We start from the raw sequence: 57671 nt of genomic DNA on the forward strand, positions 1-57671 counted from the left end.
GTTTTTCGAACAAGCTCGAAAAAATCTGGGCGCAAATACGCCAAGGCGCATTTGATTATAATTTTTTTATCGAACAAGGAGATGACACAGATGCTTGATCAAACCATTAAAGTTGATTTAAGCTCAACTAAAAAACCAAAACCAGATGCTGATAAATTGCAATTTGGTAAATTATTTACGGATCATATGTTTATTATGAATTATAAAGAAGGACAAGGCTGGCATGATCCTCGAATCGTCCCATATCAGCCGCTTAAACTGGATCCTTCATGCGTTGTTTTTCATTATGGACAAACGGTTTTTGAAGGCATGAAGGCATATGTCACAAAAGACGGTGAGGTTCAATTATTCAGACCAAATAAGAACTTTGAAAGATTAAACCGTTCAAATGACAGATTAGTAATTCCCCAAATCGATGAGGAATTTGCTTTAGAAGCATTAAAAAAACTAGTATCAATTGATAAAGACTGGGTTCCAACAGCTGAAGGAACATCTCTTTATATTCGTCCATTCATCATTGCAACGCAACCTTATCTAGGTGTTGCACCATCATCTGAGTATATGTTTATTATTATCATGTCACCAGTAGGTGCTTACTATAAAGAGGGCTTAAATCCTGTCAAAATTCAAGTAGAGGATGAGTATGTTCGAACAGTAAAAGGTGGTACTGGTGAAGCCAAAACAGGCGGAAATTATGCGGCGAGCCTAAAAGCACAAGAAATTTCCGGTGAAAAAGGTTATTCACAGGTTCTATGGCTGGATGGTAAAGAACATAAATATGTTGAAGAAGTAGGTAGCATGAATATGTTCTTTAAAGTTGATGGCAAGGTAATAACACCGGCGTTGAATGGAAGTATTCTACAAGGTATCACGAGAGATTCCATTATTCAACTTTTAAAACACTGGAATGTACCGGTAGAAGAACGTCGGATTTCTATTGAAGAGATCTATGAGGCGGCTGCCAATGGTAAGCTAGAAGAAGCATTTGGAACTGGAACTGCTGCTGTTATTTCTCCAGTTGGCGAGCTATTATGGAAAAATGAAAAAGTCGTTCTAAACGAAGGGAAAACAGGCGAAATTTCCAAAAGACTATATGATACGTTAACAGGTATCCAATATGGAACAGAACCAGATCCATTTGGTTGGACAGTGAAAGTAGAATAGTAAAAAATAAAACTCACCGCTTACTAAAAAACAGGGTGGTGAGTTTTTGTCTAGCTCCAGCGCCTATCGCCAAGCAAACTTCAGGTCTCCTCCCTACGATAAGTCAACTAAGAATTGCTAATGCAATTCAAGTTTCCTTTATCGCTGTCGTTGTACCCTCTAGTTTGTACGGCGGTGTGCAAGGCGCTTCCGCTTTTCTTCTAATATCCAACCTCAACAGCGGCAATTACGATATACATTTGATCGTTTTTGTCGCCTTTTTCCTCTAACACAATCCCGCTTGTTGTAAGCATGCCACCGTCAACAACTTCAACTGTTACCTTGCCAAATGGCAGGGCCGCTTTAACGGTTTCAATATCGAGGTTTTCTTTGTCACAAGGGACAGCTAGTCTCACATTGACGCACATATTGTCCAAGCTGTTATTTGGCAATACAGAACGAATGCCAGGCATTGAATTATAATGAATCGCATTTTTTACAGCACGTACTGCGGCACGGGTAATATTTTGGCCATGAACATCAATACCCATACCGGTTTCAATAAACATCATTTTTTCCAAAACTATCATTCCTTCCTAGTATTTATATGTTTATTATAGCATTCAGATACAATTGTGAACAAAAAGAGTCAAATCTAGATATTCCATTGTGGTTTGTTTAAAATATTCATATAATAATTAGAATTGCTAAGAACTAAGGGGAGATCACATTTATGAAAAAAATCGTAGCAATTGTTATTGTATTATTCGTAGTTTTGGTTGGGTGGTTATATTATGTTAATTTAACGAACGTCGATGAATTTAGATTAACAGGCTATACGATCATTCAAAAAGATAAAGTAAAAGAAAATGAACCAATGTACTTAAGCTACGATATGCAATACCATGGAAACGGAAAGCCGGTTATTAAGGAAATTCGGTTTATTAAAACAGATGGATCGTTTTTAACGGCTGATGATGAAGCACTCTCAGTAACTGCCTTTATTGATGAAAAAGGTTCAACCCTAGCCAATACAAATGGGGCAATCACGGAAGAAGAAGCAAAAGAATTGAATTTACTTGAGAATTATATACCTGTAGAAAATTATCAAGTAAACAAAAAAGACCTAAATATTGTTCTAAAGGTGACCGTGAGGGATGAGAACTACAAAAATAATGTAACAGCAATCGAAATTGACTATGAATTGCTAGGGTCTAAAGAAACAAAACAGATTTTGATTTCTGGCTTTGTTGAGTAATCACCTTTTTAGGAGTGATCGTTTGTTTGGTCACTCTTTTTTCATAATTTCGTAATGAATTTTGTCGAATAAATGGCTATAATAAAAGTTGGATTAGTCTATTAAGTTATAAATTTATTGGAATTTAAAAAAAATTATAGAGAGGTATAAAATGGGCGAATTTTCATTATCAATTCTTATCGATGTAGTCGGCGAGTTATTTTCGGATGAAACATCTATTGCAGTCTCAAATGGAGACAAGTACATATATTATCGCCCAAGTAAACGGATCAATCTTAAAATAAAGCCTGGTGATCCGGTTAAGGAAGGTACAATTACATATAAAGCGCTACTGAGTGGGCAAAAGGTCTCGGAGTTTATTAGCAGAGATGTATTTGGTGTACCATACTACGGGATGGCTGTTCCTTTTTCAATTAAAGGGAAACAAGGTTGTATAACTGCTGTCTTCCCAACCTTAACTAGTGCCACTTCCGTTGTCACTGTGAAGGTAAATGAAGGGTGGATTCCGGTTCCATTTGAAAAAGTAATCTACTTGGAAGCAAAAAATCGAAAAACATATGTAATAACAGAGGTATGCTCTGGAACGCATAAGGATTCTCTAAATGAATTTGATTATTATTTGCCGAAGGAAACGTTCATTCGATGCCATCGTTCCTTTATTGTGAACGTAACCCAAATTAAAATGATTCATCCTGACACACATTCTACCTTTCTGTTAGAAATGAAGGATGGAACCGAAATTCCTGTCAGCCAATCCTACTCCAGTTATTTTAGAAAATTGCTGGGAGTTTAAATTCTTCTGTTTCATCCCTGGATTTTCTGTTATACATCAATTTAATGCTATGCTCAAGATTGAACTATTGTGAGAATCTTCTGTTTCATCCTGATAATTTCTGGCTCATCCGAAAATTTTGCAATTCTATCCAAAATTCAGCTTGTTTTGACAAATTTCCTGTAAACTATTTTTAAAAATACATCTACAGGGGGAGTAGAAGTGGAGAATTTCAAGAATCGCATTCGTAATGAGGAACTTCTTAATCGAGTTGTGACTGCAGAGGAAGCTGCGAGCTGGATTGAAGACGGAATGTCATTGGGATTTAGTGGATTTACAAGAGCTGGGGATGTTAAAGTTGTACCACGAGCATTAATAAAGCGTGCTGAAAATGAATCATTCAAAGTTGATGTTTATACAGGAGCTTCTTTGGGGACTGATACTGATAAATTACTTGCTGAATCTGGAATTCTGAACAAGCGTTCACCTTTCCAAGCAGATCCAACAATGCGTAAAGGTATCAATAGAGGAGATTTTTATTTCGTTGATACACATCTTTCACAAGTTGCTGAATTGATTCGCTCAGGCGTAGTACCGATTGATTATGCAGTTTTGGAAGCGATTTCCATTACTGAAGATGGAATGATTATTCCAACTACACAAGTTGGTAATTCAGCCATATTCGCAGAACATGCTAAAAATATAATTATTGAAATTAACTTAGCCCATCCGGAATCGTTTGAAGGAGTTCACGATATCTATGATCTAGGAAAACAGGGTGAGCGTAATCCAATTCCATTAACAACTCCATCCGATCGAATCGGTACAATTGGTATTCCGGTTGATATTAATAAAATCAAAGGAATCGTAATCAATAATGAAATGGATTCACCGTCCAATATCGTACCGCCAGATGAAGAGACGCAAATTATGGCTAACCATTTAATGGAATTCTTAAGAAATGAAATTAAAGAGGGAAGATTAACAAATAGTCTTGCACCTTTACAATCAGGAATTGGATCTGTTGCAAATGCAGTCCTTCATGGTTTAGTTGAATCTGAATTTGAAGACTTAGAAGTTTATTCTGAAGTATTACAGGATGCAGTATTTGACCTTCTTGATGCTGGTAAAGTGAAGTTCGCTTCTTGCTGCTCAATTACCATTTCAGAAGGAAAAATGGAAGAAGTTTTCGGAAACTTCGAAAAATATAAAGATCGTTTAATGTTAAGACCGCAGGAGATTTCCAACCATCCTGAATTAATCCGTCGTATGGGCTTAATCTCTATTAATACAGCTCTTGAAGTTGATATTTATGGTAATGTGAATTCAACACATGTACGCGGAACACATATGATGAATGGTATTGGCGGTTCTGGGGATTTCGCAAGAAACGCTCGTTTGGCTATATTTGTAACGAAGTCAATTGCGAAAAACGGAGACATTTCTAGTATTGTTCCTTTCGTTTCACATACTGACCATACAGAACATGATGTGGATGTCATCGTTACTGAACAAGGATATGCAGACTTACGCGGCTTAGCACCAAGAGAACGAGTTGAGCTATTAATTGAAAATTGTGCACACCCTACGTACCGTGCTCAATTACGTGATTATTATTACGAAGCACTTACAAGAGGTGGACAAACACCTCATGTTTTAGAAAAGGCGTTTTCTTGGCATACAAACTTCGAGAAAAATGGCACCATGCTTGAGCCTGTTTTAGAACCAATCGTAATTAAATAATATTATCTATAAAATTTTAATAATAGGCGCAGATTCTTGACCATTTGACAAGATTCTGCGCTTTTTCTATAAATTTCCACAAAAATCTCTAGGTAAATTGAAGGAAATAGATAATTATAGGAGAATATATGTAAGATATTTATTTTCAAAATTTATGAGGTACAAATAAATGAAAAAACATCTGAAGCTTTATTTTACTGAAAACTTGGATGAGTTACTTAACTATCTTCATGGTAGAATTGAGCACTTTGGGATAACGGGAAATAGTGTTGAACTTACCCGTACCCTTTGCCAGTTTGGCTGCTATAATTTATTAATTTCCAATCATCATACTGTAGATGTAATCTACAAATTTATAAAAAAAGAATATGAAATGAATAGTCTCGGAGAACGAGAAAGAGCCTCTGCAACGAGATTCTTGGCTTTATACTCAGTTTTTGAAGGTTACACCAAAGAAGCACTTCAGTATTATAAGGAGTCCCAGCAACTGTTTTGGTCTTTGGATTTATTTGAAGAAGAATTTATGATGCTAACCGAGGCCTATTCTTGGCTTTATATTTGGATGAATAATCAAGAGGAAATGCACTATTGCCTCCAACGGATGAAGTACATTCAAGATACAATAAAGCCTCCAATAGAATTTATAAACACGATCGAACACCCCCCAATCACTAGAAAGCTGGATATTGAATATTATTACCGATACATAATTGAAAAAAATTGGAAAATAAATGAAAAATATGTAAATAGTAAAAACAGGATTCACCTCATTTATATGATCCCAGCTTTATGTATGAAACTAATGAATGCCGATCATGATCAGGAAATGTTACAACAAACTGCGTTTACCCTACTGGCCAATGTCAACCAATTTAAGCATCCATTCTATAAAGCCTATATTTATTTCATTGTAGGAAATGCTCTTAAAGACAATTCATATATACTGAAAGCTAAAGAATTATTTTTACTAAACGATGTCACTGATATGGCGGAATTATGTGATGCGGAAAAAAATATATTTTCTAAAGTAAAAAAACGATCTAGTAAACTTACATTTAAGCTGTTCGGTAATTTTGAAGTTTATATTGGGGAAAAACAAATCACCTTAACGAAATGGGAAAGAAAAAAGGCGGAAGAATTGTTGCTTTATTTGTTAGTCCAACCCAACTTACAGGCATTAAAAGACGTAATCATGGACAAATTTTATGCCGATGAGAATTATAAAAAGGCTTCCAATCGAATATATGTCTTGATTCATACTATAAATAATAAAATAAAAAATGTAATCGAGAATGATAAACCTTTTATCTCAATTATGAATGGGTTTATTAGAATTGATCATAATCAAATAGAGGAAATTGATGTTCTTAATTATTTAAAATTATTATCTGTCGGTCGTTTATTGTGGAGCGATGACCAAATGGCTGCTATCGAGCTTTTTAATAAGGCCCGAAAAATCTATCATAACCAAGTCATACCTGACATGTATTACATTTCTTGGTTGGAGCAATTTCGAGAGGATATAAAGCAGAAACATACGAAAATGCTTAATTTTCTTTTGAAAAATACTACAAATGCGGAAATGATAAACAGCCTTTTTGTGGAATTAATAGATTGTGACCCATTAAATGAAACTTCCGTAAAAAATTATATTGCATATTTACTAGGTCAAAGTCACTATATAAAGGCTAAAGAAATCTTTCAAAGATATGCCCGAACATTAAAGGAGGAATTAGGTTTGGATGTATCGGCTGAACTAAAATCCCTCATGGATGTGGTCAAATGAGTCTTAGAAAAAGGCTTTTATTACTTTATTTTCTCGTCGGTCTGGAAGGTGTAGTCTTCGTCGAATTTCAAAATTATTTTGTTTTAGGAAAATCATGGGAATATATTTTAAAATATAATCTGCCGTTTGTACTATTACAAAATGCTGTTTTTCTAGTAGTCTACTATTTATTTTCTGCAATTAGATTAAGAGATGCCATCTTACTTGATCAAAATCCAGAAAAACTCGTAACACTAACCCGTGATGAAAAAACAAAGCTCTTTCATAAGCTTGTTCACTTTCCGATGGAGATGTTTCGCTTTTCTATTTTGTTTATGGTCGTTTTAGCGATTGCCTTCCATATATACGTCGCTTTTTTACTTGAGGAAGTCACAATAAAGGTCTTGATTAACATGTCGATTAGTTTTGTGAGAGAGCAGTCAATAGGCATGATCATTACACTAACGATTATTGCTTTTTTAGGAAAGGCACTCAGGCCGACCATTATTAAACTTAACCAGCCTTCGATTTCATTCATCCATGTATCGTTGGTTAAGAAGATCGTTCTAGTATTTTTTTCACTACTTTTTATCTTTCTAACGGATTTGATATGGCTCTTTTTATCCGTTCAAGCACCAGTAGAGGTTATTATATATAAAGTAATTGTTGTGATTGCAGTATTGTTGACCTTATCAATATTAAGTATCAGGCTTATTATTATGGATTCGATAAAATATACCCATCAGGTGGCAGATTATATTGCAGCTGCTTCGACAGGCAAACGAGAAACACTTCATACTAAAATTCCGGTTACTTCTAATGACGAAATCGGATATTTAGTTGGAAGCTTTAATAAACTGCAACAAAGAATTAAAGATTTATATAAAGAAATTGATGATGAATTAAAGCTGGCATTAACAATCCAAGAAAAACTTGTGCCGCAAACATCTATTCATTTTGGAGATTATCAGATTAGCGGAATATCCTTACCGGTTAAGGAGACGGGTGGAGACTTTTTTGACGTCATCAAATTTGATGATAATAAGCTTGTACTTCTAATCGGTGATGTTTCTGGAAAGGGGCTTCCAGCTGCCTTATTTATGTCAATGATGATAGGGATCGTTCGAATAAAAATTAATAAAGAATCTCAGTTCATATCGCCTGCCCATATACTGGATGAAATTAATGTAATGTTAAAACCACTGTTAAATGAGGGTATGTATATTAGTGCTGGGTTGGGGGTTATTGATCTTGATACAAGAATGCTAACCTATTCTAGTGCAGGTCATGTATCTCCGATTATTAGAGAATCTGGGATAACGAGAACGATTGATCAATCCTCTTTTCCGTTGGGAATCGATGACAACGAACAGTATTCTGAGGTCATTTTACCTTTGGATCCATTAGAAGCTATTCTTTTATATACAGACGGAATGATTGAACAGCGTAATTCTGAAAATTCTATGTATGGATTTGAACGTCTTATTAGTAGTTTTAAAGAAAATTGGGATAAAGACGGCAAGTTATTCCTCGACAATATAAATGATTTTTCAACTGGTAAAGATCGGGAGGATGATATGACAGTCGTTCATTTAAAACGGTATAATTGGAACACTAGGTAGAGGAGAGTATAGGATGAATTTCCCACAATCGCTGAACATACAAATTCTGAGTGTGTTTGGGGAAGAGAAAAAAGTACTTCAAAAAATGGATGAGCTATTTTCCTCCTTTTTCTTTTTAGAAAAGGATATTCAAGAGTTTAAAGCTGCTGTGGCAGAGGCATGTATAAACGCTATTGAACATGGGAATTTGGAAAATAAAGATTTGCCGATCCTGATTACGATTACACTTACCGAACAAATGGCAACATGTACGGTTTGTGATAGAGGGAGTGGATTTCCTTCCATAAAACAAACGGATTTTAATTTCGATCGTGGCTGGGGCTTGAAGATTATTGAATCTTTTGTTGATCATTGGACGATGGATAAGCCTTTAGTTGATGATTTTTCATTTTGTATTACATTTGAGAAAAGCTTTAACAATTTTAAAGGCTAGGAGTTGTTATAATGGAAGAAGAATTGATCATTACCAGCGAAGTAATGAACGATACATTACTGATTACCTTAATAGGTGATCTTACAAAAACATCTGGTGAAAAATTACTGAATTTTCATCAATGGGAACAGGGCCTGCCTAATAACCTCTCTATATTCATTATCAATTTTGATAAAGTGAACTATATTAATAGTGCCGGTATAGCATACTTGATTCGTCTATGTCGATTGTTAGCTGGAAATCATATTACAATGAGGGCATTTGGGCTCGAATATCATTATGAAAAAATGTTTAGTATCGTTGGTCTATCTAGGTATTTGTCCTATTACCCAAGTCAATGGGCTGCCGTTGAAGGAATAGAAAATATAACTAAAAATTAAAATTTTCAAATTTATTGAAACCTTTCCTTTCTTATTTTCGTCTATATTAATTGTAGGAAAATATTGGAGGAGGGGTTTTAAAAATTGTCTATTAAAAAAGTTGGAGCTATTTATGTATCATCGGCCCTTGCTTTATCAGCATTGATGCCAATTAACAATGTCCATGCTGAAGTAAAAAGCGTAATGTTAACAGAGCAGGGAGGTATCGAACAGTCTTCTGAGGCTTCCATTCTAGATGTTGATAAGGAAAAATTAATCGCAAAAGTTAAAGAATTGTTCCCTAATCAATTGGATATGGTAAGTAACAAAGATTTCAACGTCAGTTTTAATCCATCAAGACCAGGAATGGGGATGGAAACGTACGATTTGCATTTTTATAAGGAAATGGGCGCAGGGAAGCAAATGAATGGCCATTTTTCATTCACCGGTAAAGATCTGGCATTAATTTCTTTCTATTACGATCCTGCGGATAAGAAGGATGCCTTATTCCCTGCAAAGGTAACGAGGGAAGAAGCACAAAAAACAGCAACAAAGTTTTTAGAAAAATTAAAACTTAATGGTCAATATCAATTGTCAGACGAAAACATGGACTATTATTCGAATATGAATCGGCCATTAACTGAACCTGTTATGTATCATTTTACATATGATAAGCTTGAAAACGGAGTTCCTGTTCAATATAGAAATGCCAGCATCACTGTACTTGGAAACGGGGAAGTGACACAGTTTTATATTGGTTTCATGACTGAAAATAAGGCCAATTTCGAAAGTAAAAATAATGTAATTGCAAAGAATGATGCATTACAAATTCTAAATGACAATCTTCAACTTGACCTGCGTTATCTAGTTGATTATGACTATTTAAATGACAAAGCATCGGTTAAACTTACTTTTGTACCGGACCCAGCGATCATGGGGATTCATGCAAAAACAAAAGAGTTTAAAATCGGCGAAAAGTTCTACAAAGATTTACCGAAAAAGAAAGAAATCAAAATGCTTGCGAGCCAATCAACAGGAAAATCAGGCAATACGCTTTCCAAGGAAGAGGCAAAAGCATTAGCAGAAAAAATACTTAAGCCTAAAAAGGATAATGTTAAACTGGCGATTGAAGGAATTCAAGAGACCGAACGTAATGGAGTAAAAATATACAGTATCCACTTTATGTATTATGAAGGGTCAGGTGGATCTGGTTCATCACTGGAGATTAATAAAGAAACAGGTGAGATTCTAAATTACTATAACCAAAATCGTGACTTTTATTATTACATGGACCCACAAGAAATGAAAGATGTTAAGCCAAAGATCACGGAAGAACAGGCATTAAAAAAAGCAATGGAGTATTTGAAACAGTATGCACCATCTAACCTAAACCAATATGCTTATCCATTAGATGGAACTGATAGTGGCTACCGGAAAGATGGGAATGAATATTACTTCAACTTTCCGCGCATCAAAGACGGGATTATCGTAAATGGCAATGGAATCGGTGTTAGTGTTTCAGCAGACGATGGAGAGCTTTATTCTTTGAATGTTAATTATAATAAAGTGACTGGCTGGCCAGATGTAAACAAAGCGATTGACCGAGAAAAAGCATTGGAGGCCATCAAAGGAAATCTCGATGTGAAACTGATGTATACAGCGAATTCTCCAATGGGAGATGAAGAATATCGTTTAGTCTACACGGCTAATCAAAAAGATGTTACTACTTATTTCAATGCAGTCAGCGGAGCTTGGGAAAAATACTCCTATGCAGGTGAAAACACAGCAAAAGAGAAGCCAAAGATCACCCATTCTTGGGCTAGCGATGAATTAAACTTTTTGCTCGACGCGAACATTATCAAGGTAGAAGACCCTGCTACGTTTAATCCGGATCGTGCTGTATCAAAAGGGGAAGCATTAGAGATTTTATATAAATCACTGGCTAATTTTTATGATTATGATCCACGCTTTAGAGATGTAGGTCAAGATAAGCAGCAAACATATGAAAATATTAAGCCTGACCATCCCTTATACAATATTATCGAACGGGCGGCCGAACAAAAGATTATTGATCCAACGATGAAGACATTTAATACAGAAGAAAAGCTGACAAAAGAAGAATTAGCCTACTGGTATGTCCGCGCACTTGGTTTACAGGTTGTGGCTGACCATAAAGAAATATTTACGATGAGCTTTAAAGATACAAAGGAAATGAATGAAAAATATCAGGGCCATATTGCCTTAGTCAATGGTCTAGGTATTTTTACAAAAGATGCGAACCAACAATTTCAACCAAAAAATGAAGTTACTTTAGCAGAATTAGCAGTTTCAAATGTTCGTCTAGCGAAAATTGCGGCAGAGATGAATGTGAATTTTAGGTAAATGCTATAATTTGAAAAGGTGTCTTGGAGTTATTTTCCGAGACACCTTTACTTGATGACGCCACGCTCTAAAATACTGACTGTAGCTTTTACTTTAACATCCACATTTGGATAAATATCCTCCCAGTTTTCACCTTTATAGTTTCTTGTTTGGTGCCGCACATGATGGCCTATACCAATAGGGTCGATCCCCAATTCTTGAAAAGTGGTTAACATTTTTTTGTTCTTTTTCTTGATATCCTTTTCTATTTGCCGCTCAATATCATTTATTAAATCATTAGGAATGTATGGACCACTATATTCTCTAATGATTCCCTTGACTTTTATATTGATAGTTACATTGGGAGAGAATCCACCGTTATTATGTTTAACGACAAATTTTCTTGAAGAGGCAATATTTGTTAGAAAAGCTCGCTCTCCATTATCAAGTTTTATAAAAAATACGCCTTTTTTAAAATTTTCGTACATACTCCTTAAATAAAAAAATTCTTGTTGTGGAACAAAGTCAACCATTTTCTCTTTTTTAAAAAGCGCAACCCCTTTTATCTTTACTCTGTTCTTTTTTTCTTCCAATAACGGCAAAATAGGGTCTATTCCTTTGGAGTAATAAGCAAATTCAAAGGTATGCAAATTGGTTAAGGGAAGATTGCTGAATTCTGTATTCTCATCAACTAAATTTGATAGATAAGTCCCTATGGGTTCATCTGTTTTCAGGCTGTGAAGGATTTTTTCCGTAGAACCATCGAAAACAGCCAGTTGGATTCTAGCACCAACATTGGGGTCCCTTTGAAGATTATCGATATACCTAAAGATACCTGTCTTTTCAGCAAGTTCTCGATTAAATAGAGCAATTTGCAGCTTCCCATTTATTAACGGTTTTGATGATTCCGATTCCAACTTATCACGATTTTGATATATTAATGATGATGTATTAGAAAAAGCCAGATTTTCTATTGTTTTATCTGGTTTATAAAAAGGTGCAACAGCTGTACCTGTAAATCGGTTTTCAGCAACATAATCATAACCAACGGCCATCACTAAAAAGATATCATCAATAATTTGTTTTGGTTGGGCAATTTGTGGAGCAAAGCTGCACCCCAACAAGACTACAAAAAGGATGAATTTTTTCATTTACTTTTCCTCACTTTTACAGAAATCGAGTGAATAATAAAAAGGAGAGGAATATAAACAAAATTATAGTATTTTCCGATGGTACCAACATTGTCACTAAGTTGACTGATACTTTCTCTTTTCTCAAAATAATTACATCCAATAAATACAATGATCAAGATAATGACTAGAAAATATTTCTGTTTAAAACCAACCACTCTTTTACCGATTCTGCTGGCAGCCCATAGAAAAATGGTGATATTAGGCAGGACGACTAAGAGCCATGTGGAGATGCCGATGAATTCGAATCTTTCAACAAAAGGCAATTCAGCAGTTTTCCATAAGCCTAATGTTGGCCACGTTACAATCTTAATCTGACCAGGACTATAATAAATAATTGTAACGATTTCGATTAATACATAAAAAAGAGTTGTCGTTAGTGTTCCTAGTTGCGCCCATTTTTGTGTATTCATCCCACCCTTTACATATGGATGAAAAACTAATAAAACCGAAAAACCTAAATAACTTAATGTCATTTTCAGTGAGGCTGAGAATAATGATTGTAAACCCACATCAAAAAACGGCCCCAGATTTTCCCACCTTGCAAATTTTAGTGGAAAGAGAAAGGTTAACGCTAAGTAGGCGGGTAAAATGATGCTAAAGAAACTGATCCCTACGACTGTGCGAAATCCCCCCATGACAACATAATAGGTGAGCATAATAAATGGTAAAGCAAAGCTCCATGTTGCAAGGTCAGGAAAAATCCATACTTGCACCACCTCGATATAACTTCTTAATACGGTAATAGCCGTGATAATAAAATATAACATTACGCCAATACTTAAAAGATTCCCAAGCCATGTTCCGAATGCCTGTTGGTGAATATCAATTAAATCCCCTTTTCCATTTCGGATAAGCTTATACATAATCCATATAATACCATGAACCATTAAGGCTGCTAGAAGAATCGCAACCCAGCCATCATGACCAGCTTCAAGTATAAACGGCTGAAATCCCAGGACACCAACACCGACTTGAACAGATGTTATAATATAAAAAACTAAAAAGGGAGAAACCTGAAACCTTTTATCTATAGGCTTTAACATTCACATCCATCCTTTTCCAATACAAATCAGGGGCTATTCATCGATATCCTTATTTTTAAATGCTTTATCTTGACTAAACCGCTGTATTTTCTCGGTTTGAACAACAATCGGTCTTTTCGATTGTCGAGCAAATGCCATGCGAATGAACGAATCTTTTAGATCAGCTGCTCTAGGAGGATATATTGGCTCCAAATAAGGTCTTCCTAATGATGTTAGGCGTAGTAAATGTGTTAGAAAGAACGAAAAACACAACACGATTCCTACAAGGCCCCAAACATGTGCAAACAATAAAAAAGGGAACCTTAGTAGGCGAATGGTGTTGCCCATTTGGTATACTGGTGTTGTAAAAGAAGCCAGTGCCGCAAGGGCGATAATGATTAATAATACATTACTCGTTAAACCAGCCTCTACAGAAGCTGTTCCAATCACAATACCGCCAACAATACCGATAGTTTGCCCTACCTTTGTTGGAAGTCTTGCCCCTGCTTCCCTTAACAGTTCTATAACTAGTTCGAGAACTAAAGCTTCCAGAAACGGTGGGAAAGGAACTAATGTTCTTGATGACACTAGGGTACTCATTAAATCCTTGGGCAGTAATTCAAAATGATGGGTAAGGATCGCTACATAAATCGGTGTCATTAATAATGAAAATGCTACTGAAAAGACGCGGATCAAACGAAAGGCAGACGCAATGTGAGGATTAAGAAAATAATCCTCAAAAGCTGCGAAGTATTCAATTAGTGTTGTTGGACCGATTAATGCATGTGGCGATCCATCGACAACGATCACAACTTTTCCTTCAGCTAAAACAGCCGCAGCACGGTCCGGTCTTTCCGTGTCGAGTAAGACGGGGAAAGGCGAATGATGATTATCTGCTATCATTTGTGTAAGATAGGAGCTATCAATAATTTGATCAAATTCAAGATCCCCAATTCGTTGGATAACGGTATTCACATTTTCTTTATTTGCAATTTCATCAATATGAAGCACTGCTACTTGTGTTTTTGAAATTTTACCGACTTGAAGATTTGTAACTTGTAAATTTGGACTTGGAACTCTTTTTCTAATCAGATTTATATTAGTATCCATCGATTCAACGAAAGCTTCCTTCGGACCAATGACACTAAATTCAACTTCCGGAGCGGATATTTGGCGAGCTTCATTTTTTTGAGCTTGAACTAGTATAAATTGTTTTGGCTTGTCCTTATTTAAATAAATCATAATCGATCCAGTTAATACATGGGATGAGATTTCTTGTATATCATTTGAAATGATTTTATTTTCACATGGTATAGCAAGGCTCAAATCTTCCAAATTTCTCAAAGTTGATTCCGTTATATAGGGTAAGATATCCCGATGTAACACTTCTACATCAATTAAGGATTTATAATAGGAAATAAAATAAGAAACTGTGCCGATTTTATTTTCAAATGTAAGAAAATCATTTGATTGTTTAAATTGTTGCAAAATGGTTGGTGTTGAAGCATTTCCATTACGGGCATTCTTTTTAAAAAACATCATGCTTCTCCTTCATAGAAGTTGTTAATTCTTTGTTATCTTTTGCCGTAATTAGGAATAGTATGCGGTTTTAGGCATAATAGAGAAATTTATTGTATAATGTAGGAAAATGTAATGCAGGTCCTGAAAGGAAGGAATAATATATGGAAATCACTAGTCATACAGTTGAAAAAATTGAAGATCCAACAGGGATTTTAATAGGGGATCGATATGAATTTATTTTACAAATTGAAGTGCCCGAAGATGACGATCTCTACTCTGAAAAGGGTGTTTATTTAAAGGCAATTATAGCTGCAGTCGATGATGCGGTAAGGGTCGCGCAATATCAATTCTTTGAAAACGTTACAAATGAGTACATAGATTTAGAGTTAGAGGACGACGAGAAAGAGTTTATTGCTGACTACTGTAAGCAGCAATTAGAATAAGATGCATAATTAAAAGTGGCTTCACTAATAATAAGAAGCCACTTTCTTTTTTATTTATATACTTTTTCAAAAACAGTCAATTCATTGACTGCATTTATATCGATATCATAGCCAATTCCCGGGCGATCTGGTACAGTAATCATTCCATTATGTACGGTTACTTCAGGGCTTATGATATCCTTCTCCCAATAGCGCGAGGATGCGGCCGTGTCCCCTGGTAAACTGAAATTTGAAAGTGTTGTGAGAGCGACATTGTGGGCACGGCCGACACCGGCTTCGAGCATGCCGCCGCACCATACTCCAATTCCTTTTTCCAAACAAAGATCATGGATGCGCTTTGCTTCCGTTAAGCCGCCGACACGGCCAATTTTAATATTAATAATTTTACAGCTTCCTAATTCAATCGCTTTTCTTGCATCCTCATAGGAAAGAATACTTTCATCAAGACAAATGGGCGTCTTGATTTGCTTTTGTAAGACAGCATGATCAATAATATCATCGGAAGCGAGCGGTTGTTCGATCATCATTAATTTAAATTCATCAAGTGCTTTTAATCTCTCAATATCATCCAAACGATAGGCAGAATTGGCATCAGCCATTAACGGTAAGGTTGGAAAATGGTTGCGAATTTCTTTTAGGATCTCGATATCTTTACCTGGTTTAATTTTAATTTTGATCCTCTTGTAGCCTTCATTTATGGCTTTCTCGATCAAGCTTATTAAATCTGTAGTATTTTTTTGAATACCAATGCTTATGCCAACTTCTATTTCTTTTTTCTGACCACCAAGTGCTGTCGCAAGCGGTTGTCCTGAACGCTTTGCATATAAATCCCAGACCGCACCCTCAATGGCCGCTTTTGCCATATTATTTTTACGAATTCCTAGAAGCGTTTCGTTAACAATATCAGGATGCTCAACGTGTTTATGTAAAATAGAAGGGATGAGAAAGTCCTCTAACACATGCCAATTTGTTTTTAATGTTTCTTCATTATACCACGGGGCGGTAAAGGCAACGGATTCACCCCAGCCGCTCATCCCATATTCATCTTTTGCTTCTACTAAAATAAATTCCTTATTCCGGATTGTTCCAAAGCTTGTTGTAAAGTCAAATTTCATATTCATTTTTAGATGGCGTAACACAACTTCTTTTATTTGCACAATTTTTCACCTTCACTTCAAAAATGGTTATCAAAAAACACGGGGTTCCTGAATTAGATCTTCTTTAACGAGTACATAATCATTGACGACATTTTCTTTATTCTTTTTTTTCACGGCAACTGCAACATAGCCATTGTCAAAAAGCGTTTGAAGTATTTCTCTACTCTTTAAACGCCAATCAAGTGCAAGCTCAAAATCTTCTTTTTTTAATTGTTGAAAATTAATAGGAACCGGTACTAGGATTTGTTCGATTGTCCGATTTTTTAAAATCCTTTCCAAAGTAGAAGTAACGTCCATTAATTTAGGCAGACCTTTTTCTATTATTTCAATTTGAAATGGAGATTTTTCATTCCTTACATCGATTTGCTGTTTTTCCTTAATAAATGGGCTATTGAACCACCATTCCACTTTGAATCTGTCAGATGGAAGACCGGAGTTTAAGGCATCCATCATGTCGCCATAACAATTTTCAACATATGTACGGCAAATCGCGTGCAGCTTCGATAAATTAAAATAACCATTTCTACTTTCAAGCGGGTCATACGTCCATGTCATCATCGAGTAGCCCAGTTCAAGCGATTTTTGACGTTGCACTTCCTTTAAACGGGCTCCAATTCCTTTTTCCTGGTGTTCTGGGTGAATCCCAAGAATATGCGAGCATAAATAGGACTTTCCGTTTTTAAAACCGGCAAAGCCGTAGCTAAATCCAACTAAGGTTTCATTTATGTATGCCCCTAATATTAATCCTCCATTTTGAATAGAGGTGAAGGTTTGGTGGAGGGGAATAGGGGGTTCATTCCATATTAGATTTTCAAGTCGTTGTACGTCCATAAGTTCGGAGTATGTCGTTAACTCTTGGATGATGATTTGCGGTGGCTCTGCTGGCACATTATTTTCCTCCCCATTTTTAAATTCTTATTTCATTATACAAAAAGGAAAAATTTGATGCACGTCAAAGCCCTGTTCGTGTTTAATCCCTAAAATGAAGATAGAATCAATAAAACATATTAAAAGGGGAAATGAAAATATGAAAACTGTAAAATTTCAAATGGAAGAACTAACATGTCCAAGCTGTATCAAAAAAATTGAAGGAGTGTTATCTAAACAAGAGGGAGTTTCAGAAGTAAAAGTCCTTTTTAATTCGAGCAAAGTGAAAGTAATCTTTGATGAAAATCTTGTTTCCGCGGAAAATCTTGCTTCAACGATCAAAAAACTAGGCTATCAAGTACTAAATAGGAAAATTTCGTAAGCAAGGAGGGAAAACGAATGAAAAGAAAGAACAGAGCCACAATCGTATTACTATCAGGTATTTTATTAGCGGTGTCTTTTATATTTAATTTCGCAAACTTAACCCTTTTGAAAAACGCAACATTAATAACCGCCACAATCATTGCCGGCTATCCCATTGTAGTGAAAGCATGGCAGGCACTTCGAATGAAGGCGTTTAGTATTGAATTACTCGTAACGATTGCCGTCATTGGAGCCCTGTTTATCGGTGAATACGTTGAGTCAGGGGCTGTCACATTTCTATTCTTATTCGGTGCCTACCTAGAAGCCCGCAGTCTAGAAAAAACACGATCCTCATTAAAATCATTAATGGATATGGCACCACTGGAGGCAACAGTGATTAGAGGTGGAAAAACAGTCGTAATTCCGGCTGATGAAGTAGAAGTGGGAGATCGAGTCCTCATTCAATCTGGAGAAAAAATTGCAATCGATGGAACAGTTATTATTGGACAAGCATTTGTGAACGAAGCAGCGATCACAGGAGAATCTGTTCCCACCCGCAAACAAATAGACGACACTGTTTTTAGTGGAACGATTATTGATAACGGGTATATTGAGGTGATTGCCGAAAAAGTAGGCGAAGATACAACCTTTTCAAAAATTATTGAGCTTGTTGAGGAAGCGCAGGAATCAAAAGCCAAAACACAAAAGTTTCTTGAAAAATTCGCCTCCTTTTACACACCTGCCATCTTACTTTTATCGGTTATTGTATACATCTTTACTAAGGATATCGAGCTAACATTAACCTTCCTTGTCATTGCCTGTCCGGGCGCCTTAGTTATTTCCGCCCCAGTATCCATTGTGGCTGGAATTGGAAATGGAGCTGTTAAGGGCATCCTTATTAAAGGCGGAGACGTAATGGAAAAGCTGGCAAAAACAGATGTTTTTGTATTTGATAAAACAGGAACATTAACAAAAGGACAACCCGAAGTCACTGCTATTAAAACATATGGGATGAATGAAATCACCTTTTTGACAATGGTTGCCGAAGCTGAAATTATTTCAGAACATCATTTAGGGCAAACAGTTGTGAAGGAAGCTCATAAAAGAGGTCTGCCATTAGTCTATAAACCAACACATTTTGAAGTGGTAAAAGGAAATGGGATTGGAGCAACCGTAAATCACAATCATCTATTAATCGGGAACCGTAAATGGATGACAGCTAATCAAGTGAATATAGATAAGGAAATACAAGTCTATGCTACTGACCAAGAAAAGAAAGGCTATACTGCTATTATTGTTGCTGTAAATAAAACAATAGCTGGTGTAATTTCCATTGCAGATCAAATCCGTCCGGAAGCGAAAGAAAGTATACAAAGTTTAAAACAAAGTGGGATTAAACAAATCTATATGCTAACTGGCGATAACAAGCATACGGCAGAAAAAGTAGCAAACCAACTTGGTATTGATGGAGTATTTGCAGAACTTCTCCCTGAAGATAAAGTAAATAAGATAAAAGAGTTGAAAAATAATGGATTTAATGTTGCAATGGTAGGAGACGGTATAAATGATGCCCCAGCTATTGCAACAGCTGACATTGGCTTTGCAATGGGCGGTACAGGTACTGATGTCGCAATGGAAACTGCAGATGTAGTTATCATGGCGGATAAACTAGAAAAATTATCAGAAGCCCATAGATTAGCAAAAGCAACAATCAGAAATATGAAGCAAAATATGTTCTTCGCGGTGGGTACGGTCATTTTTCTATTAGTTGGTGTACTGCTAAAACAGGTCTTCTTAGCATCTGGTATGCTGGTCCATGAATTAAGTGTATTAATTGTCATTATGAATGCATTAAGACTTGTCTATTTTAGAAAAACTAATAAAAAGAACAGGAGCTCTCTTAATGGAACATTGCTGCCATCATCACGATGAAAATAATCAAGATATGAAAAGTCTTTGTATATCGATTGTCCCGATTTTTAATCATTTGCAATTTGATGAGATGCTTGAAATTGTCAAAACGAGCAAAACGAAAACCTATAAAAAAGGGGAAATGGTATTCAGGGCGGGTGAACCTTCAGATCATTTGTATATTGTGCACAAAGGACAGGTGAAAATTTACCGCCTGTCCGAATCTGGGAAAGAGCAATTAATTCGGATCATGGAGCCCGGCGACTTCATGGGGGAGCTAGCTCTTTTTACTGATGAATCATTAACAAGCTATGCTGAAGCAATGAAGGATACTGAAATTTGTGCTATACATAAAACTGAAATGAAGGAGATGTTGTTATCTAATCCTTCCATTTCGTTAAAAATTATTGAGGAATTCAGCAGAAGATTGAACGATACGGAAAAAAATATCGAAAGCATTAGCTCTCACGATTCAGAAAAACGTTTAGCTTCTTACTTATTAGGGTTATCAGCAGGTAATGATGAAGTTGGAACCGATCATGAACCGATTCAAATTACCTTGCCAATGAGTAAAAAAGACTTAGCCTCCTATATGGGAATGACTCGCGAAACGTTAAGCAGGCGGTTGTCATCCTTTCAAGACCAAGGTCTGATTTCTATGACCGGTCAGCGCAAGATTACCATTTTGGATGTGGATGCACTAAGTGAAATTGAGAATGGGGAGAACTAAAGGTTAGATACCTTTATCCATAAGCCTTTTTTGTTGAGTCTTCCTAGAACTTTTTAGTAAGATAAAATATAATTGATATCACTAATTTGAAGGAGGATCAACATTGAAACCGATTAACCCAACGGAAGTACAAAACAAACTCGATGAATTCAATGAACAAGATCTTTATTTACATTTAGAAACAACAAATGGTGCCTATGCTTCCCATAAAGACCAATCTGTTATGACAGTAGGGGCTTATATTCGGAATGGATTAATTCGTTACCAGCATGCCAAAATCACAGGAAACGGACCCTATCGTGTGGGTATGAAATTGGAAATCGGATGGGTATATGCAGAAGGCTTGACCCACTGGGAAGTCGATGAAAAAAATCAGCTATTATTAGCGGGGCATGATGCTAACGGCAAACTTGCGGTTGCCTGTCAGCTAAGCAAAGAACCATTTTAACTTTAGTTCGGAGAGGAGTGTGTGTAAATCATGGAAATGGAAAGACATGTTTTAGTTATTCTTCCACACCCAGATGATGAGGCATTTGGGGCATCAGGAACAATCAGCCTATATAGCGAAAAAGGGACACCTGTTACTTATGCTTGCTGTACCCTTGGTGAAATGGGACGTAATATGGGGAATCCGCCCGTTGCGAATCGCGAAACACTCCCATTAATTAGAAAAAATGAACTTATAAATGCAACTAAAGCTATTGGTATTACAGATTTAAGGATGCTAGGTTTACGTGATAAAACATTGGAATTTGAGGACATTGATGAGCTGGCCGATCGTTTTCGAGCCATTATTGAAGAAGTAAACCCATCACTCGTCATTTCATTTTACCCGGGCTATAGTGTCCACCCGGACCATGATGCTACAGGGGCAGCTGTTGTTCATGCAATGAAGCAAATGCCAAAAGAAGCTCGCCCTAAATTACAATGTATGGCATTTTCGAATGACTGTTTTGAAAAATTAGGAGAACCGGATTTAGTTGTTGATATCACTTCTGTTCAAGATAAAAAAATTGCCTGCATTCTAGCCCATGAAACGCAAACAAGTGCCGTTATGGAAAATTTGTCTGAAAAACTATTGAATAAGGATCCTGATGCATTAGCATGGATCAGTACTGAACGCTTTTGGACGTATAGATTTGCTTAAGAGGACTCGATTATGAGTTCTTTTTTTTGGGTTCATCCTACTCTCTCTTTAAGTAAAATAGCTTTGCATATGAATGAAAGGTAGAGTATACTTTAATTGAATGTTCTATATAAAGAACGAATATGTTTTTTAGAGGTTGCGTTCTTAATAAAATGTTGGAGGGAGGGATTTTCACTTAATTAATATTATGAAGGGGACATAATATGAATGGAAAGAAAATTCGGGACCTACGAATGAAGAAAGGGATGTCATTAACAGAGCTGGCAAAATTATCGGGAATTTCAAAGTCTTATTTGAGTTTTATTGAACGAGGAAAACAGACAAACCCAAGCATTGAAGTGATTGAAAAAATTTCAAAAGCATTAAGTGTTGACCTTCAATCATTACTAACTTCCAATAAACTACAAAAACAAATCGACCCCCAAAATCTAGACAAAGAAGTGATACAGCTGGCGATTGAAATGAGTAATTCAAATATCGATAAAGAAAAATTAAGACAGTTAATAAATCTGCTAAAATAAAAAGCTGGGATGAATTAGTAAAACCATTCCATCCCAGCTTCTTTTTTATTCATTTTCATTATTTTTCCGTTGTTCGATCTGCCATTTTGTGAATTCTAAAAATTCACGAAATTGTTCTTTACTTACCCCAGATTCTGCTGCTTCCTGAGCTAGCTTTATCCATTCCGGATCTAATGAATCTTCATTGGCCCCAGCATTTATAAGTGATTGAACACTTATATCTAAAACTGCTGCTATTTTTTCTAAAAATTGAACAGAGGGATTAGATTGAATATCCCGCTCAATCGAGCTTAAATAGGATTTTGCAATACCTGCCTTTGCAGCCAAATCTGATAGTGAGAGCCCCTTCTCTTTTCTAATTGTTTGGATACGTTTCCCTATCATTGATATCTCCCTAAGCGTATGATTTATAATAACATCTTATCATGAATGTTCATTATTAGAAAGGCTCATATCCTACATTTCAACATTGTCGCTATTATTTCTTAAAAATACCCTTATGTCCTCAATCGATAGTCCCATTGATTTTGCAACTAAAAGTAATTGTAACCACTCTAAATCAATTGTGGGTAGTTTAATGTCTTGAGTCTGAGAAGACTGTGTACTTTGAGTATCCATATTTCCCCCTGGTTTATTACTTTTGGTAGCCCAGCTATCAAAGTTATGCCTTAGATCTGTGGCTTTGCGTCCCTGTTTTGCAAGCAGGTTTGCCTTTTTCAAAGTATGGATTTTGACTTTCGAACAAAATCTTCTGTATTGCTAATAAGAATAATTTTTTATTGGATGCATCCCCCTTGTTGGATAAATTTATTAGTACTTTCGTTTTAGTGAATTAGGGAATTTGTAATAGTTCATCTAATTTTATTATAGGGTTTCCGATTTATTGCTACCTTTTCAGGGTGAAATATCGACAAAAATACATCAAACGTGGAAAGCCATATTTTTCTAATTCTTATAAAGATATGATATCATTTTAAGTAATACGTATGAAAGAAAGGATGTATAATTTGTCTCTTGAAAATGTAAAAGCTCATTTTAAAAAGTGGAATCGTGAAAAGGATGTCATGGAATTTGATACTTCAAGTGCAACGGTTGAACAAGCCGCTGAAACTATTGGGGTTATTCCAGCACGAATTGCAAAAACATTATCATTTAGAGGAGAAGACGAAAAAGCGATATTAATTGTTGCTGCCGGCGATGCCAAAATTGACAACAAGAAATTCCGCCAAACATTTGGTTTCAAAGCCCGAATGCTCACGCCGGATGAAGTTCTGGAACAAACAGGACATGCCATTGGTGGAGTGTGCCCGTTTGGCTTGGCCAATGATTTAGATGTCTATCTCGACGTCTCCATGAAACGCTTCGAGACCGTTTTCCCAGCCTGCGGAAGCACAAACTCCGCGATCGAATTAACAATTGAGGAAATAGTTCAATATTCATATGCAAAAGAGTGGGTCGATGTTTGTAAAGACTGGGAAGAAGATGGGTTAGAAGAAGCGGCTGTATAGTTTTGCTTCGATAGCAATAGGGGGAGGAACTGATGTTATCTATAACTGATGCAGCCAAAACAGAATTACAAAAAAGATTAAATAAATCAGAAACAAAGAAATTCATTCGTCTGCAACTACGCTTTAGTTGTTGGGTAAAGCTGAAATTAACTTTGGATGAATCCATTCACCCAAATGACGAAGAAATCATCATCGACGGACTCCATTTTATCATTGATAAAACCCAACTCCATTACTTTAACAATAACCAAATTGATTATGTGCCAGATCAAACTGGTTTTATGGAATTTGTTGCAGAAGCAGTCTAATTGTAAAATGTTTATAAAAAGTGCCCTATAGGGAAGTCATTGAAAGACTTTCTATAGGGCATTTTTACTTCATCTTAACCGGCTTTGCCGTCAAAATATAACGGTCAGGTGCAGTCCCAACAAATGTGAACGGGTAGCAGGTCGTCACTACAAGCTCTTCATTAGGAGCGGTCGATTTAATAATTGTTCGATCATCTGCATCGACTATTTTTGTACTCTCAATTTTATATTCAAAGCTCCCGTAGGGGAGTTTAACAATAAAAACATCACCAACCTCTAACTCTCCCATTCTCCGAAAAACAGTATCCCGATGACCAGATAAAACAATTTGATCTCCTTCGGTTGGATAGGCTGTCCCTTTGTAATGGCCAACCCCTTTTTCAAGGTCATTGTCAGATGTTCCTTCCACAATCGGGAGTTCAGCATTAAGCTTTGGAATTTCTAGAATTCCAACCGTTTCACCATGGAATGGATTAAATTCTTCATCTTTTTTTGTATGATGGTCTTCATTTAGGTGATTATTTATTTGTTGGTTATGATCCTCTAGAATCTTATAAGCCTCCTTTAGAGTATTTTTTTGTTCCTCCTTTGAATTGAAATATTGAAAAACACCAATTCCAATCAGGACAATACCAGCAATGATGATGATGATAGCTATTTTTTTGACCATTATCTTAATCCCCCCTCCAAGTTTATTCGTTCTACTATTGTTCAATATATAGAACGAATGGTTCTTTATAAAGTTATGAAAAAGTAAGGTAACAGGAGAAAAAAGGAGGAAAAGCTTATTTTTTGTTCGTTATTAAGAAAATAAGGCTAATTTTCAGATTTTTCAAAGTAATCCTTTTATCATATACTCAACTTGTGAGTTCGATATAAAGAACAAAAACAACAAACCGGAACATGGGAATTTAAACTTAATAACATGTTCGTAGAAAAGAACAAATGTGTAGGAGGCGGTTAATCATGGAGTACAAATCCACGAGAAAGGGGTGGAAATGTGAAAAAAGTATGGAAGGTCATTAGCGGGTTAACAACAACCATGTTATTTCTATTATTAATAGTTATGGTCATAGCTGTTATTTCATCAAAAGCCTCTGGTGGAGGACCGAACCTTTTCGGCTATCAATTAAAACCTGTTTTTTCTGGCTCAATGGAACCGACTTTTATGACAGGTTCAATTATTGCTGTAAAACCAGTTGAAGATCTAACTAGGTTAAAGAAAGATGATGTTATAACCTTTATGGAATCTCAAGATAAACTAGTTACCCACAGAATAATCGAGGTCATAGGTAATGGAGAAAATACAATGTTTAGAACTAAGGGTGATAACGTTGAATCCCCGGACTCGAATCCAGTTTTAGCTGGAAATGTAGTTGGTGAATATACTGGATTCACCATTCCAAATGCTGGTTACTTCATGGATTTCGCCAGATCAGCAAAGGGGGCAGTTATTTTATTAATATTACCAGGTGTATTACTTTTACTCTACTCGGCAGTATCAATCTTTAAAGGATTAAAAGAACTTGAAAAAGCAACTAGAAAAACAGAAAATGATAATCCGGTAATAAACGGTTGATCTTCCTATAAAAAAATAGGAATTCAATATAAAAAAACAAAACATACATACCTCGAAAATGACGAGGTAATAAATGAGGAGGAAAAGAAAAATGAGTATTAAAAAGAAATTAGGTTTAGGAGTAGCATCGGCAGCATTAGGATTATCATTAATTGGTGGAGGAACTTGGGCAGCATTTAACGACATTGAGACAGTTGGCAGTAGTTTTGCAGCAGGAACATTAAACCTTGATGTTAATAATGGTGATGGTGCAACGGCATTATTTGACCTCTCAAACCTGAAGCCTGGGGATACTATAGAAAGAGAGTTTTTATTAAGTAATGCAGGTTCATTAGCTATTAAAGATGTATTAATGACAACAGCTATAACTTCATTTACACAAGGTGAAAATGAATATGTTAATACACATGGTGCTACTGATAACTCTCAAGAAGATTTCCTTGATCAATTTAACGTAAATATTATCGATGTAGATAGACAAATTACCGTAGTTCAAAATAAAACCTTAAAAGATTTATTGACTGAAACACCAAACTTGGCACCAACTAATACTAATGATCCAAGATATTCTGGTATTCCACTTAATCCAGCCGATACTGAAAATATAAGAATTCAAATCACATTTAAGGATGATCCTACTGTTGGTATTAATGGTGAACAAGATCAAAACAAATACCAAGGTGATTCTGCACAAATTAGCTTTACACTTGAAGCAACACAATGGGCTGGTTTAACAACTGATCAAACAAAAGATAATGGATATTTAGATATTAACAAGGAAGCAAACTCTAATTAATGATCTAGTTTTATAAGTAAAAAGGCGGGTATGACTCGCCTTTTTAATTATAGTTATTTCACTCTCATATAGTCATTCATTATAAAAAATGAATTAAGGAGTTTCCATGAAAAAACGAATGATTATTCCCGCAATCATATTTGCATTCTTGGTATTTTTGATGATGCCGTCAACTCTTCAAGCCGAAAGTACTTCACAAATTGATATAGGTACGAAAACTAATGGATATTTATTCGATCTTTCAAATTTGAAACCTGGAGATCGGGCTTATCGAATTCTTACAATCCAAAATAGAGGACAAAGAGATTTCTCCTATAACACAACGGCTAAATTTCAAGGTGGAGATGAAAAATTATACAATGAATTTTTACTTAAAGTATCTGATGCAAATGGAACTTTACATGAAGGATATTTAAAAGATTTTAGAGGATTAACTCCAAGATTTTTGAAATCAATTAATGAAGAAGATTTGATGTTTGAATTGGAGTTTCCGTATGAACTAGGCAATGAATTCCAAGGACTAGGATTTGAAGTTGAATTTAGGTTTATTGTGGAAGGCTATGACCCACCACCGGGTGGAGGCTCTGGAGGAGGTTCTGACAACCCAAGTAACCCTGATAAACCAAATACTCCAACTCAACCTAGAGATCCAGAAAACCCGGATAACTCGATTATACCAGAAGATCCGGGTGACCCACAGGAGCAAACTAATCCATTAGAGCTCCAAGACCCGGATAAAATATACCCGCAACATCCAATTGATCCGGAAAAACTGAATTCCCCCCCAGTTGATGGGCAAATATTGCCGTCTACTGCCACAAATACTTTTAACTTTGTACTTGGGGGTTTTGCCCTACTAGCTGTAGGGGGAATCTTATTATTCTTTCGAAGAGAAAGAACAATGGTTATAAAAAAATAATCTGACTTTGATGGTTTGCGTTATCAAAGTCAGATTATAAACATTTTTGTTCCTTATAAAGAACGAAAGCATCAAAATGATTATAAAAGGAATTTTAAACAGGTGGTTAATGCTTATGAGAAGAAAGCGATCGGCAAGAAAAAAGAAAATGAGAAAAAAATCATTATATCAAACAGCAAGTTTAATTTCAATTGCTGCTTTTGGGATTGCCCAAGTCACACCATCTTCCCATGCCGTTTTTTCTCATTCAGTCACGATTGAAGATAGAGGAATTACAACATCATTTGTTTTTCCGGAAACGATTGAGGGGCTTGTAAATGAGATTAAAGTCGAAGTGGAGAAGGTGGCAACTGCAAGGGAACTGGCTGATAGTGTGTACGGAAAATTGGAACAGGCAGAAAGTTCAGAGCAAGCAAATAGTGAAAATAATTTAGGAGAGATATTTGAAACTGCAAAAGCTTCAGAAAAAACCGCCATAGATAAAATGAATCAACTTAATATTTATTTAGTACAAGGGAAGATGGAAGTTATCGATGATGAATCGGCTATCAATATATTAAACGTTATTGAAGAGGGAACACAAGCTGCAACGGAGCTATTGGATTCAATAGTAATAATGGTAAAAGAAATAGAAGAAATGAAGAACCAAGTGAATGTCATGATTACAGCTATGGCCCAAGCAGAGGCAGCCGCCCTTGAAAAAGAAATGATTGCAGAAATAGCCCAAAAAGCATTGGAGGGTCTAATGAATGCGAATACAGATGCCGCGGGCCTATTAACAAAATTAGGACCTGACTTTGATTTAAATGCATTTCAAGCTTTTACAAAAGAACTGGTTAAAAGTCAAGCTGATTTACAAAAGGCTTTAGAAGATGCGGAAAATTATGTGAATGAACTAAAAGCCTATATCGATGGAACAAAGGAAGTGGCATCACCTGAAGTTCTTGAGGAAGCAAAAGCAAACTATGAAAAAGTCCAACAAGCAATTGATAGTCTAAAAGAAACGATGGAAAATACAAAAACAACAAATACGGAAGTACAAGCAAAAATTGAACAAGAAAAACAAAGACAGGAAGAGGAAGCACAAAAAATTGAACAAGAAAGAATAAAACAAGAAGAGGAAGCTAAAAAAGCTCAACAAGAGCTTGAAAGCCAAAGTGCACCAGCAGCAGGTGGCGGATCTTCAAATCCGGAAACTCCACCAGCGGAACAAGTTCCTAACCCAGAAGTGCCGACTACTGGAGAGGACGGAGGCGGTGCACCAAATCCAGATCAACCACCAGTGGGAGGTGAAGAACAAAATCCGAGTACTCCACCAGAAGATGGAGAACAACCAAATCCAGATCAGCCACCTGTAGAAGAGGTACAACCAAATCCGGATCAACCACCTGTGGCGGGTGAAGAGCCGCCGGTAACTCCTCCATCAAATGAAGAAGGGCAAGATCAAAATGACCAATCAGATGGTGGAATTGAGAATCAACCGGCTCGTCCTAATGATGAAGATTCTCAATCTGGAAATGAAGATGACATTAACCCGGATCCTTCTGCCAATGATAACGAACACCCTGAGGCAGAGCAGCCACCTAATTCTAATCAGAATAATCCGACGGACAAGGATGGTCAGGATGTTAGTAGTAACGATACTGAAGAAACAAAAGAAACTGAAACAATAAGCTCTGAAGAAACTACAACAGCTGAAGCTACACCTAACGGAGATGAAACACAATCAACAGGCCAATCAACAAGTGGCAGTGAATCCATAGAAAGAGACACTGTAGCTTCACTGAATGCTATAAAAATGGAACAAGACTTTTATTCATTTGAAAGCCTGATTTTAAATAGAAGAGATGAAGAGAATGATTTATTTGATGGAACAGCGGAAATTTTTAGTCATGATGTTCAAAAAGACATAATTACGATGGATAACAATCATAAAGTAAAAATTAATATTAGAACGTATTTGCCATCAAAATGGAACAAAAGATTATGAAAAAGTACTTTTTTAATAGTTTAAGAATCATCTTTTTCGCATTTCTTCTATTATGCTGCTATATTACCATTTCAAGCAAATTGGGTGGAGAAACATTTCAAATTGGTGGCTTACAGATTATAAATGTTTTAACGGGATCGATGTACCCTGAAATCAAACCTGGATCGTTAATTATTGTAAAAAAGGTTAACGATCCGGAAAACCTGCAGGTCAAAGATGTGATTACCTTTCAATCACCAAGAAATGAAAAACAATTAATCACACATCGAATAGTTAAAGTGAAAAAATTGGATTCTAAAATTTACTTTATAACAAAAGGGGATGCAAACCTTACTGCTGATGTAGAAGAAGTGGGGGCTGCTAGCGTTTTTGGTAAATATCAAAACATATCCATTCCTTATGCAGGGTATGTCTTACAACTGACGAAAACAAAAATGGGTTTTATCGTGTTTTTCCTAGTCCCAGTTTTTGTATTGACCATCTCTACATTAAGTAATCGCTGGTCACCTTTGATCTTTAGACGAACTATTGGTTATGGTGGTGGAAGTAATGAAAATCAAAGCATGGATTAACAGAATCTTTACTACTATATTAGCTGCAATTCTATTGCTCCTTGCTTTTACCGTTATTGTTTCAAAGGTATCTGGACGTAATCACGATGTATTTGGATATGAACTGAAAATAGTATTATCAGGTTCAATGGAACCTACTTTTATGACTGGGTCCATTATTGCCATCAAACGCGGGGGAAATATGACAAGATTTCAACCAGGTGATGTTATAACTTTTAAAAAGAAAGAGAAGATACTCGTTACTCATCGAATTGTTGAGGTTAGAAAAAATGGAGGAAATGTGCTGTATGGTACAAAAGGCGACCATAATATAACCGCTGACCGTGATTTTGTGCCATCCGAGCATGTTATCGGCCAATATACAGGCTTTACAATACCATATGCCGGTTATTTGTTTTCCTATGCATCCACAAAACTTGGTAGTGCATTACTGTTGATCATCCCTGGGTTTCTTTTAATAGGGAACTGCATGTTTTCATTATGGAGGGAATTTACTGAGTTAGAGAAAAGTAGTAAACAATCGGTAAAGATAGAGGAAATATAGAAGCAATTATATTCCTGAAAAAGTGCACAGCAACAGGGCGCTGTGTACTTACCGTTGAAAATCTTGGAGTTAAAACAGGTGATAAAATGTTTACTTATAAAAATATAAAGAACTACTCGTTTTTAATGATTGGCTTATTATTAATTATAGCCTCAATCATCCCTAAAGGGGCATGGTCTTATTTTAATGATGTTGAAGAAATCCCCAACACTCTAGCTGTCGGTACCTGTAGTTTTGAAGCAATAACAACTCCATTTGATTTGAAAAACATGTTTCCAAATCGCGATGGCCAAACAAAGACAATGAACATTACACTGAAAAACAATGGGTCTTTCTTTATCGATAACTTGAGTTTAGAAGCAATCCTAGATAAAAAAAATTATAACGGTAATGGTGTGGCATCAGCAGAAAATTTTGCTGAACAATTTGATTTAAACTTTTATGCAAATGGCGAGTTACTTAATGAACAAACCTTGACACTTGCTCAAATAGTTGCTCCTAATAAGCCCTTAAATATTGCGGCATGGTTTCCAGAACAGGGATTAAACGGGGGGCAACAATTGAATCTTACGGTTGAATTTTCGTTTGTTTTAAAACATAACAAGTACAAAAATAAATTTGAAGGTAAATCACTCCCTGTTGAATTTAGGGTTGTTGGCATTTGTGGTAGTGGTGATGATGGTGGCGACCCAAGTAACCCAGGCGAACCTGAAAAATGGGATAAGAGTTCATTAAGCTTTAATGGACCATCTGGCATTTCTAATACGCAAATTTTTGCAACTGTAAAGAATGGATCCGGCTCAAGAGATATGCAAGGCCCAGTTAGGTATGAAGTATACTGGATTGCCAGTGGAAATCCAAAGGGTGGTACTGTTGTTGCCAGTGGCGAAATTCCAGCATTGGACTCTGGGGAATCCTACAAACTAACGTATACTCCAACAAAAGCAGGGGTCTATAAATTTAAAGCCTACCAAAGACCTGGCCATCCTGGAAAGGGTGAGTTGTGGAGCTGGTCAATCGAAGTGAAATAAAAATTTTATATTAAAAAAATGGTAAAAGTAGTAGGATCCAACAATGATCTACTACTTTTATTTTTTTAAGGTGGCATTGGAAAAACTGATTACAACCAAGTCATGGTGGGACATCGTAGAAATCTAAAAGTACATTTCTTCTTTATTTCAATTTTTACAATTTGATTAAATCCAACAAATTTAATAGTATCTTTCCTAAAACCCCCATAAACAGTAAGTGGATACGAAATTTGTATTATAGAGGATAATCTTACAAATTGTGGGGAGGAAAATGAAATGAACAAATGGGTAAAGAAATCATTACCTTTAGCTGTTGCAGCAAGTATGGCTTTTACGGTAATTCCTGGTGTAGTAGACGCAAAGTCTGATAATGGCAAAGGTAATAATGGAAAAAGCAATAACAAAAAGGTGGAACAAACGTGGAAACAGCCAACCAAGAAGAAATATTATCTTAAAGATGTTGAAACACATTGGGCTAACCAAGACATCTATAAAATGTATTCATTAGGTCTAATGTCTGGCTACGACAATTTTACATATCAACCGAATAAGCCGGTTACACAACTGGAGGTTATTGCATCACTTGTTAGAGTATTGGAACTGGACGGCAAAGACCGGACACCAAAACTTTCTAATAAAAACTTAAAAGATGTTCCAAGTTGGGCGAAGACAAGTGTGGCCATTGCGATTGAAGAAAATTTACTCGACGGGAATAAGAATTTTCAGCCAAATAAACCGGCAACTCGCTTATTTATTACGAATTTGTTAGTTCAATTAGTTGGAAATAACATTGATGAGAAATGGGAAGATGCAACGCCATTATTTAAAGATATTGATAACTTAAGCAAAGAAGAAAAAGCAATTCTAGCATTTGCAGCATTAACAAAGCTTGTAAGTGGATATAGCGATAACACGTTCCAACCAAATAAACCTGTTACACGTGCTGAAATGGCTGTATTTATCAATCGCTTATTAAGTTATAAAGAAGATCTTGGCGACTATTATAATGAATCTGGAAATGGAACCATTGTGTCCATAGATTCTAGGAATTCCGAGATTACTATTAAACAAAGAGTAAAAACAAACGGCGAATGGAAATATGTAAATAAAGAGTATACTGTTGATGAGGATGCAAAAATTTATGTGGATGGAAAAGCAGCGACACTTTCAAAATTAGCAGCCAATATGAGTATTGAATTTACAATTGATGAGGACGACAACATCATCTACATTAAAGCTAAGTCTATAGTTAAAGAGGTCAAAGACTATACTTATAACGGAGTAATTACAAAAGTAGATAACAATATCGTTTGGGTAAATGTGGACCGTGTCACTGTACCGTTCTTAATTAACGGTAATGTTAAAATCACCACGAAATCAGGCACAAAAGCTGTTATTGGCGACTTAAAAGTAGATCAAAAGATCGCATTTAACTTAAATTCGACAGGGGCGGTATCAGAGATTTTAATTGATGCTCAAGCTACAAATACAAACGATGAAATTAAGAGCTTATTGAACAAATTAGGGGACCTAAACAAAATTGATCTTGAAATCAATGGTGACAATAATACACAAGTAGATATTTTCTTTGAACGTAAATCTAATTACGGTTACGAAGCACAAGTGAAGATAGTAAGCGAAAATAAACGTTTCGAGCTTTCCGGTAAAACGGCCTTAACTTTCTTGGCAAACTTTATTGAAAATGAAAATATTGATTTCAGTGATGATGATCAGTCAGAGGTTGATGAATTTGTTAATGACTTAATTGATGAATACAATCTTACTGATGCTGATATCGATGGGGTAATCGTGATCGATAACAAAACCTTTAATCTATAAAAATAACGAGAGAGGGCATGTCTGCTTAGACCATGCTCTCTTTTTATACCCATTTTACATTCCCAACCCTTAAATTGTAATATAAAGGTACCATTCTTGAATATAGTCCATCTTAAGACGGGAGTAGAAGTACAGTGCTGACATATAGAACATTTGATTATTGGGATGAAGAAATTTGGAATAGAGCTAGGCCAATCTATGAAGAAGCCTTTGGCAAACATGGTGCAAAAAGTACGGCCGTTATCCGCAATATGTTTCGAAAACAAATGATTTTTCTTCATATTGTTATGGATGAAACAGAAAACAACCCGAAAGTAGTTGGTATGGCTATTACGGGTAAACTAAAAGCCTTTAATTCCTTGCTTATAGATTATTTAGCAATTAAAAAGTCATACCGAAATCAAGGCATTGGAGCATTGTTTGTTCATTATATAAAAGAATTGGCTCTTACGAAATTTGACTGCGATAGTATGGTATTAGAAATAGAAGCTACTGAAGATCCGATTCATCAAAAGCGAATTCAGTTCTGGGAAAAGTGTGGGTTTCATCTGACAGATTATATTCACGACTACAAGGTTGTGCCCGAGCCCTATCAGGCGATGTATCAAAAGCTAACACCCCAATCGAACATAACGACAGATGGGAAGGAACTGTTTAAACATTTAGGTAATTTCCACCGTAAATGCTTTCAAGGGGTTAAAAGTAATTCAATTAAAAAAGCCAATCATTCCTAAATAGGAAAGACTGGCTTTTCAAATCATCCATTTTCATCAGGAAGCGAGCGGAAAAGTAATCATAAATTTTGTTCCTTTTCCTTTTTCACTTTCAACTTTAATTTCACCTTTCATCGTTTTAATAATGTTGAAGACAATCATCATTCCGAGGCCAGTTCCTTCTTCCTTTGTTGTAAAATAAGGAGTTCCTAATTTACTAACCTCATTTGGAGTCATCCCAACACCATTATCGATAATATCAATCGAAATTCGATTGCTGTTTTTATTTGCTTTAATCCAAAGTTCACCGCCATTTTCCATAGCTTCAATAGAGTTCTTGATTAAGTTAATAAAGCATTGGCGGATTTTTTGACGGTCACCTAAAATCATACATTGATCATCGATGTTATCAACTTCGATTTTTACTTTATGTGATTTTGCAAAAGGCTTCATTAAATTTACAGAATAAGAGAGTTCTTTCGAGATGTTTATGCTTGTCATACTATCAAACTCAGGTTTTGTAAGCGCCAAAAACTCATAGATGATATTTTGAGCACGCTGGAGCTCTTCTAATATATAACCCACGTATTCTTTTCGTCTTTCCTTTGAATCTTCATCCTCCAATGCTTCAACGAAACCTTGGGTAATTGTAATCGGATTTTTAACCTCATGAGATATACTTGCGGAAATTTGCGTTAATATACTCATTTTTTCTGCTTTAATAAGTTCTTTCCGCATTTGCGCATTGTATTTCATCGTTTCTACTAAGTATACAACAAGTCCCATTGACAACCCCTGGACGATAAAATATTTTATAGATATTGGCTGAATTTCAAACGGTGTTTGTAAAACTAAATAAGATAAAAGTATTACAAGCACGGCCGCGATTTCTGCTATTATAATAGTAATCAATACTTTTTGATATAGCTTCAATTTAGAATAAAGGTTGGAAAGCAATGGTACACACAAGCAAATTGAAGAAATAACAAAAAAGTTAACATAAATACCGTCGCCGCCGAGAAAAAAACGATAGGCAAATACAGTTATAAATAGCCAACTGCTAAAATAATAGCCCCCATATAATGCTCCGATAATAAGAAGTACATGTCGTAAATCAAAATGGAAGCCAGGGAAGAACTCTATTGGAAAACTCATGCAGATTATAAGCGAAATAGAGAGCATGATCGCAAATCCTGGAGTTTTCAAATTCGAATTAACTCTGTCCTTATCGAGCCAAAACATTTGGAAAATAAAAAGCGGCAACAACATAAACAAAACGTTCACAAGCAGCCTTTCCAACTCATAGCTCATTTGATTTCTCCCCCCCTATCAAATGTTCACAAAACTTTCAGGAAAAGTACATAAAATATACACATTTCTAGATTCTATTATACAGATATCGGAAAAAGGATTCCGTGATATTCATCACTAGGAATTTCCTTTTTCAATGGGTGTTCCTAGTTGTAATTCAAACATGGTAAAATAATAGATGATTAACTAATGATATTACATAGACCATAATAAGATGGGGGATTAGCGTGAAAAAAGTCAAAACAAACGCCATGCGTATTTTAGATAAAGAAAAAATAGACTATACGATGATGTCATACAGTGCAGATGATGGAAAAATTGATGGTGTTTCAGTTGCAGAAAAAATTGGTAGAGAACCGGGAGTAGTCTATAAGACATTAATTTCCCAAGGTGCAAGTAAAGCCTATTATGTGTTTGTAATTCCGGTCGAAGAGGAACTAGATCTAAAGAAGGCCGCAAAGGTAGTAGGAGAAAAGAAAATTGAAATGATTCCGGTTAAGGAGATAACAAAAGTATCAGGTTATATTCGCGGCGGTTGTTCACCTATTGGAATGAAAAAACTATTTCCAACCTATATTCATGAAGCAGCAAGCTTACATGAAACAATCATCGTGAGCGGTGGACAAATTGGTCTGCAAATAGAAATCAAGGTCAATGATTTAGCAAAGGCTGTAAATGCAAATTTAGCTGACTTAATCAAATAAACAATTCCATCCCAAATATGTTTAAAAGCGAGCCACCCGGCTCGCTTTTTCTTTTAATTTTTACATAATTTGAGAAAAATTGCTAAGAATAAATCGTGAATGGGGGGTGCATTGTCATGCCAGGAAGACTAATAAAACGAACATGGAACAATATTTTTCGGACAACAAACGATAAAGATGATGGAACAACAGCGAAAGATTCCAATCAAGGAAATCAACCGCTTTTCTCTTGTATTGAAGACAATGTTCAAACCATTAAAAACCAGTTGGGAAATAGTACTGATATTGTTTTCCGCAGATTGAAAATTGGTCCAAAAGAGAAATATGAAATTTGTATTATCTATACGGACAATTTGATAGATACAATGGCACTCCAAGAACTTATTGTGGCTTTATTAAATAATATTTCGGAAGAAGATCTTAATACAGTAAATCTGGCATCCAATAATCTAACCGATGTTCTAATTGAGAAGGTAGTCACAGTTGGTGAAGCGGTCGAGGTGGAGGATTTTAATACTTTAATAACTAATGTTCTATCGGCACAGGCTGCAATTTTAATTGAAAATCAGTCACAGGCTATTACTGTCAGTATCCCCGGCTTTGAGAAAAGAAGTATTGAAGAGCCTCAATCAGCAACACTGATTAAGGGGCCTCGTGATGGATTTATAGAATCCATAGGCACTAATGCGTCTTTATTAAGGAGAAGAATAAGAAGTGCTAACCTCTGGATGGAATCGAAAGAAATTGGAAGGATTACTAAGACGAAAGTAGTGGTTGCTTACATAAAAGGAATAGCCAATGAGGACGTCGTTAAAGAAGTTCATGAACGTTTGGATCGCATTAATATTGATGCCATATTAGAGAGTGGCTATATTGAAGAACTAATCCAAGACGAGACATTCACTCCTTTTCCGACTATTTTCAATACGGAACGGCCAGATGCCGTTGCCGGTAAACTTCTTGAAGGAAGAGTTGCCATTTTAGTTGACGGGTCACCCTTTGTCATGGTCGTGCCCAGTCTTGTTATAGAATTTTTCCAAGCGAGTGAGGATTATTATATGCGCGCAGATATCTCAACACTCCTAAGATTGTTGCGTTTCTTTTGTTTTTTCCTTGCTTTAATTGCACCTTCACTTTATATTGCCGTCCTAACGTACCACCAAGAGATGCTTCCTACTACTTTATTAATTGGTTTGGCAGCACAGAGGGAAGGTGTTCCTTTTCCTGCTTTTATGGAAGCGTTGATGATGGAGGTGGCCTTTGAAATATTACGGGAAGCCGGGGTAAGAATGCCGCGGGCAGTCGGACAAGCGATGAGTATAGTTGGAGCCTTGGTATTAGGTCAGGCTGCTGTTCAAGCAGGACTTGTATCTCCAGCTATGGTGATCGTTGTTTCTTTAACAGCGATTGCGAACTTTTGTTTTCCATCTATTAATTTAGCTACAACAGTTCGAATTTTAAGGTTTGGAATGATGTCCTTGGCTGCTGTCTTTGGCCTAGTCGGTATTATGTTTGGTCTTATCCTCCTATGCATCCATCTAAGTACGCTTAGATCTTTTGGAGTCCCGTACACAACACCAGCAGCACCATTTATTTTGCAAGATCAAAAAGATGTATTTTTCCGGGTTCCATGGTGGGGAATGTTTTCTAGACCACGGCTTATAAGTCAAACCAATATAATCCGGGAACAAAATAATCCTACATCGAAACCGGAACCTCAAAAGAGTGAAAGCACATGAAAAAAGTTTTAATAGGGCTTGTTGTTTCTATATTATTGCTTCCTTCCTTAACAGGATGTTGGAGCAAAACTGAATTAACTGATTTGGCAATTGCAGTAGCATTGGGTATCGATAAAAATGAAAAGGGTGATTTTGTTGTTTCAGTGCAAATTATTAATCCCAGTGAAACCGTTACTTCTCAAAACGCTGGAGGTGGCTATGACACGCCGGTTACAACGTATACATCGACTGGGAAAATCCTATTTGAAGCGCTCCGAAGGCTTTCAAAAGAAGTACCAAGAAAAATTTATCTTGCCCATCTTCGAATGGTTGTAATTGGCGAAGAGGTGGCAAAGAGTGGGCTATACGATGCTCTTGACTTTTTATCAAGGACACATGAATTGAGAACAGATTTTTATCTAGTCGTTGCTAAAGAACAAACGGCTGAAGACACTCTTAAAATCCTTACCAGTATTGAGAAAATACCTGCCAATAAATTATTTTTCAGCCTTGAAAAATCAGCTGAGGTTTGGGCAGCAACCGGAAAAGTGACACTAAATGACTTAATGGATGACATTGTAAGTGAAGGGATTCAACCAACATTAACAGGTGTCACTGTAAAAGGTAATCCGAAGATAGGTTTTAGTAAATCCAATGTAGAAACGATTTCGCCTAATGCTTTATATTCATATAAGGGAATAGCAGCTTTTCGTAAAAACAAATTAGTAGGCTGGCTAAATGAGGATGAAAGTAAAGGGATTAATTATATTAAGGACCAGGTTACAAGTACTGTTGTTGTTTTTGATGTGAATAATGACCATGCAGGTGTTGAATTAATCCGCACGAAAACAGAGATCATTCCTCATATCAAAAATGAAGACATTAGCATTGAAGTTAAAGTAACAGGTGAAGCAAATGTAGGGGAAGTCAATACAAAATTAGATCTTATGGACCCACATGTTATTGGTGAACTTGAATCCTTAGTGAATAGTGATATAAGAAATTCGATCGAAAACACGGTTGAAAAGGCACAGAAAGATTTCGAAAGTGATATTTTGGGATTTGGTGAACGGATCCATAAAACATATCCAAAGGATTGGGAAAAAATCAAAAAACAATGGACAGAGATTTTTACTAATGTCCCAGTAAATGTTAACGTTAAGATCAAAATTCGCCGGATTGGTACAATCACAAACCCATTTCACGACGAATTAACAAAGGAGTAATCCTATGCTGAAAAGTATTGGTGTCATTTTTATTTATATAGCCATTGCTTTTTTTCAAATACATCAGTTAAAAAAAGAAAAAATGATACGAGAAATATGGATCTTTTCTATTTTAATGGTTTTAACTACAGGCGTTACGGTTGCGAAACTTAACAACCTGGCACTTCCAAGTCCATTGGATTTAATTGTCATTGTTTTAAAGCCATTCATAAAGTAAGAAAATGGATAGAGAGGAGGGTGGTCCCTTGTTGGAAAAAGGAAGAATTAGCCCTTTAGAGTTAAGTGTTTTAGCTATTCTTTATACGATTGGTACAACCATTCTTGCTATTCCATCTGTATTGACAGCCAAGGCGGGGCAAGATGCATGGCTCACAGCCCTTATCGGTGTGATCTTTAGTGGACTACTTTCCTGTTTTTATGTCATTTGTGCAAAAGCAATGAAAAGGGAAACCTACATCAATTATTTAGAAAGGGTATATGGAAAAATTATTGGTAAAATAATTGGAGTTTTATACGTTTATTTTGCATTTGTAGGAGCAGCGACCCTTCTCTTCCAATTCAGTGATTTTGTTACGACTCATATGCTTATTAATACGCCGGCAGAAGTTCTTAATATTATGTTAGCTATTTTAGTTATATTAGTTGTCCGGGCAGGCCTTGAGGTATTGGCAAGAACAGGGGAGCTTCTTTTCCCATGGTTTATGTTCCTTTTCATTGCCTTAGTTATTTTTTTAATTCCTCAAATTGAACCAGACCGTATTAGTCCGTTATATGAGGCAAGCGTTCGGGCACATCTTTCAGCCTCGTTGGATTTTGTTTCATTTGCCGGGTTTCCTTTAGTCATGTTTCTAATGTTTTATCCTGGCAACATGAACCGTCCTGACAAAACAAAGTGGAATTTTATAACAGGAACGACTCTAGGTGCAGCTGTTGTTGGAGTCTTAGTACTTTTATGTATTTTAGTTTTGGGAGCTCCAGCAACCGCTCGTCAAGTATTTCCAAGTTATGTCCTTGCTAAAACTGTCAGTCTTTTTGATATTATTCAAAGAATAGAGGCGGTTATGGCCGGAATGTGGGTTCTTTCAATATTCTTTAAAACAGCCGTTTACTTTTACGGTTGTGTAATCGGTTTAGCGGAAATACTAGCCGTTAAGAACTATCGTTTTCTTGTCATTCCGATTGGGCTTCTTACGATTGTCTTTTCAACTTTTGTTTATCCAAATGTGTCTTATATGGCTTACTGGGATGATAAATATTGGGTGCCTTATTCTATGATCATGGGTTTTTTCATCCCACTTCTAACATTAATAGTTGATAAAATTAAAAGCCGCTTAAGTAATCAAATATAAAGCCAAATATCATCCGTATAGATTGGGCGATATTTGGCTTGATACTTATATGAAAATAAATTCCTTTTATCCTTCTGCTCTTTGTGTAGTCACCAAATTGTATTGGTCATCCCATTTTAAGCGCCATTTATTTCTTCGTTCCATTCTGTTTCCCTTATATAAGTGCTTATACTTTTTCCAATGAATTTTCCATTGAGTTCTTCTAGTTGATCTCATTTCAACATCTCCTTTATAATATGGATTCTCTTTTAAACTATATTCTCGAAGCTCCTTGTCGATTCCTTTGGCTAGTTTTGTCGTATCAATAGAGGATTTGTATTTTTACAGAATTTTGTAAAAAATAGCTAAAATTAAAAATAATTTATACTAAAGACTATAAATATGTGGAATTGGATAACAAAATGTAGTAGTATATTGACGGAATTGTTAAAAGAGTAACAATATGCAGAAAATACGACAAAAAACGACCTTTTCACAGAATGGAATGAATTAAAAATGAATTTTAAAAGAAAATTATATCTTGGGTTTGGCTCGGTTCTAATCATTTTGATCATTACGGCTGCTTTCGGGCTATATAATATTCAAGAACAAAATAAAAATATGAAAACAATCGTGAATGAACATTATGAACGGGTACGGCAGGTTAACATCTTTCAATTTGAGATCAATAATACCGCCCGGATGATAAGAGATGTCATCCTTAAAAAGGAAAATACGATTACAAGAGAAGAGGAAGCATCCATTGCTGTTTCCAGAAAAAATACAGCGGATGCTATTGAAAAGCTTAAAGAGTTTGAATCAAACGATAATGTTAAGTTGCTTGTAACAGACTTGGATTTATTAAACAAATCCTATGAAGAAGGTTATCACAACATTGTAAAACTTCTAAAGGAAGGCAATAAAGAGGGAGCAATTAAAGTGCTTATAGAGGATAACCGCGAGGTTCGGGCTGGTCTTACTTCGACTAGTGCAAAATTGTTAGATTTTGAAGAAAACGCGATGAATAATGCCGTAGCCATGTCTAGAAAAATGTATCAAACTACATTGACAAGTTTTCTGTATTTAATATCCATCAGCATTATTATTGTCGTTCTTATTTCATTTTGGGTCGTAAGAAGTATCATTTCCCGTATCAATCATGTCAATTCTGTTATTTCAAATGTGGCTGAATTAGAGACAAACAAACTGCCTAGAATTGACCATATTACCAATGATGAAATTGGAGAAATTGCGCTTGCCTACAATGGAATGGCCGCATCATTAGAAAATCATATGGATCAAGAAAATGATCTAAAAGAAAAAATGAAAATAGAAAATTGGGTTAAATCTAATTTCATCGATCTGACAACCATGTATCAGGGGATACAAGATGTACAAACCTTTGCCCGTTTATTCATCTCAAAAATTACCCCAATTACTGGGGCAACTTATGGTGTGTTTTATGTAAAGGCTGAAAATGAGGACAAGTATTTAAAAATTGCAGCCTACGCTGATAGTTCCTTAGAAACTTCATCAAAGACGTTCTACGCGGGGGAAGGTTTGATAGGTCAGGCTGTCCTTGAAAATAAACCAATATTAATAGATTCATTGCCTGAAGATTACGTGAAAATAAGATCGGGTATCGGACAAAGTTCTCCTAAGTATCTATTGATCACACCAATTGCCTATGAAGGCAAAGTGATCGCAGTTTTTGAATTAGGCTCCTTCACGCCTTTTGATGAAAATCATTACCGATTCCTAGATATTACTCAGAAAACAGTTGGTGTAAGTTTGCATAGCATCATTGGTCATATGAAGATTGAAAAGCTATTAGCTGAATCTCAAACCTTAACAGAAGAATTACAAAGTCAATCCGAAGAACTTCAGCAGCAACAGGAAGAACTACGGATGATCAATGAACAGCTTGAAGAACAGTATAAGAGCTCTGAGGAAAAAACAAAAGAACTTGAAAAAATCCAGATTGATCTTGAAGAAAAAAATCGCCATGTTGAACTTAGTTCAAAGTATAAGTCTGAATTTTTAGCCAATATGTCACACGAACTTCGAACACCACTTAATAGCATGCTGATTCTGTCCCAGCTACTAGCTGATAATAGTGATGGCAATTTAACAGAGAAACAGGTTGAATATGCTAGTACGATCCATTCATCAGGAAAAGATTTATTAGATTTAATCAATGATATTCTTGATCTATCTAAAATTGAATCGGGGAAAATGGCAATTTTGCCAGAAGAAGTACTATTTAGTGATATTCAATATTTTGTTGAACACCAGTTTACACCAATTGCAACTCAGAGAAAACTAGGTTTTGAAATAGTAATAGATGAAAATCTACCATATGTATTTATTACAGATAATCAGCGATTAAAACAAATTCTGAAAAATTTATTATCGAATGCTTTTAAATTCACTCAACAAGGGAAAGTAGTTATTGAATTTAAGCTTTGTAAAAATCAAGATTACTTTAAAGAAGCACATAAACCTATGGTTGCCATTTCCGTCACTGATACAGGAATAGGCATCTCCCGAGAAAAACAGAATTTTATATTTGAAGCCTTTAATCAAGCCGATGGAACTACTAGTAGAAAATTTGGAGGTACGGGACTCGGACTCTCCATTAGCAAGGAATTGGCACAGCTTTTGGGCGGATTTATCGATGTTGAAAGTATATTAGGTAAGGGAAGTACCTTTACATTGTATTTGCCTGAGTATGATATACAACTAAATAATGAGTATACGAGAGAAGAAGTCGCAGCAACCGTAATAGAAGAAGCGCAAATAATTGAAGAAAAACTGGAAAATAATACTCAAGTTTCACTTATAGAAGGTAAAACGAAGCATTCTGGTGAACTTAAGAATATTAAAGAAATGTTAGCGGGCAAGAAGGTTTTACTTGTCGATGATGATATGAGGAATATCTTCTCGCTCACAACTGCGTTGGAAACGAATAAGATGATTGTTGAATTTGCAGAAAATGGTCAAGAAGCTATTGAAATTCTGAAAAAACAATCAGATATTGATCTTGTTCTAATGGATATCATGATGCCTGTTATGAATGGATATGAGGCCATTCAAGAAATTCGTAAAATGGAAGGCTTCCTAGAACTGCCCATTATTGCTCTGACCGCGAAAGCGATGAAGAATGACAGAGAAAAATGCCTTGATGCTGGCGCATCTGATTATATTAGTAAGCCAGTTAATTTAGATCAATTGCTTTCATTAATTCGTGTGTGGTTATATCGATAGAGGTGGTTAAAATAGAGGAGCAATTATTTGAAAATTTTTACGCGGATGACGATGAAAGCAATGAATTAGAAAAAACCGAGATCGTATTGCTGCTAGAAGGAATTTATCGTTATTACGGATTTGATTTTAGGGATTATGCTTATTCATCAATCAAGCGTAGAATATTACACCGAATGAGTGTTGAAAAGGTAGCAACCATTTCAGCCTTGCAGGAAAAAGTGTTACGGGATGAACATCTGTTAGGAAAATTGTTAAGTGATTTTTCAATTAATGTAACTGAAATGTTTAGGGATCCAACTCTTTTTAAGTTTTTACGAACGAATATTTTACCAACTTTTAAAAACTATCCGTTAATCCGAATTTGGCATGCTGGCTGTTCTTCAGGGGAAGAAGTATACTCCATGGCCATCATGCTTCATGAGCTCGGTTTAAATCATAAGGCTAAGATTTATGCTACAGATATGAATGAAAATATTTTAGAAAAAGCCCAAAAAGGGCAATTCCCAATCAATCGAATGCAAGTATATACTAGAAATTATCATCAAGCTGGGGGCACAAAAGAATTTTCGGAGTATTACAGGGTAAATAATGATATCGTGACTTTTTATCCATTTTTAAAGGAAAATATTATTTTTGCACACCATAATTTAGCGACTGATCATTCTTTTAATGAATTTCACATGATTCTATGTAGAAATGTGTTGATTTACTTTAACCAAAAATTACAAAATCGCGTACAGAAGTTATTCTATGACAGTCTGAGTATAGGAGGATACCTTGCTTTAGGAAACAAAGAGGTCATCACCTATACAAACTTATGGGACAAGTATGCGGAGGTCAATTCTACTGAAAAAATTTATAAAAAAACCAAGTAATCTATGGATTACCTGGTTAATTGGGAGTTATTTTGATGGACAATAATAGGAAAATAAATATTTTATTAGTTGATGACCGCCCAGAAAATCTATTAACGTTGGAGGCTGTACTAGATTCTCCCTCCTATAATCTGATTATGGCAAATAGTGGGGAGGAAGCATTGAAACAAGTTTTAAAACAAGATTTTGCGGTCATTTTACTAGATGTTCAAATGCCTGGATTAAACGGATTTGATACAGCAAGGCTCATACACGGGCGGGAACAATCCAAACATATTCCAATCATTTTTATCACGGCGATTAGTCAGGCTGTCGAGAATGTCAATCAAGGGTATGCAGTGGGAGCCGTTGACTATATATTTAAACCGTTTAATCCGGAAATTCTTAAAAGTAAAGTTGCAGCTTTTGCAAAGCTTTATGAATACCAACAACAAATTAATGATCAAAGGCAGTTATTGAAAAAACGTTCGATTGAGCTTGCAGCTGCCAATGCGAAGTTACAGGACATGGAAAAAGAGCTTTTGCAACACAACAATAATCTTGAAAACCTTGTTAGAGAAAAAACAGAGGAATTGGTATTAGCTAATAAGGATCTTTATCAATCACAGGAACGCTTCCAAAAAATATTTGCTTCAAGTCCGAGCTTAATCGCTATCCGTTCCCTTATTGATGGGCGTTATATTGATGTAAACGAAAGCTGGATCTATTATACTGGTTTTCCTTATGATGAAGTAATTGGAAAACAAACAGGAATGCTGCATCTAATGTACGATAACTGTGATACTACCCAAGATTTAGACTTGCAAAAGGCGATTCGAAATGAGCGGATCCACTACACTACATGTGATGGCAAGGAACGCATTGGCCTCTTATCTACGGAAGCAGCCGAAATCCATGGTGAACATTGTATTATTAGTGTTATAACGGATATAACAGAAAGAGAGCGGTTGGAAAAAGAATTAACTCGTTTAGATCGTTTGAATTTAATAGGGGAAATGGCAGCAGGAATTGCTCATGAAGTCAGGAACCCTATGACAACAGTAAGCGGTTTTTTACAATTGGCTAAATCGAAGCAGGATATGCATCTCGAGTATATTGATTTAATGCTGACAGAGTTAAACCGTGCTAATGAAATTATTAAAGAGTTTTTAACATTAGCGAAGAATAAAACTTCTGATCGAAAGCCACAAAATCTAAACGATATCATTGAAGCCTTATACCCTTTAATTCAAGCTGAAGCTGTACTTTCAAATAAGAGTGTCCATCTTGGACTAAGTGAATGCCTTCCATTATATTTAGATGAAAAGGAAATTCGCCAATTAATTTTAAATATAGCTCTTAATGGTCTAGAAGCGATGTCATTGGGCGGGAAACTAACGATAAAAACATATAGTGCGGACGATTGTGTCACACTTGAAATTCAGGACGAAGGCTGCGGGATTGATCGGGATGTATTAGAAAAAATTGGTACACCTTTCTTCACTACAAAAGATACAGGAACTGGATTAGGGTTAGCAGTATGCTATAGTGTAGCTTCACGCCATAATGCCGATATATGTATTCAAACAAGCGATACAGGAACAACATTTTCAATACGATTTAGCGCTTAATAGAAGGGAAAAGCAATACTACCATGAAGTTGTAGTATTGCTTTTTTCATATACGGAATCTAGACCAATGAAAAAACAAATAAATAACTGTTAAATAAGCAGTATAGCCAATAAAAGAATACTGGTGTTTCCAGGAATAGTGGTGGGCAAATAAACCCAATCCTTCAGCGGCTCTTTCAGCCACAGCCATGAAAAGGCTGAGTAATAGGATTAAACTGATTTTTTTGAGTAGCTTTAGTTTACTGCATATGAGAAGAAAGACCATAGTAAATAAAGGGAGAGCAATTAAAGTAAAGGTGAGATTAATTGAAAAAATATGAGATAAGGGTCTTGTTGGAAATTCATAAAGACCTTTGCCGACAAAGTATAGGTCTAAATACGTTCCAAGTAATGATCCCAGAATAATCGCTGGTATTGTTCGTTGATACATATTAATCCAAGATGGAAATGGCTTCTTTTGTACTCGCTGCAAGTTCGAGCCTTTCGAGTGTTTTACAATATTCATCTTCAATCTCTCCATCTACCGTTTCTTTTGAATCCATTAAGTAATGGATGACATCCCAGTCCGTAAACCAATCCCCGATTTCAGCACTTTCTTGGCTCACATTTTTCCAAGCAAATTCAAGGGTGGGACTATAAATTCTTGGGGAGTTTTTAACGATTTGACATGATTTTAGTCTAGGTTTAAATAGACCTCCCGGTACCCCTTCATCCACTGTATTAAAAATATGAGGCCAATAATCTTTTCTCGAACCGGTGTGAGGAGTTGCCTTTGCCCATTGTTCAACCATTTTCAAGCGTTTTTCGTCTCTAAATAAAATCGCATATAACCGTTTTCCTAATAAAATTCGCTCATCTAGGTTTTCAAAATTATGCAAGGTTTGACCAATTAGTTCTATTTTAAGTTTATTAATGAAGGGGAATAAAATATGATTCAAAGAAAGAAAATCTTGCAGTTTGAATTCTAATGTATTGAAAACATCCTTCTTAAAAACTTTGTTGCCTAGTACTCTTTTTTCTAAATAACTTTGTTCATTAATGACTAAGGCAATTGCCAGAATATAGGTGTCCCTGTTAATCCAAAAATGATTCCAAATTGTTTCCATGAAAGTTGAAACATTAAAGGATCGTAATAGGTAAAAAAGATTTAGCCCTCTTTTCAAGCTTTCCTCATAAACTAAAAATTGTGGATACGCGTCTTGAAAGATTAACCAATTGCCTCGCTCTAAAAAAGTAAAATAGGAAACAGCTTCATTTTTTGTCAATATTCTAGGTAGTATCCCACCTTTTAAATCGGTCATATTCCAGCCGCCATTTCTTGAAACCATATGCCCTAGAAAAGCCCAATGAATTTCCGGATGCCGGAGATAATACTCTAAATATGCTTGTGTTCTTGTGACATTATTTTTATTAAATTGCTCGGTTTTTTCTGCTATTTGTTGGACAATCAACTGTTCTTCAGGCAATAGTAAAGATTTTTGTATTTTAGAGGGTTCTTTGGATTTTTTCTTTAACTCCTTTTTAATTTTTGCAAGGGATTCGGGAAGTGCGATGTTGTTCTTGTTGATAAGCCGCCTCCACATGTTTGATGACACCCACCTTACATGAATTCTCCTCATATACTACGAATATGTATGGAATAAGATGAATTTGATTTAAGGGGGATTGAGAAGTGTGAATGAAAAAATTACTACGCGACTGAATGAGCTAATTGAAAAGGTAAGAAATGACCAATCTCCGGAAGGTTATTGGAACTATACATTTGAAACCGGGATTTCCACCGATTGTTATATGATTATTTTATTAAGGTCTTTAGAAATAGATGATGAAAATTTAATAAAGGGGTTATCGGAAAGAATAGTAAGGAAACAACAAGAAAACGGGGCATGGAAATTGTTTCATGATGAGCCGAATGGCAATCTGTCTGATACAATTGGGGCCTACTACGCTCTCCTTTATTCAGGGTATTACAATAAAAATGAGCCCCGTTTACGACTAGCTAGGCAATTTATCAAGACCAATGGTGGAATTGATAAATCTCATATGTTGACAAAAATTATGCTGGCTCTTACCGGCCAATATAAGTGGCCAGTTTTTTTCCCCATTCCAATCGAGATGATCTTACTTCCAGTTTCATTTCCTATAAATTTTTATAGTTTTTCAGTATATGGCAGGGTCAACCTCGCGCCAATCATGATTCTTGCTAATAAAAAATTTAGCATTAAAACGTCAAAAACCCCTGATTTAAAAGATTTATTTATTCATAGGGAAGAATTTGAACATGGACATTCATTTAGATTCAGAGAGTCAGAGGAGTGGCGATCGCTTTCTTCCCTTATCAATCAAGGGATAAAAAGTTTAATAGGGTTGCCAAGTCATGTTCACCAATTAGCAACTGAGTATACGAAGCAATATATGCTAAGCAGAATTGAACCGGATGGCACTTTACTAAGTTATTTTAGTTCGACTTTTTTAATGATCTTTGCCCTCCTTTCGCTCGGGATTTCGAAATCAGATCCGATTATTGTCAATGCTGTAAAAGCCTTAAAATCAATGATATCCCGCGATATCAATGGTCTACCCCATATGCAATTTACTACAGCGAATGTATGGAACACTTCCCTCCTAACCTATGCTTTACAGGAATCAGGGATTTCATCGGATGATATCGTGGTCAAAAAAGCGAACAATTACTTATTAAAAAAACAGCATTATAAATATGGCGATTGGGTCATCCATAATCCATCAGCCCTTCCTGGAGGTTGGGGTTTTTCCGAAAGTAATACGATTCATCCCGATGTTGACGATGCAACCGCTTCTTTACGATCCATTGCAAGAAATGTACGGAAAGATTGGAGATGTAGGCAGGCATGGGATAGGGGCATCCAATGGGTATTATCTATGCAGAATGATGATGGTGGATGGCCGGCCTTTGAAAAGAATACGAATAGTAAAATCGTCCATCTGTTCCCGGTTGAAAAAGCAGAGTATTTTCTTACTGATCCATCCTGTGCAGATTTAACGGGAAGAACTCTTGAATTTCTTGGAATGTATACCAACCTTTCTAAAACGCATCCATCGATTAAAAGAGGGGTGGATTGGCTTTTGAAAAATCAAGAGAGAAATGGGTCTTGGTATGGCCGTTGGGGAATTTGTTATATTTATGGAACATGGGGAGCAGTTACAGGGTTACGGGCAGTAGGGATTTTACCTACCGATCCAATGATCTCAAAAGCTGTAAAATGGCTTAAGGAGATCCAAAATAGTGATGGCGGCTGGGGTGAATCATGCCAAAGCGATTTAAACAAAAAATATATTCCGTTGAACGCTAGTACATTAACACATACCGCCTGGGCCGTTGATGCCCTCATTGCCGCAAGTGATAAGCCGACAAGATCGATTCAACGGGGTGTTGATTATTTATTAGAAAATATTCACAAAGAGGATTGGACGACTAACTATCCGAAAGGTGCGGGAATGGCTGGTGACTTTTATATCCATTACCATAGCTATCGTTATATCTTTCCAATCCTAACATTAGCACATTACCGTAAAAAGTTTTCTTGAGCGATTTAAAGGCTGACAGGGGGGTAAACTTTTACCACTCTTTCGACCTTTTTGTGATATTGTAAAGTTATATAAAAGTAGACCAGTAATTTTATTGACAGAAAACGGGTAATATGATATTTAAATTAATGGTTAGTATTTAGCACTCGGTTTGGTAGAGTGCTAATATTATTAATAAACTTTTGAAAGGAGAAATAGCATGACAAAAATGCAGTTTAAAGCCGAATCAAAAAGACTATTAGAAATGATGATTAACTCCATCTATACGCATCACGAGGTATTTTTACGAGAATTAATTTCAAACGCCAGTGATGCTATAGACAAAATCTATTATAAAGCGTTAACAGATGATAGCTTAACCTTTAATAAGGACAGCTACTACATAAAAGTGGTACCCGATAAAGAAACAAGAACATTAAAAATCATAGATACTGGTATCGGAATGACAAAAGAAGAGCTGGAGAATAATTTGGGTACCATTGCAAAGAGCGGGTCCTTAGCTTTTAAAACTGAAAACGAAGCGAAAGATGGCTATGATATTATCGGTCAGTTTGGCGTTGGTTTTTATGCAGCATTTATGGTCGCTGATGTAGTCACTGTCATCACTAAAGCATTAGGCAGTGAGGAAGCCTATAAGTGGGAATCTGAAGGTGCCGATGGCTATACGATTGAGCCTGTAGAAAAGGATTCAGTAGGTACCGAGATTATTTTAAAAATTAAAGAAAACACGGAAGATGAAAAGTATGATGAGTATTTGGATGAGTATAGACTAAAATCCATCATCAAAAAATACTCTGATTTTATTCGTTATCCTATTAAAATGGATATCACATCGAGCCGCCCAAAAGAAGGAAGCGACAACGAATTCGAGGACTACACAGAAGAACAAGTGATCAATAGTATGGTTCCAATTTGGAGAAAAAACAAAAATGAGTTGACCGGGGAAGATTATGAGAATTTTTATGCTGAGAAGCGTTATGGATTCGACAAACCAATCAAGCATATCCATACAAGTGTCGATGGTGCTGTAAGATATAATGCAATATTATTTATACCGGAAAAAGCTCCATTTGATTATTATTCAAAAGAATTTGAGAAGGGGCTCGAGTTGTATTCAAATGGCGTCTTAATCATGGAAAAGTGCGCTGACTTGCTTCCAGATTATTTTGGCTTTGTCAAAGGTTTGGTAGACTCAGAAGACTTATCACTTAATATTTCACGAGAAATGCTTCAGCATGACCGCCAATTAAAGATCATTGCGAAAAATATTAATAAAAAAATTAAGAGCGAACTGCAAAGTTTATTGAAAAATGATCGTGAGAAATATGAGAACTTCTTCGATTCCTTTGGCAGACAATTAAAATATGGAGTTTATAGCGATTTTGGAACACATAAAGATGTATTACAAGATTTATTGCTATTCTACTCTTCAAAAGAGAAGAAGCTTGTTACATTAGATGAATATGTAGCAAGAATGCCTGAGGACCAAAAATATATTTACTACGCTTCCGGTGATTCTGTAGAAAGAATCGATAAGATGCCACAAACAGAACTGGTGGCGGAAAAAGGCTATGAAATTCTCTATTTCACCGATGAAATCGATGAGTTTGCGATTAAGATGCTGATGACGTATAAAGAAAAAGAATTTAAATCTGTTTCAAGCGGAGATTTAGGGATTGAAGCTGAGGAAAATCAGGAAGATAAAGCTGCAGAACAGACAGAAAACAAAGAGCTTTTTAGCTATATGAAGGAAATTTTAGCTGGTAAAGTTAAGGATGTTCGAATCTCAAAGCGTCTAAAATCACATCCGGTTTGCCTATCCACAGATGGTGAAGTAACGATCGAAATGGAAAAAATATTAAGCATGATGCCAGGTAACGAGAATGTAAAGGCTGACAAGGTATTAGAAATCAACGTAAACCACGACGTCTTTAAGTCGTTACAAGATGCCTTCGCCAGTGATAAAGAGAAAGTAGCATTATACACAAATCTATTGTATAATCAAGCACTTTTAATCGAAGGTCTGCCAATTAACGACCCAGTTGAATTTACGAATGATATTTGTAAGATTATGGTGTGATTTTTATTTTACAAAAACAGCCCGGATTCTTGTGTGTGGAATTCAGGGCTATTTTCTTTAATTAATGATTGAAGTTACTTTACAATTTGCTATTGAAGTTATATGATTAATATGAAATATTGGAAAACTACTAGGGGTGCCCGGATGCTGGGCTGAGAGAAAAATTTTCGTTTTCAACCCTTTGGACCTGATCCGGATTATACCGGCGTAGGAAAGTAGATGGTTTACATACTTTTCTTATTGTTATTGAAGCCAGGTTCTGTTTTGAGGATCTGGCTTTTTATATTGATCGGTTATCATAGGCTAGTTTGATTCCCGAAAGCTGAACTTGAAAGTCAAACTGGGAATCAAAGTTCCTATTTGATCTTTAATTCGAAAAAACTATAACTTTAAGCGATAACAGATAATAAATAACGGAGAATAAAAATGAACAAAGAGATATCAAGCAAATTAATAAACAAAATCAGAGAAAATAAGCCTCTTATACATAACATCACAAATATAGTGGTAGCTAATTTTACAGCAAATGGTTTATTAGCGCTCGGTGCCAAACCAGTCATGGCATCTGCTCCGGAAGAAGTTGCGGAAATGACTAAAGCGGCCAATGCTCTTGTATTAAATATGGGAACGTTAAACAGAGAGCATCTAAAAGCAATGATCAATTCCGGTAAAGCGGCCAATGAAAAGGGAATCCCGGTTGTGGTGGATCCTGTTGGAGTTGGTGCTACCCAATTCAGAACGGAGTCGGCACAACAACTACTCCGTGAGGTTAAAGTTAACTTCATAAGAGGGAATGCAGCAGAGATTGCTAATCTAATAGGGCAAGCATGGGAGATCAGAGGTGTTGAAACAGGTAAAAGCGGTGGGAATATTATTGATTTAGCTAGGTTTGCAGCACAAAAACTTCAGGCAACTGTAATTGTTACTGGAAAAGAAGATACCATTACAGATGGGGCAACTACATTCTTAGTTCGTAACGGTCATCCATTATTAACAAAGGTGACTGGAACTGGCTGTTTGTTATCTGCAGTTATAGGTGCATTTGCGTCTGTGGGAGGTGTCTCGCTCCAAGCAGCAGTAGCTGCACTTACTACATATGGAATTGCGGCAGAAATTGCCGCCGCCAAAACAGCCGAGCTTGGGCCAGGCAGCTTTCAAATAGAATTTATTAATCAACTAGCACTTATAAGCCCAACGCAAATTGAACAAAACAGCCAATTTGAAAGATTATAAGGTAACAAAAACAAAGGAGGAGTGTCTATGGCAAAAACAATGAAAATGACAATGACAGCGATGCTTGTTGCTGTAGGAACTTTGACAAGTCACTTATTCTTCATTCCACTTGGCTTTGCCAAGGTTTTTCCAATGCAGCATTTTATAAATGTATTGTCAGCCGTGTTATTAGGCCCGGGATACGCGGTAATGCAAGCATTCTCAGTTTCCCTAATAAGAAATATGATGGGGACAGGGTCCTTATTTGCTTTTCCAGGAAGCATGATTGGCGCCTTTTTAGCTGCTTATTTGTATCAAAAATCAAAGAAGTTAATGTTCGCTTTTATGGGTGAAATTGTTGGAACTGGAATTTTAGGAGCAATCGTTTGCTATCCTATTGCCACACTTGTTTTGGGGAAAGAGGTTGCCTTATTTGGTTTTATTCCGGCCTTTTTAACAAGTTCAATTGCTGGTGGAATATTAGGACTTATTATTCTTAGTATTGTCCTTAAAAACTCCGCATTCAAAACGTTTCAACAGAATAATTTTTTTCAGAAATAAGGATGAAAAAACACAGAGCTTGGTTCTTATAACCGGAACTCTGTGTTTTTTATTTGCATCCCATAAACTAATTCTCTACTATAAAATATAATAAAAGGCAAAATAATATAAAGTACAATAATTCATTTTAATAAATTCTAGGGGGAATTCACATGATGCCATCATTGTTTATCGCACACGGATCACCAACACTTGCAATTGAAGATAATTTATATACACAATATTTAACTGCATTAGGGAAAACTTTACCAAAGCCAAAAGCCATCGTATTGTTTTCGGCTCATTGGGTGTCGCCAGTCCAAACGGTTAGTAATGTTGACGAATTTAAAATGATTTATGATTTTTACGGTTTTCCTGATGAAATGTATAATATCGTTTATCCTGCAAAAGGATACAAGGATTTAACAATTGATATCGTCGATTTATTTAAGGACCATGGGATTTCCTTTAGGGTTGATGAAACCAGAGGACTAGACCATGGGGCATGGGTTGTCCTAAGATTGCTATATCCAAATGCCGATGTTCCTGTCATTTCAATGTCGGTTAATCCGAACCTTTCACCAGAAGAACAATATAAAATTGGAGCGTCTTTATTTAAATTAAGGGAAAAAGATGTTTTAATTATTGGAAGTGGTGGAACCGTCCATAACCTAAGAGCACTAAATTGGAGCAAACAAAGTGGAGATGCTGACGGGTGGGCCGTTGAATTTGATGATTGGATTGGTGACCATATTAACAAGTGGGATCTGGATTCACTATTTAAATATGATGCAATAGCTCCTAATGCCGAGTTAGCTGTACCGCCTTATGGAAACGAACACTTTGTTCCTATCTTTTATGCGATGGGGGCGGCCGATAATGAGAAAAAGGCAAAATTAATTCACTCCAGCTATCAATATGGAAATCTTAGCCATAGTGTATGGCAATTTGGGTAAGAAACAAGCATACAATGAATTAAGGACAAATAGTTCTTGATTAATTGGGGGTGCTTTAAGAAGTGAATAAAAGTGAGATTAGTATTTTACTTTTACGAGTTTTCCTAGGAACCAGCTTCTACATTCATGGATTAGCTAAGTTTAAAAAAGGTCTAGCGAATACAGCTGACCATTTTGCAAGTTTGGGTCTGCCGGAATTTTTAGCTTATGCTGTAGCCTACATTGAACTTTTCGGAGGAATTGCTTTAGTATTTGGCCTAGGCAGTAGAATCGTTTCTATCCTATTTGGAATTATAATGATTGGGGCAATTTTCAAGGTGAAACTATCCGCCGGTTTCTTAGGAGGGTATGAGTTAGATATAGCTTACCTAATCATCGCTCTTTTAATTGCTATTAATGGCAGTAAGCTATTTACCCTTGATCATCTTTTATTTAAATCAGGAAACTTTAAAACAAAAACTACTTAAAAGAATTGTATTGTAAATCCAATGCACCGCACTACCAAAAGGTAATGCGGTTTTTCATATATTCACTTATAGGAATTTCCTATATACCTATATAAAATACTAATTAGTCGGATCGCCCAAAGGTTGGAACGCAACAATTTTAATATGGCTATGACTTAAAAAAAGAAAAGATTACGGTCTTTTCTTTTTTATTTAAGTGATTTCTATCACAAACAGAAACGTTCATAAATGTTACATTACTATTATGAGAAATGTTCTCACTGTAATAATAGGTAAAAGGCCTAAACAAAGGAGACATAATAATGAGTGAAATGATAAATAACCGTGAACAACATACGACTGAATATAGTAGTGAACGTTTAGAGAAATTAAAGCAAATTTTTAAAGAACTTCAAAGTGGAAAAAATATCGATGAAGTTAAAGCACGTTTTGATAAAGAAATCGGCAAGGGCTCAATTGAAGAGATGTCAAAACTTCAACATGACTTCAACGAAAATGGAGAAATGACATTAGAAGAGGTTAAGCGTATTTACACATTGCATACAGAAATATTAAAAGGATCAGTTGAAGAAATAGAGCTCCCGACTAACCCGGAAGATGAGCCTGGGCACCCTGTTCATACATTTAAACTAGAAAATAGGGAGATTGCGAAGCTATTAGAGACAAGGCTCCATGTTCATCTTATCGAATTTGCAAAAGAAGATTCTGAGGAAAATGTATATAAGCTGTTAGAAGATTGCAATTTATTACTTGATATTGATAAGCATTACAGCCGGAAAGAAAATTTAATTTTTCCCTATTTAGAGACATATGGGATTATGGGACCAAGTACAAATATGTGGAGAATCGATGACTTTATTCGTGACGCAATTAAAGATGCCAGACAAAAATTAATGAATTATAATGGCGATAAGCAAGCTGTCATTGATATTGTCAATTATTGCATTAGAGAAGTTAGCGATATGATATATAGGGAAGAAAACATTCTTTTCCCAATGGCTTTAATGAATTTTACAGAAGATGAATGGGTGAAAATTGCCCATGAAAGTGATGAGGTCGGATTTTGCTTAACAGAGCCTGCAGCAGAGTGGAAGCCGGAAAGAAAAGCAATCAGCGAAAAAGCCATGTCTGAAGGATTCATAAAACTAGAAACCGGCATTTTATCTTTGAAACAGTTGGAATTGATGTTAAATCATCTACCAGTGGATATTACTTTTATCGATCAGGATGATGTCGTTCGATATTTTTCACAAGGTACGGAAAGGATTTTCGTGCGGACAAAAGCGGTAATCGGTCGTACTGTACAAAACTGCCACCCGCCAAGAAGCGTCCATGTTGTGGAAGAATTATTAGCTGATTTCAAAGCTGGTAAGAAAGACGTTGAAGATTTTTATATTAAATTCCGAGATAAATACGTATATATCCGTTATTTCGCTGTTCGCGATGAAAACGGGGAGTATATCGGTACACTTGAATTCACACAAAATATTGACCCAATTCGAGCAATCAACGGAGAAAAGCGGATATTGTCATAAGCAAAATAAAATATTTGTATAATTTCAGAATCAAGGCTGACTCCAATTAAAAGGGGCAGTCTTTTCTCTTTTTGCATATGTATAACATAGCAAAATTTTTAACAAAATTATATTAATATCATGTTATAATACCTTACAGAGAATTGAATCTTAAGAAAAGCCACTGGGTAAGGATGATTATTGTGAAATATAGATCAGCGTTTGATATTATCGGTCCAATCATGGTTGGACCTTCAAGTTCTCATACAGCGGGGGCAGCGCGTATTGGTCGGGTAGCAAGGACATTATTCGGGAGAAAACCAAAGAAAGCTACGATTTGTTTTTATGGCTCTTTTGCCAAGACGTACAAAGGCCATGGGACCGATGTAGCGATTGTTGGTGGTTTGCTTGATTTTGATACAAATGATGAACGGATTCCCCATTCGTTAACAATTGCAAAAATAGAGGGAATCGATATTCAATTCGTTATTGAGAATACAATAGTTACCGATCACCCAAATACTGTGAAAATATGTTTAGAGGATAATGATAAAGAACTTCAACTTGTTGGGATTTCAATTGGCGGCGGTGCCATTGAAATAATTGAGCTTAACTCATTTAAACTCAAATTAACAGGAGAATGCCCAGCGATTCTAGTAGTTCATCAAGACCAATTTGGTGTGATAACTGCTGTTACGCGTGTGCTCGCGGATTATCGGCTAAATGTTGGTCATATGGAGGTTACCCGTCATGCTGTAGGTAAAATGGCGATGATGGTAATTAAAGTTGATCAAAAAATTGATGAACAAGTAATTAATGAAATAGAAAAACTAACAAACGTTACACAAGTTATCAAAATGGTAGAATAATAAATTTCATTCGTTGGGGGAATGAACATGTTCAGAAGTGTAAAGGAGCTTGTCGAACTTGCTGAAAGTAATCAAGTAAAAATAGCAGAAGTAATGATACGGCAAGAAGTGGAAGTGACAGGTCTTACGAGGGAAGAGATCATCAAAAAAATGGACCAAAACCTCACTGTAATGGAACAAGCAGTTGAACGCGGCTTAAGGGGAGTGACATCATTTTCTGGGTTAACTGGAGGTGATGCAGTGCTTCTTCAAAATTATATTAAAAGCGGGAAAGCATTATCGGGTACGGTTTTATTA

Annotated in this window: 57 protein-coding genes and 2 riboswitches (1 of these 59 running past the window's edge); of the genes, 44 read left to right on the forward strand and 13 right to left on the reverse strand. The window is 36.0% G+C overall.

The window, feature by feature from the left end; translation table 11 throughout:
• Nucleotides 1-90: 90 nt before the first annotated feature.
• The gene (locus BAZO_RS01690) at nt 91-1164 is read left to right on the forward strand and encodes a branched-chain amino acid aminotransferase (protein WP_003329486.1); all 1074 of its coding nucleotides are present in this window, start codon (nt 91-93) and stop codon (nt 1162-1164) included.
• A gap of 200 nt (nt 1165-1364) precedes the next feature.
• On the opposite strand, the gene BAZO_RS01695 is transcribed toward BAZO_RS01690, so the two are convergent.
• On the reverse strand, nt 1365-1724 hold the full coding sequence (locus BAZO_RS01695; RefSeq protein ID WP_003329487.1) for a Lin0512 family protein: 360 nt from the start codon (nt 1722-1724) through the stop codon (nt 1365-1367).
• 152 nt (nt 1725-1876) lie between these two features.
• Here BAZO_RS01695 and BAZO_RS01700 point away from each other — a divergent pair, with 152 nt between their 5' ends.
• The 8 genes from BAZO_RS01700 to BAZO_RS01735 all read left to right on the forward strand — a co-directional run bounded on the left by BAZO_RS01700 (nt 1877) and on the right by BAZO_RS01735 (nt 11477).
• Nucleotides 1877-2401, forward strand: a complete 525-nt coding sequence (locus BAZO_RS01700) for a hypothetical protein (protein ID WP_003329488.1) — start codon at nt 1877-1879, stop codon at nt 2399-2401.
• A 151-nt stretch (nt 2402-2552) separates the two neighbouring features.
• Nucleotides 2553-3194 (forward strand): LytTR family DNA-binding domain-containing protein, encoded by a 642-nt coding sequence (locus BAZO_RS01705; protein WP_003329489.1) that lies wholly within the window; start codon nt 2553-2555, stop codon nt 3192-3194.
• Nucleotides 3195-3395: 201 nt separating this feature from the next.
• Complete coding sequence (locus BAZO_RS01710) at nt 3396-4916, forward strand: succinate CoA transferase (RefSeq protein WP_003329490.1); 1521 nt, start codon at nt 3396-3398, stop codon at nt 4914-4916.
• Between the two features lie 169 nt (nt 4917-5085).
• The gene (locus tag BAZO_RS01715) at nt 5086-6702 is read left to right on the forward strand and encodes a bacterial transcriptional activator domain-containing protein (protein ID WP_003329492.1); all 1617 of its coding nucleotides are present in this window, start codon (nt 5086-5088) and stop codon (nt 6700-6702) included.
• Entirely contained in the window at nt 6699-8303 is a 1605-nt protein-coding gene (locus tag BAZO_RS01720) for a PP2C family protein-serine/threonine phosphatase (protein WP_003329493.1), read from the forward strand. The genes BAZO_RS01715 and BAZO_RS01720 overlap by 4 nt, the downstream gene beginning before the upstream one ends.
• 13 nt (nt 8304-8316) lie before the next feature.
• Entirely contained in the window at nt 8317-8736 is a 420-nt protein-coding gene (locus tag BAZO_RS01725; protein WP_003329494.1) for an ATP-binding protein, read from the forward strand.
• An 11-nt stretch (nt 8737-8747) separates the two neighbouring features.
• Nucleotides 8748-9116, forward strand: a complete 369-nt coding sequence (locus BAZO_RS01730) for an STAS domain-containing protein (protein WP_003329495.1) — start codon at nt 8748-8750, stop codon at nt 9114-9116.
• An 84-nt stretch (nt 9117-9200) separates the two neighbouring features.
• Nucleotides 9201-11477, forward strand: a complete 2277-nt coding sequence (locus BAZO_RS01735; RefSeq protein WP_003329496.1) for a PepSY1/2 domain-containing protein — start codon at nt 9201-9203, stop codon at nt 11475-11477.
• Nucleotides 11478-11524: 47 nt separating this feature from the next.
• Here BAZO_RS01735 and BAZO_RS01740 read toward each other — a convergent pair whose 3' ends face one another.
• Genes BAZO_RS01740 through BAZO_RS01750 form a run of 3 tightly spaced genes read right to left on the reverse strand, consistent with a single transcriptional unit; the run spans nt 11525 to nt 15210 of the window.
• Nucleotides 11525-12607: a Ger(x)C family spore germination protein gene (locus tag BAZO_RS01740; protein WP_003329497.1), complete on the reverse strand. Its 1083-nt coding sequence runs from the start codon at nt 12605-12607 to the stop codon at nt 11525-11527.
• Nucleotides 12604-13692, reverse strand: a complete 1089-nt coding sequence (locus BAZO_RS01745; RefSeq protein ID WP_003329499.1) for a GerAB/ArcD/ProY family transporter — start codon at nt 13690-13692, stop codon at nt 12604-12606. The genes BAZO_RS01740 and BAZO_RS01745 overlap by 4 nt, the downstream gene beginning before the upstream one ends.
• 33 nt (nt 13693-13725) lie before the next feature.
• Nucleotides 13726-15210, reverse strand: coding sequence for a spore germination protein (locus tag BAZO_RS01750; RefSeq protein ID WP_003329500.1), 1485 nt, complete (start codon nt 15208-15210; stop codon nt 13726-13728).
• A gap of 143 nt (nt 15211-15353) precedes the next feature.
• On the opposite strand from BAZO_RS01750, the gene BAZO_RS01755 reads away from it, so the two are divergent.
• On the forward strand, nt 15354-15635 hold the full coding sequence (locus BAZO_RS01755; protein ID WP_003329501.1) for a DUF6509 family protein: 282 nt from the start codon (nt 15354-15356) through the stop codon (nt 15633-15635).
• Nucleotides 15636-15685: 50 nt separating this feature from the next.
• Here the strand turns inward: BAZO_RS01755 and menC are convergent, their stop codons facing one another.
• Nucleotides 15686-16792, reverse strand: a complete 1107-nt coding sequence (gene menC / locus BAZO_RS01760) for an o-succinylbenzoate synthase (RefSeq protein WP_003329502.1) — start codon at nt 16790-16792, stop codon at nt 15686-15688.
• Between the two features lie 30 nt (nt 16793-16822).
• Nucleotides 16823-17680 (reverse strand): GNAT family N-acetyltransferase, encoded by an 858-nt coding sequence (locus BAZO_RS01765; RefSeq protein WP_003329503.1) that lies wholly within the window; start codon nt 17678-17680, stop codon nt 16823-16825.
• Between the two features lie 139 nt (nt 17681-17819).
• On the opposite strand from BAZO_RS01765, the gene BAZO_RS01770 reads away from it, so the two are divergent.
• The 6 genes from BAZO_RS01770 to BAZO_RS01795 all read left to right on the forward strand — a co-directional run bounded on the left by BAZO_RS01770 (nt 17820) and on the right by BAZO_RS01795 (nt 22331).
• Complete coding sequence (locus BAZO_RS01770) at nt 17820-18041, forward strand: heavy-metal-associated domain-containing protein (RefSeq protein WP_003329504.1); 222 nt, start codon at nt 17820-17822, stop codon at nt 18039-18041.
• A gap of 17 nt (nt 18042-18058) precedes the next feature.
• On the forward strand, nt 18059-19954 hold the full coding sequence (locus tag BAZO_RS01775; protein WP_003329505.1) for a heavy metal translocating P-type ATPase: 1896 nt from the start codon (nt 18059-18061) through the stop codon (nt 19952-19954).
• Entirely contained in the window at nt 19926-20663 is a 738-nt protein-coding gene (locus BAZO_RS01780) for a Crp/Fnr family transcriptional regulator (RefSeq protein WP_003329506.1), read from the forward strand. The genes BAZO_RS01775 and BAZO_RS01780 overlap by 29 nt, the downstream gene beginning before the upstream one ends.
• A gap of 103 nt (nt 20664-20766) precedes the next feature.
• Nucleotides 20767-21111 carry a YojF family protein gene (locus BAZO_RS01785; RefSeq protein ID WP_003329507.1) on the forward strand — a complete coding sequence of 115 codons (345 nt, stop codon included), beginning with the start codon at nt 20767-20769 and terminating at the stop codon, nt 21109-21111.
• 30 nt (nt 21112-21141) lie between these two features.
• Nucleotides 21142-21810 carry a bacillithiol biosynthesis deacetylase BshB2 gene (gene bshB2, locus BAZO_RS01790; RefSeq protein WP_003329509.1) on the forward strand — a complete coding sequence of 223 codons (669 nt, stop codon included), beginning with the start codon at nt 21142-21144 and terminating at the stop codon, nt 21808-21810.
• A 203-nt stretch (nt 21811-22013) separates the two neighbouring features.
• Nucleotides 22014-22331 (forward strand): helix-turn-helix domain-containing protein, encoded by a 318-nt coding sequence (locus BAZO_RS01795; protein WP_003329510.1) that lies wholly within the window; start codon nt 22014-22016, stop codon nt 22329-22331.
• A 45-nt stretch (nt 22332-22376) separates the two neighbouring features.
• On the opposite strand, the gene BAZO_RS01800 is transcribed toward BAZO_RS01795, so the two are convergent.
• Both BAZO_RS01800 and BAZO_RS23155 read right to left on the reverse strand, forming a co-directional pair.
• Nucleotides 22377-22715, reverse strand: coding sequence for a helix-turn-helix domain-containing protein (locus BAZO_RS01800; protein WP_003329511.1), 339 nt, complete (start codon nt 22713-22715; stop codon nt 22377-22379).
• A gap of 72 nt (nt 22716-22787) precedes the next feature.
• On the reverse strand, nt 22788-22949 hold the full coding sequence (locus tag BAZO_RS23155; RefSeq protein WP_157382040.1) for an anti-repressor SinI family protein: 162 nt from the start codon (nt 22947-22949) through the stop codon (nt 22788-22790).
• 21 nt (nt 22950-22970) lie between these two features.
• Nucleotides 22971-23053: riboswitch (cyclic di-GMP riboswitch) on the reverse strand.
• A 285-nt stretch (nt 23054-23338) separates the two neighbouring features.
• Here BAZO_RS23155 and BAZO_RS01805 point away from each other — a divergent pair.
• Together BAZO_RS01805 and BAZO_RS01810 are read left to right on the forward strand one after the other, a co-directional pair.
• Nucleotides 23339-23839, forward strand: a complete 501-nt coding sequence (locus tag BAZO_RS01805; RefSeq protein WP_003329513.1) for a YbaK/EbsC family protein — start codon at nt 23339-23341, stop codon at nt 23837-23839.
• Between the two features lie 32 nt (nt 23840-23871).
• The gene (locus BAZO_RS01810) at nt 23872-24147 is read left to right on the forward strand and encodes an iron-sulfur cluster biosynthesis family protein (RefSeq protein WP_003329514.1); all 276 of its coding nucleotides are present in this window, start codon (nt 23872-23874) and stop codon (nt 24145-24147) included.
• A 64-nt stretch (nt 24148-24211) separates the two neighbouring features.
• Here the strand turns inward: BAZO_RS01810 and BAZO_RS01815 are convergent, their stop codons facing one another.
• Nucleotides 24212-24817 (reverse strand): class D sortase, encoded by a 606-nt coding sequence (locus BAZO_RS01815; protein ID WP_003329515.1) that lies wholly within the window; start codon nt 24815-24817, stop codon nt 24212-24214.
• Between the two features lie 330 nt (nt 24818-25147).
• Here BAZO_RS01815 and sipW (BAZO_RS01820) point away from each other — a divergent pair, with 330 nt between their 5' ends.
• The 9 genes from sipW (BAZO_RS01820) to BAZO_RS01860 all read left to right on the forward strand — a co-directional run bounded on the left by sipW (BAZO_RS01820) (nt 25148) and on the right by BAZO_RS01860 (nt 34151).
• The gene (gene sipW, locus BAZO_RS01820) at nt 25148-25726 is read left to right on the forward strand and encodes a signal peptidase I SipW (protein WP_003329516.1); all 579 of its coding nucleotides are present in this window, start codon (nt 25148-25150) and stop codon (nt 25724-25726) included.
• A gap of 91 nt (nt 25727-25817) precedes the next feature.
• Nucleotides 25818-26522, forward strand: coding sequence for a TasA family protein (locus BAZO_RS01825; protein WP_003329517.1), 705 nt, complete (start codon nt 25818-25820; stop codon nt 26520-26522).
• Nucleotides 26523-26628: 106 nt separating this feature from the next.
• Nucleotides 26629-27441 (forward strand): LPXTG cell wall anchor domain-containing protein, encoded by an 813-nt coding sequence (locus BAZO_RS21045; RefSeq protein ID WP_003329518.1) that lies wholly within the window; start codon nt 26629-26631, stop codon nt 27439-27441.
• A gap of 115 nt (nt 27442-27556) precedes the next feature.
• Nucleotides 27557-29431, forward strand: coding sequence for a hypothetical protein (locus tag BAZO_RS01835; protein WP_003329520.1), 1875 nt, complete (start codon nt 27557-27559; stop codon nt 29429-29431).
• Nucleotides 29428-30003, forward strand: a complete 576-nt coding sequence (locus BAZO_RS01840; RefSeq protein ID WP_051015736.1) for a signal peptidase I — start codon at nt 29428-29430, stop codon at nt 30001-30003. Before BAZO_RS01835 ends, BAZO_RS01840 begins: the two co-directional genes overlap by 4 nt.
• The gene (gene sipW / locus BAZO_RS01845) at nt 29981-30547 is read left to right on the forward strand and encodes a signal peptidase I SipW (protein WP_003329522.1); all 567 of its coding nucleotides are present in this window, start codon (nt 29981-29983) and stop codon (nt 30545-30547) included. The genes BAZO_RS01840 and sipW (BAZO_RS01845) overlap by 23 nt, the downstream gene beginning before the upstream one ends.
• Nucleotides 30548-30633: 86 nt before the next feature.
• Nucleotides 30634-31578 (forward strand): TasA family protein, encoded by a 945-nt coding sequence (locus BAZO_RS01850; protein ID WP_003329523.1) that lies wholly within the window; start codon nt 30634-30636, stop codon nt 31576-31578.
• A gap of 276 nt (nt 31579-31854) precedes the next feature.
• Nucleotides 31855-33417: an S-layer homology domain-containing protein gene (locus tag BAZO_RS01855; RefSeq protein WP_003329524.1), complete on the forward strand. Its 1563-nt coding sequence runs from the start codon at nt 31855-31857 to the stop codon at nt 33415-33417.
• Between the two features lie 134 nt (nt 33418-33551).
• Nucleotides 33552-34151 carry a GNAT family N-acetyltransferase gene (locus BAZO_RS01860; protein WP_003329525.1) on the forward strand — a complete coding sequence of 200 codons (600 nt, stop codon included), beginning with the start codon at nt 33552-33554 and terminating at the stop codon, nt 34149-34151.
• Nucleotides 34152-34187: 36 nt separating this feature from the next.
• Here BAZO_RS01860 and BAZO_RS01865 read toward each other — a convergent pair whose 3' ends face one another.
• Nucleotides 34188-35441 (reverse strand): ATP-binding protein, encoded by a 1254-nt coding sequence (locus BAZO_RS01865; RefSeq protein ID WP_003329526.1) that lies wholly within the window; start codon nt 35439-35441, stop codon nt 34188-34190.
• Nucleotides 35442-35668: 227 nt separating this feature from the next.
• Here BAZO_RS01865 and ybaK point away from each other — a divergent pair, with 227 nt between their 5' ends.
• From ybaK to BAZO_RS01890, 5 genes are all read left to right on the forward strand, one after another.
• Nucleotides 35669-36145, forward strand: coding sequence for a Cys-tRNA(Pro) deacylase (ybaK, locus tag BAZO_RS01870; protein WP_003329527.1), 477 nt, complete (start codon nt 35669-35671; stop codon nt 36143-36145).
• 116 nt (nt 36146-36261) lie between these two features.
• Nucleotides 36262-37884 (forward strand): spore germination protein, encoded by a 1623-nt coding sequence (locus tag BAZO_RS01875; RefSeq protein ID WP_003329528.1) that lies wholly within the window; start codon nt 36262-36264, stop codon nt 37882-37884.
• Nucleotides 37881-39089 (forward strand): Ger(x)C family spore germination protein, encoded by a 1209-nt coding sequence (locus tag BAZO_RS01880; RefSeq protein WP_003329530.1) that lies wholly within the window; start codon nt 37881-37883, stop codon nt 39087-39089. The genes BAZO_RS01875 and BAZO_RS01880 overlap by 4 nt, the downstream gene beginning before the upstream one ends.
• Nucleotides 39090-39093: 4 nt before the next feature.
• Nucleotides 39094-39306, forward strand: coding sequence for a hypothetical protein (locus BAZO_RS01885; RefSeq protein WP_003329531.1), 213 nt, complete (start codon nt 39094-39096; stop codon nt 39304-39306).
• A 31-nt stretch (nt 39307-39337) separates the two neighbouring features.
• Nucleotides 39338-40438 carry a GerAB/ArcD/ProY family transporter gene (locus BAZO_RS01890; RefSeq protein WP_235786686.1) on the forward strand — a complete coding sequence of 367 codons (1101 nt, stop codon included), beginning with the start codon at nt 39338-39340 and terminating at the stop codon, nt 40436-40438.
• Nucleotides 40439-40504: 66 nt separating this feature from the next.
• Here the strand turns inward: BAZO_RS01890 and BAZO_RS22625 are convergent, their stop codons facing one another.
• The gene (locus BAZO_RS22625) at nt 40505-40654 is read right to left on the reverse strand and encodes a hypothetical protein (RefSeq protein WP_003329533.1); all 150 of its coding nucleotides are present in this window, start codon (nt 40652-40654) and stop codon (nt 40505-40507) included.
• A gap of 279 nt (nt 40655-40933) precedes the next feature.
• On the opposite strand from BAZO_RS22625, the gene BAZO_RS01895 reads away from it, so the two are divergent.
• From BAZO_RS01895 to BAZO_RS01905, 3 genes are read left to right on the forward strand one after another with little or no spacing between them, the layout of a single operon-like run.
• Nucleotides 40934-43684 (forward strand): response regulator, encoded by a 2751-nt coding sequence (locus tag BAZO_RS01895; RefSeq protein ID WP_003329534.1) that lies wholly within the window; start codon nt 40934-40936, stop codon nt 43682-43684.
• Nucleotides 43685-43686: 2 nt separating this feature from the next.
• Nucleotides 43687-44559, forward strand: a complete 873-nt coding sequence (locus BAZO_RS01900; protein WP_003329535.1) for a CheR family methyltransferase — start codon at nt 43687-43689, stop codon at nt 44557-44559.
• Between the two features lie 35 nt (nt 44560-44594).
• Nucleotides 44595-46169, forward strand: a complete 1575-nt coding sequence (locus BAZO_RS01905) for a response regulator (protein ID WP_003329536.1) — start codon at nt 44595-44597, stop codon at nt 46167-46169.
• A 46-nt stretch (nt 46170-46215) separates the two neighbouring features.
• On the opposite strand, the gene BAZO_RS23280 is transcribed toward BAZO_RS01905, so the two are convergent.
• Together BAZO_RS23280 and BAZO_RS01910 are read right to left on the reverse strand one after the other, a co-directional pair.
• The gene (locus BAZO_RS23280) at nt 46216-46689 is read right to left on the reverse strand and encodes a CBO0543 family protein (RefSeq protein WP_326169277.1); all 474 of its coding nucleotides are present in this window, start codon (nt 46687-46689) and stop codon (nt 46216-46218) included.
• Entirely contained in the window at nt 46601-47752 is a 1152-nt protein-coding gene (locus BAZO_RS01910) for a DUF2515 domain-containing protein (RefSeq protein WP_003329537.1), read from the reverse strand. Before BAZO_RS01910 ends, BAZO_RS23280 begins: the two co-directional genes overlap by 89 nt.
• Nucleotides 47753-47843: 91 nt before the next feature.
• On the opposite strand from BAZO_RS01910, the gene shc reads away from it, so the two are divergent.
• From shc to sdaAA, 9 genes are all read left to right on the forward strand, one after another.
• Nucleotides 47844-49736, forward strand: coding sequence for a squalene--hopene cyclase (gene shc / locus BAZO_RS01915; RefSeq protein WP_003329538.1), 1893 nt, complete (start codon nt 47844-47846; stop codon nt 49734-49736).
• Between the two features lie 199 nt (nt 49737-49935).
• Nucleotides 49936-51816 (forward strand): molecular chaperone HtpG, encoded by a 1881-nt coding sequence (gene htpG / locus BAZO_RS01920; protein WP_003329540.1) that lies wholly within the window; start codon nt 49936-49938, stop codon nt 51814-51816.
• A gap of 122 nt (nt 51817-51938) precedes the next feature.
• Nucleotides 51939-52047: riboswitch (TPP riboswitch) on the forward strand.
• Nucleotides 52048-52242: 195 nt separating this feature from the next.
• Nucleotides 52243-53049, forward strand: a complete 807-nt coding sequence (gene thiM / locus BAZO_RS01925; protein ID WP_003329541.1) for a hydroxyethylthiazole kinase — start codon at nt 52243-52245, stop codon at nt 53047-53049.
• Between the two features lie 27 nt (nt 53050-53076).
• The gene (gene thiW / locus BAZO_RS01930) at nt 53077-53589 is read left to right on the forward strand and encodes an energy coupling factor transporter S component ThiW (protein WP_003329542.1); all 513 of its coding nucleotides are present in this window, start codon (nt 53077-53079) and stop codon (nt 53587-53589) included.
• A gap of 152 nt (nt 53590-53741) precedes the next feature.
• Nucleotides 53742-54524: a dioxygenase family protein gene (locus BAZO_RS01935; protein WP_039956891.1), complete on the forward strand. Its 783-nt coding sequence runs from the start codon at nt 53742-53744 to the stop codon at nt 54522-54524.
• Nucleotides 54525-54586: 62 nt separating this feature from the next.
• On the forward strand, nt 54587-54991 hold the full coding sequence (locus BAZO_RS01940; protein WP_003329544.1) for a DoxX family protein: 405 nt from the start codon (nt 54587-54589) through the stop codon (nt 54989-54991).
• Between the two features lie 302 nt (nt 54992-55293).
• Nucleotides 55294-56526, forward strand: coding sequence for a DUF438 domain-containing protein (locus BAZO_RS01945; protein WP_003329545.1), 1233 nt, complete (start codon nt 55294-55296; stop codon nt 56524-56526).
• A gap of 182 nt (nt 56527-56708) precedes the next feature.
• Nucleotides 56709-57374, forward strand: coding sequence for an L-serine ammonia-lyase, iron-sulfur-dependent subunit beta (gene sdaAB, locus BAZO_RS01950; protein ID WP_003329546.1), 666 nt, complete (start codon nt 56709-56711; stop codon nt 57372-57374).
• Nucleotides 57375-57401: 27 nt separating this feature from the next.
• Nucleotides 57402-57671, forward strand: the start of a protein-coding gene (gene sdaAA / locus BAZO_RS01955; protein WP_003329547.1) for an L-serine ammonia-lyase, iron-sulfur-dependent, subunit alpha. 606 nt of this gene lie beyond the right edge of the window; the window shows 270 of its 876 coding nt (coding positions 1-270); its start codon is at nt 57402-57404; its stop codon lies off the right edge, out of view.

Source organism: Schinkia azotoformans LMG 9581 (assembly GCF_000307855.1).
GTDB classification, from domain to species: Bacteria; Bacillota; Bacilli; order Bacillales; family Bacillaceae_J; genus Schinkia; species Schinkia azotoformans.

What these genes read in the sequence shown, in the direction of transcription:
- BAZO_RS01690 (WP_003329486.1), top strand. Translation starts at nt 91, where the DNA reads ATGCTTGATCAAACCATTAAAGTTGATTTAAGCTCAACTAAAAAACCA.
- BAZO_RS01700 (WP_003329488.1), top strand. Translation starts at nt 1,877, where the DNA reads ATGAAAAAAATCGTAGCAATTGTTATTGTATTATTCGTAGTTTTGGTT.
- BAZO_RS01705 (WP_003329489.1), top strand. Translation starts at nt 2,553, where the DNA reads ATGGGCGAATTTTCATTATCAATTCTTATCGATGTAGTCGGCGAGTTA.
- BAZO_RS01715 (WP_003329492.1), top strand. Translation starts at nt 5,086, where the DNA reads ATGAAAAAACATCTGAAGCTTTATTTTACTGAAAACTTGGATGAGTTA.
- BAZO_RS01720 (WP_003329493.1), top strand. Translation starts at nt 6,699, where the DNA reads ATGAGTCTTAGAAAAAGGCTTTTATTACTTTATTTTCTCGTCGGTCTG.
- BAZO_RS01725 (WP_003329494.1), top strand. Translation starts at nt 8,317, where the DNA reads ATGAATTTCCCACAATCGCTGAACATACAAATTCTGAGTGTGTTTGGG.
- BAZO_RS01730 (WP_003329495.1), top strand. Translation starts at nt 8,748, where the DNA reads ATGGAAGAAGAATTGATCATTACCAGCGAAGTAATGAACGATACATTA.
- BAZO_RS01740 (WP_003329497.1), bottom strand. Translation starts at nt 12,607, where the DNA reads ATGAAAAAATTCATCCTTTTTGTAGTCTTGTTGGGGTGCAGCTTTGCT.
- BAZO_RS01745 (WP_003329499.1), bottom strand. Translation starts at nt 13,692, where the DNA reads ATGTTAAAGCCTATAGATAAAAGGTTTCAGGTTTCTCCCTTTTTAGTT.
- BAZO_RS01750 (WP_003329500.1), bottom strand. Translation starts at nt 15,210, where the DNA reads ATGTTTTTTAAAAAGAATGCCCGTAATGGAAATGCTTCAACACCAACC.
- BAZO_RS01755 (WP_003329501.1), top strand. Translation starts at nt 15,354, where the DNA reads ATGGAAATCACTAGTCATACAGTTGAAAAAATTGAAGATCCAACAGGG.
- BAZO_RS01770 (WP_003329504.1), top strand. Translation starts at nt 17,820, where the DNA reads ATGAAAACTGTAAAATTTCAAATGGAAGAACTAACATGTCCAAGCTGT.
- BAZO_RS01775 (WP_003329505.1), top strand. Translation starts at nt 18,059, where the DNA reads ATGAAAAGAAAGAACAGAGCCACAATCGTATTACTATCAGGTATTTTA.
- BAZO_RS01780 (WP_003329506.1), top strand. Translation starts at nt 19,926, where the DNA reads ATGGAACATTGCTGCCATCATCACGATGAAAATAATCAAGATATGAAA.
- bshB2 (WP_003329509.1), top strand. Translation starts at nt 21,142, where the DNA reads ATGGAAATGGAAAGACATGTTTTAGTTATTCTTCCACACCCAGATGAT.
- BAZO_RS01795 (WP_003329510.1), top strand. Translation starts at nt 22,014, where the DNA reads ATGAATGGAAAGAAAATTCGGGACCTACGAATGAAGAAAGGGATGTCA.
- BAZO_RS01800 (WP_003329511.1), bottom strand. Translation starts at nt 22,715, where the DNA reads ATGATAGGGAAACGTATCCAAACAATTAGAAAAGAGAAGGGGCTCTCA.
- BAZO_RS23155 (WP_157382040.1), bottom strand. Translation starts at nt 22,949, where the DNA reads ATGGATACTCAAAGTACACAGTCTTCTCAGACTCAAGACATTAAACTA.
- BAZO_RS01810 (WP_003329514.1), top strand. Translation starts at nt 23,872, where the DNA reads ATGTTATCTATAACTGATGCAGCCAAAACAGAATTACAAAAAAGATTA.
- BAZO_RS01815 (WP_003329515.1), bottom strand. Translation starts at nt 24,817, where the DNA reads ATGGTCAAAAAAATAGCTATCATCATCATCATTGCTGGTATTGTCCTG.
- BAZO_RS01825 (WP_003329517.1), top strand. Translation starts at nt 25,818, where the DNA reads ATGAGTATTAAAAAGAAATTAGGTTTAGGAGTAGCATCGGCAGCATTA.
- BAZO_RS21045 (WP_003329518.1), top strand. Translation starts at nt 26,629, where the DNA reads ATGAAAAAACGAATGATTATTCCCGCAATCATATTTGCATTCTTGGTA.
- BAZO_RS01835 (WP_003329520.1), top strand. Translation starts at nt 27,557, where the DNA reads ATGAGAAGAAAGCGATCGGCAAGAAAAAAGAAAATGAGAAAAAAATCA.
- BAZO_RS01840 (WP_051015736.1), top strand. Translation starts at nt 29,428, where the DNA reads ATGAAAAAGTACTTTTTTAATAGTTTAAGAATCATCTTTTTCGCATTT.
- sipW (WP_003329522.1), top strand. Translation starts at nt 29,981, where the DNA reads ATGAAAATCAAAGCATGGATTAACAGAATCTTTACTACTATATTAGCT.
- BAZO_RS01850 (WP_003329523.1), top strand. Translation starts at nt 30,634, where the DNA reads ATGTTTACTTATAAAAATATAAAGAACTACTCGTTTTTAATGATTGGC.
- BAZO_RS01855 (WP_003329524.1), top strand. Translation starts at nt 31,855, where the DNA reads ATGAACAAATGGGTAAAGAAATCATTACCTTTAGCTGTTGCAGCAAGT.
- BAZO_RS01865 (WP_003329526.1), bottom strand. Translation starts at nt 35,441, where the DNA reads ATGAGCTATGAGTTGGAAAGGCTGCTTGTGAACGTTTTGTTTATGTTG.
- BAZO_RS01875 (WP_003329528.1), top strand. Translation starts at nt 36,262, where the DNA reads ATGCCAGGAAGACTAATAAAACGAACATGGAACAATATTTTTCGGACA.
- BAZO_RS01880 (WP_003329530.1), top strand. Translation starts at nt 37,881, where the DNA reads ATGAAAAAAGTTTTAATAGGGCTTGTTGTTTCTATATTATTGCTTCCT.
- BAZO_RS01885 (WP_003329531.1), top strand. Translation starts at nt 39,094, where the DNA reads ATGCTGAAAAGTATTGGTGTCATTTTTATTTATATAGCCATTGCTTTT.
- BAZO_RS22625 (WP_003329533.1), bottom strand. Translation starts at nt 40,654, where the DNA reads ATGAGATCAACTAGAAGAACTCAATGGAAAATTCATTGGAAAAAGTAT.
- BAZO_RS01895 (WP_003329534.1), top strand. Translation starts at nt 40,934, where the DNA reads ATGAATTTTAAAAGAAAATTATATCTTGGGTTTGGCTCGGTTCTAATC.
- BAZO_RS01905 (WP_003329536.1), top strand. Translation starts at nt 44,595, where the DNA reads ATGGACAATAATAGGAAAATAAATATTTTATTAGTTGATGACCGCCCA.
- BAZO_RS23280 (WP_326169277.1), bottom strand. Translation starts at nt 46,689, where the DNA reads ATGGAGAGATTGAAGATGAATATTGTAAAACACTCGAAAGGCTCGAAC.
- BAZO_RS01910 (WP_003329537.1), bottom strand. Translation starts at nt 47,752, where the DNA reads ATGTGGAGGCGGCTTATCAACAAGAACAACATCGCACTTCCCGAATCC.
- htpG (WP_003329540.1), top strand. Translation starts at nt 49,936, where the DNA reads ATGACAAAAATGCAGTTTAAAGCCGAATCAAAAAGACTATTAGAAATG.
- thiM (WP_003329541.1), top strand. Translation starts at nt 52,243, where the DNA reads ATGAACAAAGAGATATCAAGCAAATTAATAAACAAAATCAGAGAAAAT.
- thiW (WP_003329542.1), top strand. Translation starts at nt 53,077, where the DNA reads ATGGCAAAAACAATGAAAATGACAATGACAGCGATGCTTGTTGCTGTA.
- BAZO_RS01935 (WP_039956891.1), top strand. Translation starts at nt 53,742, where the DNA reads ATGATGCCATCATTGTTTATCGCACACGGATCACCAACACTTGCAATT.
- BAZO_RS01945 (WP_003329545.1), top strand. Translation starts at nt 55,294, where the DNA reads ATGAGTGAAATGATAAATAACCGTGAACAACATACGACTGAATATAGT.